Consider the following 49,602-nt stretch of genomic DNA (forward strand, 5'->3'; position numbering starts at 1 on the left):
GAGCGCGACGGCGTGCGCCACCGGCTGATCGCGGGCACCTGGGGCATCTTCGGGCACGGCAACGTCGCCGGCATCGGCCAGGCGCTCGTCGAGTACGGGGACGACATGCCGTACCACCAGGGCCGCAACGAGCAGTCCATGGTGCACGCGGCCGTCGGGTACGCCCGCCAGCTCAACCGGCTCTCCGCGCAGGCCGTGACGACGTCCATCGGGCCCGGAGCCACCAACCTGGTCACCGGCGCCGCACTGGCCACCATCAACCGGCTGCCGGTCCTGCTGCTGCCCGGCGACTACTTCGCCTCGCACGCCCCGGACCCGCTGCTGCAGCAGCTGGAGCACCCCACCGAGGCGGACGTGTCCGTCAACGACACCCTGCGCCCGGTGTCGCGGTACTTCGACCGGATCACGCGTCCCGAGGCCCTGATCCCGTCGGCGCTGAACGCCATGCGGGTGCTCGCGGACCCGGCCGAGACCGGCGCGGTCACCCTCGCCCTCCCCCAGGACGTCCAGGCCGAGGCCCACGACTGGCCGGAGGAGTTCTTCGCCGAGCGCGTGTGGCACGTACGGCGCCCCGCGCCCGACCCCTACGAGCTGGCGGAGGCGGTGGCGGCGATCCGGGCCGCCGAGCGCCCGCTGATCGTCGCGGGCGGCGGCGTCCACCACAGCGAGGCCGAGGACGCGCTGAAGGCGCTGGTGGAGGCCACAGGCATCCCGGTCGCCTCGACCCAGGCGGGCAAGGGCTCGCTGCGCCACGACCACCCCGCCGACCTCGGCGGCATCGGCCACACCGGTACGGCGGTCAGCGACGGCATCGCGCGCACGGCCGACCTGGTGATCGGCGTCGGCACCCGCTACACGGACTTCACGACCGCGTCCGGGACGCTCTTCCAGAACCCTGACGTGCGCTTCGTCAACCTCAACATCACGGCGTTCGACGCTCACAAGCTGTCGGCGCGGACTGTGGTGTGCGACGCGCGCGCAGGGCTCACGGCGTTGACCGAGGCGCTCGCGGATCACCGTGTGAACCCGGTTCACGAGGCGGCATACCGTGAAGGCAAGGAACGCTGGGAGCGGCTCGTCGACGCCGCTTACACGGCCGCCGACGAGAACGCCGTCCCCACCCAGACCCAGGTGCTCGGCGCCCTGGACGCGGTCGTCGGCGACGACGACGTGGTGATCAACGCCGCCGGCTCGCTCCCCGGCGACCTGCACAAGCTCTGGCGGGCCCGCAGCCCCCGCCAGTACCACCTGGAGTACGGCTACTCCTGCATGGGCTACGAGATCCCGGCGGCCATCGGCGTCCAGCAGGCCGCGCCGGGCACCCCGGTGTGGTCCCTGGTCGGCGACGGCACCTACCTGATGATGCCGACCGAGATCGTCACCGCCGTCCAGGAGGGCCTGCCGGTCAACCTGGTCCTCATCCAGAACCACGGCTACGCCTCCATCGGCGGCCTGTCCGAGTCGGTCGGCGGCGAGCGCTTCGGCACGGCGTACCGCTACCGGACCGCCGACGGAACCTTCTCCGGCGCCCCGCTCCCCGTCGACCTGGCCGCCAACGCGGGCAGCCTCGGCATGGACGTCCTGCGCGCCAAGACGGTCCGCGAACTGCGCGAGGCGCTCGCCGCGGCCCGCGCCTCCGACCGCCCGACCTGTGTCTACGTCGAGACCGACACCGCCGGCCCGGCCGCTCCCCCGGCCGAGGCCTGGTGGGACGTCCCGGTCGCCGAGACGGCCACCCGCGAGGCCGCCGTACGGGCCCGCGAGGAGTACGACCGCCAGGTCGCCGACCGCCGCCACCACCTCTGAGCCACCGCTGGTCCCCCCTTGCTGAAAGGCCCCCGCACCATGAAGACCATCACCCACTGGATCGGCGGCAAGCCCGTCGAGTCCGCCTCCGGCCGCTACGGCGCCGTGTACAACCCGGCGACCGGCGCGCAGGAGAAGCAGGTCGGGTTCGCCGACGTCGACGAGGTGGACGCCGCCGTGGCCGCGGCCAGGGCCGCCTTCGAGACCTGGGGCACCTCCTCGCTGGCCAAGCGCACCGCGGTGCTGTTCAAGTACCGCGAGCTGCTGGACGCCCACCGCGACGAGATCGCCGCGCTGATCACCGCCGAGCACGGCAAGGTGCACAGCGACGCGCTCGGCGAGGTGGCGCGCGGCATGGAGATCGTGGAGCTGGCCTGCGGGATCAGCGTGCAGCTGAAGGGCGAGCTGTCGACGCAGGTCTCCACCCGCGTCGACGTCGCCTCGATCCGGCAGCCGCTGGGCGTGGTCGCGGGCATCACGCCGTTCAACTTCCCGGCCATGGTGCCGATGTGGATGTTCCCCCTGGCCATCGCGTGCGGGAACACCTTCGTGCTCAAGCCGAGCGAGAAGGACCCCTCGGCCTCCTTCCGGCTGGCCGAACTGGCCGCCGAGGCGGGCCTGCCGGACGGTGTGCTGAACGTCGTGCAGGGCGACAAGGTGGCCGTGGACCGTCTGCTGGAGCACCCGGACGTCGAGGCCGTGTCCTTCGTCGGCTCGACGCCGATCGCGAAGTACATCCAGCTGAAGGCGGTCGAGCACGGCAAGCGCGTGCAGGCCCTGGGCGGCGCCAAGAACCACATGCTCGTCCTCCCGGACGCCGACCTGGACTTCGCGGCCGACCAGGCGATCAACGCGGCGTACGGTTCGGCCGGCGAGCGCTGCATGGCGGTGTCGGTCGTGGTCGCGGTCGGCGACACGGGCGACGAACTGGTCGGCAAGATCGCCGAGCGGGCGAAGGACCTGAGGATCGGTCCAGGCGACGACCCGGCTTCCGAGATGGGCCCGCTGATCACGCGCGAGCACCGCGACAAGGTCGCCTCGTACGTGGCGTCGGCGGCCGGGCAGGGCGCGCAGGTCGTGGTCGACGGCACCGGGTACACGGTCGAGGGCCACGAGGACGGCTTCTTCCTCGGCGTCTCGCTGCTCGACAAGGTCCCGCTGACGGCGGACGCGTACCGGGACGAGATCTTCGGCCCGGTCCTGGCGGTCGTCCGTGCGGAGTCGTACGACGAGGCGATCAAGCTGATCAACGACTCCCGCTGGGGCAACGGCACCGCGATCTTCACCCGGGACGGCGGCGCCGCCCGCCGCTTCCAGATGGAGGTGAAGGCGGGCATGGTCGGCGTGAACGTGCCGATCCCGGTGCCCGTCGGCTACCACTCCTTCGGCGGCTGGAAGGACTCCCTCTTCGGCGACCTGCACATCTACGGAAACGACGGCATCGCCTTCTACACCCAGGGCAAGGTGATCACCACACGCTGGCCCGACCCGGCCGACGCGGGGATCGACCTCGGCTTCCCCAGCCACTCCTGACAGACCGTCAACTCCTATCGGAGGGAGGTACGTCCATGGCGAAGACCCGTGGCGCGACCCGTGCCGCGAACGCCCCCGCGCTCGACTCCCTGGACTTCGCCCTGGACCGGGGCAGTCCGGTGCCGCTGTACTACCAGCTCGCCCAGCAGCTGGAGGCGGCCATCGAGCACGGGGTCCTCGCCCCGGGAAACCTCCTGGGCAACGAGATCGACCTCTCGACCCGCCTGGGCCTGTCCAGACCCACGGTCCGCCAGGCCATCCAGTCCCTGGTCGACAAGGGCCTGCTGGTGCGCCGCCGGGGTGTGGGCACCCAGGTCGTCCACAGCCAGGTCAAGCGTCCGCTGGAGCTCTCCAGCCTCTACGACGACCTGGAGGCGGCCGGCCAGGGCCCGACCACCCAGGTCGTGCGCAACGAGCGCCGGCCCGCCGCCCCGGAGGTGGCGGCCGCGCTCGGCATCGCCGAGGGCGGCGAGGTGATCGTCCTGGAGCGGCTGCGCCTCACCCACGGCCAGCCGGTGGCCCTGCTGTGCAACTACCTGCCGGCGACGTTGCTCGAGCTCGACACCACCCGCCTGGAGGCGACGGGCCTGTACCGCATGATGCGCACCGCCGGCATCACCCTGCACAGCGCCCGCCAGACCATCGGCGCCCGTTCCGCCACCGCCGACGAGGCCTCCCGCCTGGACGAACAGGAGGGGGCCGCCGTACTGACCATGCAGCGCACGGCGTACGACGACACGGGGCGGCCGGTGGAGTACGGGACCCACATCTACCGGGCCTCGCGCTACGCCTTCGACTTCCAGCTGCTGGTCAGGCCCTGACTTGACGCCACGGGCGGGCTGCCGCACAGTCGTACACATACGTCGTAAACGTACGTCGTCCTCCTCATCAGGGCCGGGTGAGGCACCGTGGACAAGAACCGGCACGCGCGGGCCCGCCCGGGGGCCGGTCGCCCCTGGGCCCCCTCCACCGTCCTCGTCACCGGCGGGGCCGGCTTCATCGGCAGCCACGCCTGCGTGGAACTCCTCGACCACGGCTACGAGGTGGTCGTCGTCGACGACTACTCCAACAGCGCCCCGCAGGTCTTCGCGCGGGCGGAGAGGATCGCCGGACGGTTCGTCGGGGCCGTCTACGAGCTCGACGTCCGCGACCGGCGCGCGCTGTCCGCCGTCTTCGACCGGCACCCGGTGGACGCGGTCGTGCACTTCGCCGCGCTCAAGGGCGTGAGCGGCTCGGCACGGCGGCCGGTGGAGTACTACGACATCAACGTCGGCGGCACCACCGCGCTGCTGTCGGCGATGCACGAGCACGGGGTGCACCGGATCGTCTTCTCCTCGTCCTGCTGGCTCTACGGCGACGCGGGCCCCGGACTGCTGGACGAGAACACCCCCGTGCGGCCCGGCAACCCCTTTGCCGCCTCCAAGTGGCTCTGCGAGCAGATCCTCGCCGACGTCTGCCGCAGGCTCCCCGAGTACACGGTGCTGTGCCTGCGGTACTGCAACCCGGCCGGCGCGCATCCGAGCGGACTGCTCGGCGAGGCTCCGCGCGGCGCCCCGGAGAACATGATGCCGTCCCTCGCGCAGGTGGCCGTCGGGCGCCGGGAGCGGCTGCGCGTCTTCGGCGGGGACTACCCCACCCCCGACGGCACCGCGATCCGCGACTACATCCACGTCATGGACACCGTCGAGGCCCACCGCGTGGCCCTCGACCACCTTGGCGACGCCCCCGGCATGCGCGTGTACAACATCGGCCTGGGCCAGGGAAGTTCGGTGCTCGACGTGATCGCCGCGTTCTCGGAGGCGAGCGGCGGCGAGATCCCGTACGAACTCACCGACCGCCGCCCGGGGGACGTGGCGACCCTCGTCGCCAATCCCGCCGCCGTCACCCGCGACTGGGGGTGGCGGCCGAGCCGCAGCCTGACGGACATGTGCCGGGACGCCCTGCGGTTCCAGCTTGTCAATCCGCACGGGTACGCCGGTACGGCACCCGTCGCCGATCGGCGGCCCTGAACCCGAGCGAACGCCGCCTTCGCCGGTAACCGGCTGCGGACACCGCCATGTCACGGCAGTGCGCTCAGTGGGGCGGCCCGACCACGCCGTCTTCCGCGTGCGGCGGGCAGAGCCTCGGGCGGCCCGGTGCGCAGAGCGTCCAGCCCGCCCTGCTCCAGGCGACCGGGTCGAGGCTGTGGCGTGCGTCCACGACGGTCGGGATGCGGACGACCTCGGCGAGAGCGGCCGGATCGAGCGCCCTGTACTGCGGCCAGTCGGTGAGGTGCAGCACCACGTCGGCCTGTTCGCAGACCTTGTTCACATCCAGCGCGAACTGCAGCTCGGGGTGCGCGGCCCGAGCGGCGTCGATCGCCTCGGGGTCGTGGACGCGGACCTCCGCTCCCCGGCGCCGGACCGCGTCCGCCACGGCGAGGGCCGGTGAGTCACGGACGTCGTCGCTGCCGGGTTTGAAGGCGGCTCCGAGCACCGCCACGCATCGGTTCTCGAAGGAGCCGCCGACGAGCCGCTCGGCAAGGCCGACCGTGCGACGGCGTTGCCGTTGGTTGATCTCGTCGACCTCCCGCAGGAAGGCGACCGACTCCGCCAGCCCCAGTTCCTCGGCTCGGGCGACGAAGGCCCGGATGTCCTTCGGCAGACACCCGCCGCCGAAGCCCAGGCCGGGCGTGAGGAAGCGCGGTCCGATGCGGGGGTCCGCTCCCATGGCCCGGGCGAGGGTGGTCACGTCGGCGGCGACGGCGTCGCAGACCTCCGCCATGGCGTTGATGAACGAGATCTTGGTCGCGAGGAAGGCGTTGGAGGCCAGCTTGACCAGTTCGGCGGTGGCGGTGTCGGTGCTGATGAACGGCACGCCGGCGGCCAGCAGGGGCGCGTAGATCTCGCGCAGTCGCGCCTCGGCGTGCGCCGAGCGGACTCCCGCCACGATGCGCTCCGGCCGCAGCGTGTCGTGAACGGCGCTGCCCTCTCGGAGGAATTCGGGGTTCCAGGCCACGTCTGCGTTCGCAGCGGTCGCGCGCAGCCGCCGGGCCAGCCGGTCCGCCGTGCCGACCGGCACGGTCGACTTCCCGATCAGCAGCGTCCCTCCGTCCGTTCCGAGTCGCTGCGAAGAGGTCAGGGCGTCGACCGCGGCCTCGACGTGGCTCAGGTCGGCGGCGCCCGAGGCCGGTTGCTGCGGGGTGCCCACACATACGAAGTGGGTGTCGGCGAACCCGGCGGCCTGCGCCAGTGAGGTGGTGAAGCGCAGTCGGCCCGCCTCGGCTCCGCGCCAGAGCAGGTCGGCGAGCCCGGGCTCGTAGAAGGGGGGTCGCGCGGCGGTGAGGGCGCCGATCCGGGCCGGGTCCACATCCACGCCGAGGACGTCGTGCCCGCTCTCGGCCATGCAGGCGGCGTGGACGGCTCCCAGGTATCCGGTGCCGATGACTGTCAGGCGCATGTTCTGCTCCCTGGTCGCGGTCGGTCGGAGGTTCCTCGACGCGCGTCTCGGGTCAGGAGCCGCGAGACGTCCCGGAGGCCCCGGCCGGGAAGGGCAGACCCAGCAAGTCCCGGTAACAGGCGTCGATGGCCTCGCACATGGCCTCCGGTGCGAAGGCCGTACGCACCCGTCGGCGGCCCTGCCGGCCCATCTGCGCCGCCTGCAGCGGGTGATCGAGCAGCCAGGCGACCGCTCGCGCGGCGCCTTCCGGGTCGCCGGGCGCCACCAGCAGCCCCGTCGCACCGTGCTCGACGAGGTCGGGTACACCGTTCACGGCTGTCGCGACGACCGGGCGGGCGGCGGCCAGTGCCTCGGTGAGGGCCCGGCCGAGTCCTTCGTACAGCGACAGCACGACGAAGACGTCCAGTCCGGCGACGAGCCGGGCCGCGTCCGGGCGGTGCCCGGTGAACGTCACCTCGACGTCCAGTTCCGCCGCGAGTCGTCGGGCCTCGGCTTCGAGCGGCCCGTCGCCGATCATGACGAAGGCGGTGTCGGGACGCACGGAACGCAGCGCGGCCGCCATACGGACGAAGTCGAGTGGCGCCTTCTGGCGGTCGATGCGGCACACCGTGCCGACGAGGGAGGCGTCGGGAGGCAGGTCCAGGATGCGGCGGGCCTCGGGATCGAACCGCTCGGGGATGTGTCCGAGCTCCACCGCCGACGGCACCACCCGGACCAGGCCGGGCGGAGCCAGGCGCTCCTCGACGGCCTGCCCCGCCACGCGAGGCGCGACGGCGAGGAACCGGTGGGTGAAACGCCGCGTGAGCCGCTCCAGAGCGCGGTAGATCATCTGCCGGGAGCGGGACATGTACGGGTGGAAGCTCAGCCCGTGGAACGTGTGCACGACGACCGGGGTACGGCACAGACGTGCGGCGATCCGCCCGAGGAATCCGCCCTTGGCCGAATGCGTGTGCACGACGGTGAACCGCTCGCGCCGGATGAGCCGTACCAGCCGCCACAGCACCAGCAGGTCAGCGGGGCTCAGGGTGTGCCGGAACCCCCGGATCTCGCACGTGTGCACGCCGGCGGCACGCGCCCGATCCCACAGGTCGCCGCCCGGAACGCCGGCGACCCACACGTCGTAGCGGGAACGGTCCATGCCGATGGCCGACAGCAGGGTGTTCCCTCCCGCGCCCGCGGAGAACCGGGTGATGACGTGCAGCACCTTGATCCGAGCCTGCGTCGGCGGCGAGGGGAGCACGGCCGTCGGCGCCACCCGCGGAGGCGTCGCGGGCCAGTAGTCGCGCATGGCTTCGCGGCGGCCCGGCCGCGCGACGACCACCCCATCCCGCATCATCCACCACCAGACGCAATCGCATATTTACGATGTATACGTACATCGTCGCCTATCGGGCGGAGTGGGTCAATCCGCAGGAAAATCGAGACGGCACACCCTGGAGGTGAGGCATGCCCCTGGTCGATCTGGAGGAGTTCCGGCAGCTGCTGGCGTGTCCGCGCTGCCGATCGCCCCTCACGACGCAGCCGGGCGGATTCAGCTGCACGGAGTCCTCCTGTCCGTACCACGATTCCCCGGCCTTCCCCGTGACCGGGCGGTGGCCGGTCCTCGTCGACTTCGACCGCAGTGTCGTCGGCCGCCCGGCCGCGGCGATGGCTTTGGAGCCGAAGGAGAGTTCCCGGCCGCACTGCCCGCAGGGCGCGGACGGGCTGCCCAGCCCGCTGCGCCGTGTGTGGAAGCCGCCCAACCGTGTCGCGGCCCGGAACATCGACCTTCTGCTGCGAAGTCTCACGGGGCCCGCGCCGCGGCTCCTCGTCGTCGGCGGGGCGACCGTCGGCAACGGGGTGGAGGCGGTCTACCGCGATCCCCGGGTCGAAGTGATCGGCTTCGACATCGTCGGCAGTCCGGTGACCCAGTTCATCGCCGACGCGCACCGGATTCCGCTGACGTCGGCGAGCGTCGACGCCGTGCTCGTGCAGGCCGTACTCGAGCATGTCCTCGACCCGGCGGCCGTCGTCGCGGAAATCCACCGGGTCCTCAAGGACGACGGGCTCGTCTACGCGGAGACCCCGTTCCTCCAGCAGGTCCATGCGGGCGCTCACGACTTCACGCGCTACACGGCGAGTGGCCACCGCTACCTCTTCCGGCGATTCGACGAGTTGGCGGCCGGACACGTCGCGGGCCCCGGCACCCAGCTCCTGTGGAGCATCGACCACACGGTTCGGGGTCTGAGCCGTTCGGCTCTGGCGGGACGGGGCGCGCGGGGACTGCTGTTCTGGCTGCGCGCCCTCGACCGCCTCGTCCCCCCGGACTACGCCCTGGACGACGCCTCGGCCGTCTACTTCCTGGGGCGCAAGCGCGATCGGGGCATGACAGCCGCGGAAATCATCGGGTACTACCGCGGGGCCCAGCCCCCCGGCTGACCCACGCCCCGGGCCTCAACGCCGCTCGGCAGGCACCCGTTCCTCGGGCCGTACGGGGAGCGAGGCCCGCTCGGCCCGCACCATGGCGGCCAGTCCGGTACGGATGTCCGTGCCTGGCCGATAGCCGAAGGCCGCCTTCGCCACGGTGATGTCGGCCGCGGTGCGCCGCGCGTCGCCCGGCTCTGCCGGACCCCGCACCACCCTCACCGGGGCGGCCAACAGGCCCACTTCGTCGATGACCCGGTTCATCGTCACCTCGCACCCTCCGCCGACGTTCGCGACCCCGGCCCACGCGGACAGCGCGGCGGAACGCATGGCCGCCACCACATCCCCGACGAAGGTGAAGTCGCGGCTCTGCGATCCGTCCCCGTACAGCGGGAAGGGCCGGCGCGCGCAGGCGGCCGTCACCAGCCGCGAGAACGCCATGTCGGGCCGCTGGCCGGGGCCGTACACGGTGAAGAGCCGCAAGGAGACCGTGGGCAGGCCGAATGCGGTGCGGTACGTCTCGCACAGCTGTTCCGCCGCGAGTTTGGTCACCCCGTAGGGGGACACGGGCCGGGGGCGCAGTGTCTCCCGCATCGGATACGCGTCCGCATCGCCGTAGACCGACGAACTGGACGCGAAGACCAACCGGCCGGGGCAGGTCTCGCGCATCGCCTCCAGCACGTGCTGGGTCACCAGGACGTTGCGTTCGAGGTACACGGCGAACTCCGGCCCCCACGAACCTCGTACGCCCGGCTGCCCCGCGAGGTGGTAGACGGCGTCCGCGGCCGCGAACAGCGGCTCCAGGCGCATGTCCAGCAGATCCCTCCGGTGGAAGGTGAACCGGTCCCGGCCCAGCAGGGCGGCGAGGTTGCGCCGCTTGCGGGCAGGCTCGTAGAAGTCGGTGAGGGCATCGATCCCCACCACGTCGTCCCCGCGGGCCAGCAGGTGTTCGCAGAGGTGCGAGCCGATGAACCCCGCCGCGCCGGTCACCACGGCGCGCATCAGGACCACCCCCCGGGACCACCGCGTCCGTCCTTCGCCCGGGCGGAGCCCCGGCGCGCGCCGCCCGCCCACAGGGCCGACAGCAGGTACAGGACGGTCCGGGCGGCCATGCGCAGAGTGTTGGGCACCGTGGCGCGACTGAGGAACTCCGCGTCCAAGGCGGTGCGTTGCGGAACGAGCACCGTGAGGTAGTACTCCTCCGGATCGCGGCTGCCGTCGAGCTGCCCGGCCTCCGCACGTGAGCGGAGCTGGCACGGGCCGGTGAGTCCCGGGCGGTGCCGGAAGACCCAGCGGTACTCCGACGGATAGCGCTCGGCGAGGCCCGGGATCTCGGGACGCGGCCCGGCCAGCGTCATGTCGCCGCGCAGCACGTTCCACAGCTGAGGCAACTCGTCCAGATGGAGGTGGCGCAGCATCTGCCCCGTCCCGGTCACTCGCGGATCGGACCCACTGGTGATCGCGGGGCCCGCGCCGCCCTTCCGCATGCTGCGGAACTTGTAGAGGGTGAACTCACGCCCGCCCTCCCCCGTCCGCCGCTGGCGGAACAGCACCGGTCCGCCGCTCGTGACGCCGACCAGTATCGCCAGCAGGACCAGCAGCGGGGTCAGAAGAACCAGCAGGGTGAAGGCGACGACGAGGTCCAGGGTCCGCCGCGTCGGCGACAGCGGCACGGCGTCGATGGAGGACAGGGGTTCTCGGGTGGAGCGGTCAACGGTGCACATGGGGCATGCCCGCCTCGCTTATGTCGTACATTTACGTCGTATACGCATTTTGCACGCACGGGTGGACCGGGTCAATCGCGAGCGATCGGGCGGCTGGTCCGAAGCCAGCGCAGGAACTGCCGGTAGACGGCGGGGGTGGCCCGGAGCTCCGCCCACTGCCCCCGCACAGCGGCGGCCGCCAGCCGCGCCGCCGGCTCGACGGTCAGGGTGAGTGCCGTCAGCAGCCACGCTCGCGGCACGGACCAGTGGCGGAACGCGTACCGCGTACGACTGCACAACATCAAGTAGTGCCGCCATGCCCCCAGTTGGCGAGAGCTGACGTTCTCGGCGTGGTGGACCCGGGCCTGTCCCACGAAGTACGAGGGCCAGCCGGCGAGGCGCGCCCGCCGCGCGAAGTCGACCTCTTCCAGGTAGAGGAAGTAGCGCTCGTCGAAGCCGCCCAGCTGACGGAACAGCGGTCGACGGACCAGGAAGAAGGCCCCTATGACCTGGTCCACCGCCCCTGAACGGGTCATCTCGCGTGCCCCGAGGTGCTGGGGCGGGAAGAGCGCGGGCATCAGCCGGTCGAGTCCCGTCATCTTCCCGACGTACATGCGCAGGTTGGGGAACCTCGAACAGGAGATCAGCGGACGACCGTCCTCGTCCACCATGAGCGCCCCGAATATGCCGAATCCGTCAGCGGCCGGAGACCGCAGCAGCCGGCCGACCACGGACAAGGTGTCGGGGCAGAGCCGCGTGTCCGGGTTCAGGAAGAGCACGTAGTCGCCGTGGCCGCGGGCCGCGCCCTGATTGCACGCGGCGGCGAAGCCGCGGTTGCGCGCGTTGCGGACCACCTCGAGCTCGACGCCGGCCGACGACAGGTCCTTCAGGGAGCCGTCGGTGGAGGCGTTGTCGACGACGACGATCCGGGCCACACGCAGCTGGGACCGGTCGGTGCCGGCGATCGACCGCACACAGTCCCTCAGGTACCGGCCGGTGTTCCAGTTCACGATCACGACATCGGCGGTCGGCACGGACCGAGCGGCGGTCGTCATCGGGCCACCGCCCCGAGTTCGAGTGCCGCCTCCCACCGGGGCAGCCACGCCTCGTACGAATACCTTCGGGCGGCGATCTCGCACGCCGCCCTGCCGACGCGTTCCCGGTGGGCCGCGGACGACTCCACCAGGCCGAGGATCGCGGCGATCCAGTCGTCCTGGGTGCGCGGGGCGGGCATGCCGAACTCGGAGAGCAGCTCGGCGTTGACACCGAGAGGTGTGGCCACCGCGGGCAGACCGGCGGCGGCGTACTGGAGCAGCTTGTATCCGCACTTGCCGAGGCTGTAGGCGTTCAGCTGGAGCGGCATCAGCCCCACGTCCACCTCGGACAGCGCCGCGCGCTGGGTGTCCGGGCTCCAGGCGACCCGGTCGACCAAGGACTCCAGGCCACCGAAGGACGGCGCGGTCGTACCGATCAGCGTCACCCGCGCGCCGGTTCTCCGGTGGATCTCCCTGAGGGCTTCGGCGATCAGCAGCAGACAGGACTCGTTGTGCGGCGAGCCGATCCAGCCGAGCCGCGGCGGGTCGTGCAGCTCGTAGGAGACCTTGGGCGCGTAGTCCTGCGGGGCCACGCAGCTCGGTATCACCACGACGTCCCGGTGGTGCCGTGACGCCCAGTCCGCCAGCACGCTGTTGCCCGCGATGACCCGGTCCGCGTGGTGCACGGCCACCAGCACCTTGTCCGCCTTGGGGGCGAGTCGGCGCAGGAGACCGCCCTCTCCGAGATCCCACTGCAGGGCGTCGTCGAAGTCGTAGACGGCGAACTCCGCGCTCGTCAGCAGCCGCCGTTCCCACCAGCCCCGGCTGAGCGGCGAGGCTTCCCGGTGCAGGAGGAGTGTTTGGGGCCGGGCGCGGGAGAAGGCGGCCAGCCGGCGCTCCGCCCGGGCCACGGACAACGGATGACGGACGAGACGGGAGGGAGCGGCGTTCGGCAAGGAGAGATAACTGCCGACGGCGAAGTCGGTGGCGGTGCGGTCGAGCCATTCGAAGACACGGACCCGCGAACTCCCCGCACCCCGGCCGTAGGGGGTGACCGCGAGGAAGTTCGAGCCGTGATCCACAGCTCCTCACTTGGGAGCAGATCAGGAATTTACGCCGTACACATACAGCCTAAGCGTGCGGCCGGTCGCAGCAACAGGTACGGACGGCGGGCTGGGTCAGGCGAGTCGCGTGGTGACGTCGGTGTAGGTGTTGCCCGAGGCGTCCCCCAGGAAGGACAGGTGATTCAGGATCGCCGGACTGAGATTCACGAACGTGTTCTCGACGATGTCGGTCCTGATCCCGTAATTGAGCTCGACTCCGGCACCACCGGCGTCACGGATGTCGTTTCCCACGATGGTCACCGAACTGGGGTTGAGCGTTCCGCTCCTGTCGCCGACGACCAGGCATGCCGCACCGAGCCCGGCGCCGCTGATCCTGTTGTTCCTGAAGACGATGTCCGTGCCGACGCAGGCGGACATGGCCGCCAGAATGCCGTACCGGGCGCCGGTGCCGGAGAGGTCCGCGCGCGTGATCGTGTTGTCCTCGACCAGAATGGCGGCGACAGTGTCCGAAGCGGAGTTCGGTTCGATGTCGATCGCTCCGGGCATGTCGTGACGGGCCATGTTCGTGAACGTGTTGTGATGCACATGCACCCGCGTCCCCGAGGTGACGCTGACGCCGTTTCTGTTGTCATTGGCCGCGGTGAACGCGCAGTCGTGAATCTCGACGGTGTGACCGTTGTTTCCCCCGGACCCGATGTTGATGTAGACGCCGTCCCCGATGATGTCGTAGAAGACGCAGTTCGTGATCCGGATGTCGCTGTAATCGCCCTGCACCCTGATCTGGTGACGGTGCTGGTTCCACACGTCACCCTGGTTGCGGCTGTTGCCGTCGAATCGCAGCCCGTCGATGGTGACGGCGTCACCGCCCACGCGCAGGGTCGCATCGTCGCTCCCGCTGGTCGTGGAGTGGTCCGCGGTCCTGAGGATCGACCCGTGGCCCTCGACGTGGCAGCCGGCGGGGATGAGGAGCTCGTGGACGGTGTACGTCCGGCCCGGCGGGAAGACGAGTCGCTTGCCGGCCGCCGCGTCGGCCGCGGACTGCACAGTTCCATGGTCCTCGACTCGTACAAGCCCGTGATCCACGGTGCGCTCCTGGGATTCGCCGAGAGGCTTCGCGGCCAGAACGGGCAGGGACAGCCATCCCAGCATCGATCTGCGGGACAGTGAGCCCGACGTGGTGGGGCGCGCCGTCGGCCGCGGCGGGGGACCGGAGCGATCGTCGGGACGCTCACCCGGGATCATCGGCGCTCCCGCGGTGGCGCGACAGTCTGCGGGCCAGGCACCGGGGGCCGCAGACCGCGCAGGGGCACGCGAACGGGATGGAAGGCACGTCGCCCCTCCGGGCGCGCGAGTTCGGCGGCGACCACGTCCGGGGAGATGTTCTGCCCGGTCGCGTTGAAGTATCGGTCCTCGCCCGGAGAGTGCCACCCGTGACGGAATCCGGTGTCCACCACCGAGTACCCCAGAAGTTGCGCGAACAGCGGATAGCGGAGCTCGTCGTTGCCCAGGTCGGGCGGGTCCGCGGCGGCGTAGTCGTCGAGGAACGCACGGGGGAAGCAGGGACCGATGCCGAGGCACGCGTACGGTGTCCCGTCGTAGCCGAGGTCGGCCCGCGCGCGGGTCAGCAGCCGGCGCCACTCCCGCGCCTCCTCCCGCCCGCCGAGCCAGCGCCAGTCGTCTCCGACGTCACTCTGGGGCGTCCACGCGGTCAGGCCGACCGCGTCGGGGGGCACCCCGGCGTAGATCCGCTCCAGGGAATCCGCCAGCAGCAGATCCCACTCCACGAGATGGAGGACGTCGAAGGACAGTCGGCGACCGACGTCGCGATACCAGTCGAGCAGCACCAGATCGCCGTTCTTCCAGTTCCAGGCACCGCTGTGGCGCGAGGTGTACAGCGCGTCGAGGCCGAGCAGCGGCCCGCCCGCGAGACGGAAGGCGGCACCGCGCACGCCTCCGGCGCCGCCGAACAGCCCGTACACCGGTACGCCCGGATTCAGTCGGCGCAGGAGCCGCACCCGGGCGCGCGCCACCAACGGGTCCCGGTGGAAACGAAAGACGACAGCCCGTTCGATACCCACGGCAAAATCTTAGGCATACAGGACAGTGTTCACATATCGCCATAGAATCGTACTGCTGCCGGTGACAAGGTCACCCACCGCCTTCGTCCGAAGGGCAGAGCATGGAAGACTCCCCCGCGCCGCTGCCGGGCACCGCGTTCTACACGGTCGCCGACCGGAGGTTTTTCCCAGGCCTGGTCGCCCTGCTCAACTCCCTGCGGCTGACCGGACACGATGAGCCCCTGTTCGTGGTGGACATCGGCCTCACGCCCGAGCAGCGGCGTCTGCTCGCGGGCCACGTCACGCTCGTGCGACCGCCGTCGCCCGACGCGCCCGCGTGGTTCCTGGCCCCCTACGGACCGAGCCGCCACCCGGCCGAGGTCGTGGTGCTCATCGACGCGGACATCATCGTCACCCGGCAACTCACCGAGATCACCGAGACGGCACGACGGGGCCGCATAGTGGCGTTCGTCGACTGCCTGCCCAACAGCCGCCGCTTCAGCCCGCAGTGGGAGTCCGTCCTCGGTCTCGGCGAACTCCGCCGCCAGCCCTATCTGAACGCGGGACTCGTCGCCTATCCGCACACCCTCTCCGACCGGCTGCTCCCGCCCTGGACCGAGGGGCAGCGAACCATCGGCATCGCGCACAGCAGATACGGCAAGGCCACCCTGGACGACCCCTTCTACTTCGCCGACCAGGACGTCCTCAACGCCGTGCTCGCCGGCCGCTTCGAGCTCGGGGAACTCGCCGTCATGGAGCACAGGCTGGCTCCCCATCCGCCCTTCCCGGGACTGACGCTGACCGACCGGCAGCACCTGACCTGCGCCTACGAGGACGGGACCCGGCCCTTCCTGCTCCATCACGTGCTGGCCAAGCCCTGGCTGGCGGCCACGAGGGACACCGTCTACTCCACGCTCATGACCCGGCTGCTGCTGGCCCCCGACGTCGCGCTCAGGCTGGACCCGGAAACGCTGCCCCTGCGGCTGCGCGAAGGGCCGGCCGCCGCCCTCGACCGGCGCAGGGCCGACGCCATGGCCTACGTCCACGACCACGGCCGGCACCAACTGGGCCGCTTCGGCATCAGGACGCGCCTTGCCCGATGGCGTGCACGGCAAGCCGCCCACTGAGGTCGGCATGGACATCGGACGGCCGCCGAGCGAGGACGAGGCGCTCTCGGCCGGTGAGTTGAAACGGCGTGCCAAGGCGGGCGTCTTCCTCGTCAGCACCCGTGGACTGGTCATCCTGCTGATCGGATTCGCGGGAAACGTGATCGTGGCACGGCTGTTGAACCCCGCCGACTTCGGCGTGGTCGCCATCGGCATGTCGTTCGTCCTCTTCGCCGGTCTCGTCTCCGACGGCGGTCTCGGCGCCGGACTCATCCGGCGCCGAGAGCCCCCGAGCGCGGAGGAACTGGGCGCCCTGAGCGCGTTGCAGCTCCTCGTGACGCTGGCGATGACCGGCCTCGCCCTGGCGGTCGCGGTCCCGCTCGGCCGGATCGCCTGGGTGACGGCCGTGATGGTCGCCTCCATGCCGTTCGTCGCGCTGCAGTTCCCGGGCCGCATCCTGCTGGAGAGAGCGCTGCTCTACCGGCGGCTCGTGGCGGTCGAGATGACACAGGTGCTGTGCTTCCAGGGGTGGGCCGTCGGCACCGTGGCGGCCGGTTTCGGCGTGTGGGGGCTCGCCACCGCGACGGTGGTCCGCGCCCTGACCGGGGCGCTGGTGATGGGGTTCGTGTGTCCGGCCGGACTGGTGCGACCGCGGCTCGAGTTCCGTCTCATCAAGCCGCTCGTCGGATTCGGCCTGCGGTTCCAGGCCGTCAACGCGACGTGGCTGCTGCGCGACCAGGCACTCAATCTGAGCGTCGCCGCTCTCGGCGGAGCCGCCCGACTCGGGCTGTGGACCCTCGCCAAGCGGCTGATGGAGATGCCGTACCTGGTGCTGCAGTCCCTCTGGCGGGTCTCGTTCCCCACGATGTCACGGCTCCACGAGGGGGACAGGGCGACCGGTCTCGTCCAACAGTCGGTCGACATCGCCTCGGTGGGCATGGGGCTGGTCCTGACCGTGCTCGCCGGTTCCGCACCGGGACTGGTGCCCGGTCTCTTCGGCGCGCAGTGGCGGGAGGTCGCGGTGATCGTCCCTGGGGCGTGCCTGGGTCTGGCCGTGGGCGGGGCGGTCTCGGTGGCCACCCAGGGATATCTCTACGCCGTGGGCGACGCGCAGGCCGTGCTGCGGGCGAGTCTGCTGCAGGCCCTCGTCTGGCTCGCCGTGGCGCTTCCGCTGCTGGAACCGCTCGGAGTGGCCTCCCTGGGCCTGAGCTGGGCCGTGGCGGGGGCCGTCGAGGCCCTGATGCTCGGCAGGGCGGTGGGCCGCCGCATTCAGGTCCACCTGTTCCGTCCCCTGCTCGCCCCCGTGCTCATCGGGGTGTGCGGGGCGTCGGTGGGGTGGACGGTCGCCGCCCGGGGCGGGGGCACCCTGTGGTCGGGTATCGCCGGCGGCGGCTGTGCCGCGGCCGTCTTCACGGTCGCCATGACCGCGGTGAACCGGCGTGTGGTGCGCCAGACCTGTGCCTTCGTGGCGGACTCGGTACGCGCCGCCCTGTCGCACACCCATGAGGAGGCCGGTGAGCGGCGGCGGTGACCGTGACTCACCGCGCCCGCGAGACGGTCACGGCTTGACCGCGATCCGCCCCTCGTCCATCCGCAGCAACAGCAGCCGTTCACCGGTCCGTTCCAGGAACTCGTCCACCGCCTTGCGCGATCCCTGCCAGGTGCCGTAGTCGTCGATGAGCAGGACACCGCCCGAGGCGAGGCGCGGATACAGGTGCTCCAGTTCGTGGCGGGTGGAGGCGTACCAGTCCGTGTCCAGCCGCAGAATCGCGATCTGCTCGGGCGCGTGGTGCGGCACCGTCTCCTCGACCAGGCCCTGCACGTAGTGGAGGCGTTCCTTCGGGTACGGAATCGGTGCGAAACCCGACCTCACGTCCTCCAGGCTCGCCACCGCCCGGATCAGGCTGTCCCGGTCCGACTCCGCGAGCAGTCGGGCGGCCGGTTCCCCGTCGTGTCTGCGGTCGTCTTCGGTGGGCGGCGGCATGCCCTCGAAGGTGTCGAAGAGGTACAGGTCGCGGTCGGCGGCGCCGAGCGAGAGCAGGGTGCGCGCCACGGCGTGCATGCTGCCGCCGCGCCACACTCCGCACTCCGTCACCGCGCCGGGGATGCCATGGCGCACGATGTAACGGGTCGCCAGGATCAGCGCGTTGACCCGCTCGGCAGGCGTCATGGAGTACGGCCGGACGGCCGTGATGACCGCTTTGGCCTCTTCGTCGTAGTCGGCGGGGTAGTCGGGCGCGGCGGACTTCGGCGCCCGGCGGATCTCGAAGCCGGTGAGGTGCCGCAGTCCCGCGTTCGCCCTTCGCTTCCAGGACATGGCGTCAGACTCCGTGCGGGTCGGGACGACGGGCGGGCCGGGGCGCGACCGTGTCGCGTCTCCTCGCGCCGGAGGGCGGCGCGGCCGGAGGCGGCACCTTGCTCATGCGCGTCTCCGGATCGGCGTGCGCGCCTTCGGAGGCGCGGACCAGCGCGGTGGCGAGGCCGATGGAGAGGTAGAACAGCACGCGAAGGACCGTGCCCTCGAAGCTGGACTCGACCGCGAAGACGACGAGTTGGGCGACGAGCGTGAAGCCGACGACGCGGGCCACCGGGCTCGTGCGCCAGCGCGAGAAGAAGAAGACGGCCGTCCCCACCAACGCGAGCGAGACGCATGCCCCGAGCAGGACACCGAAGTACACCATCTGCTGCAGGTACGTGTTGTGGACGCGCGCGAGGTCCCAGATCTCGTCGGGTGCCGCTCCCCCGCCATAGCCGAGGAACGGCCGCTCGGCGATCTTTCCGACCGCCTCGACCGCGAACTGTGAACGGAGGAAGACGTTGGCCGAGCTGAACCGGCTGCCGAAGAAATCACGGGTGTCCGGATTCAGCCGGTAGAGCAGCATCGCGGCCGCGAGGGTGGCGGCGACGGCGACGGCGATCTTCCCGGAGACGCGGCTGCCGACGCGCCGCTTCCTCACGAGGTTCCCCAGGCCCGCCAGCAGCGCGGCCACCAGGAGACCGAGAAGGACCCCGCGGGAAAAGGTGCAGAAGACCGCGACGAGCGCGACGAATCCGGCTCGGGTGAACCGGCGATCGTGCCGCACGTGGCCCCAGTACAGCAGGAGGGGGACGAAGAAGGCGAGCACACTGGCGAGGTTGTTGGACGGCCCCAGGACCGGATGGGACAGCCGGGTGTAGTACGACAGGTACCGGGTGGAGCCGGGGTCCAGCCCGGCCTCTTCGGGTGCGAAACCCGGCACCCGCAGCAGCAGGAGCACCGCGGGGACGATGACGAGATAGCTGTAGCGCTTGATGTACGTCATGACCCGGCCGGGCGGGGCCGTACCGAGCTCCCGCACGACGAACAGGTAGGCGACGATGCCTTCCGCGTACACGATCGTGGCCCGAAGGGTCGCGCCGTGGTCCTGCGTCCACAGCATCGACAGGCCGCAGACGACCGCCGGCAGGCACAACAGGGCGAAGAGCCCGCGGTATCCGACGTCCAGCGGTCTGAAGGCGCTGTCCACGAAGAGGGTCAGCGCGGCGACGACCAGCAGGACGTCCAGCACGGAGACCGACCTGAGGCCCGGCACGGAACTGGCGAGGCGGACCGGCATCGCCGCGGCGATCAGCACCAGCATCAGCAGGACGCGGTGAGGCGACTCGGCCCCCGCAGCGACGCCGAGCCGCTTCACCGGCGTCCCCTGTCCGGCTCGGCCCGGGGCACGCCGTTGGGACCCGAGGACCACGCTGCCGTGTGCGACCGGCCCCGGTTCTGGTGGCGGACGTCGTGTCCGTCCGCGTGGGGCGCGGGCGGGACCGGCGGCACGTAGGGCACGCCGCGTCGCCCGCGCTCCCCGTTCAGTACGGCTCCCATGACCGTGACGCCGACCGAGCGCAGACGCTGCAGCGAATGGTCGAAGTCCGGCAGGCGCGTGGTCTTCGCCTCGGCCACGAGCATCGCCTGCCCCACGGCGCGGGACATGGCGGTCGCGTCGCTCCGGTTCAGCACCGGGGGTGCCACGAGAAGGACGACGTCCGCCCGCTCCATGAGCCGCCGGCACAACTCACCGGCCTCCGCCTGCCGCAGCGGTGCCGGGTCAGGGCCCTCCTCCGCACCGCTCCTGGCGAGTACGCGGAGAGGCATGTCCGCGCGCCAGGCCGTCAGCGCCTCGTCGACCGGCACCCTGGCGTTCACCACGTCCGTCAGGTCCCACGGCGACGTCAGTCCCAGAAGGTCCGCCGAGCGCGCCGACCGCCCCTGGGCGTCGACCAGGATGGTCCGGGTGCCGCCCTCGGCCAGGGCGATCGCCAGTCCCACCGCCACTGCCGTCACCCCGTCCTCCCGTGCGGCCGAGGTCACGACCAGGGCCCGGGGCCCGGGGCTCCGGGCGGAGAGTTCGGTCGTCAGCGCCAGCCACCGGTAGGCCTGTGCTTCGGACGTCGATGCGGGCAGTCCGGAGCGGAAGTCCGTGTCACCGCGTCGCCGTCCGTGGGGCAGGACACCGAGGACGTCGACGTCCGTACCGTGCCCGAGGTCGTGCAGGTCACGGATCCGCGTGTCCGTGACCTCTCGCACGACCGCCCAGGCCAGCCCGAGGACCAGGCCCACGGTGAGGCCCAGCATCACGTCGAAGCCCTTGTGCGGGGACACCGGGTGCTCCATGAGCTGCACGGGGTTCAGCGTTCGGACGCTGATCACGGGTGTCTGTCCGCCACCGGCCTGCCCGGGGTTCTCGACCGATGTGACGACTTTCGAGAACGCCGGTCCCAGCGCTTGGGCGATCTGCCGTGCCTGGCCGGCCGAGCGGTCCTTCACCGTGACGTCGATGACGGCGGTGTCGGCCGGATTGGTCGCCGTGATGTGGCTCTTCATGTGCTCGACCGAATAGGGCAGACCGAGTTGCTCGGTCAGCTGCCGGAGCACGGACTGGCTGGTCAGCAGCGTGGTGTAGGACGTGGCGCGTTGCTGGGCGAGGAGTGCGCCCTGGTAGGCCTGGCTCGAGTCCTCCCCCGGGGCGGTGACCGTCACCAGCATCTGGGCCCGGGCCTCGTAGACCGGGGACTGCGTCTGCGCCACCACGGTGCCCACGGCGGCGCCCGCGAGGGCGAGCAGGAGGATCGCCACCCAGTGGAAGCGGAGGAGGCGGATATAGGCTTTCAGGTCCATTTCTCGTCCTCGGGCAGAGGGGCGTCATCGTTCAGCAGCTGCTCCAGCGGACGCAGGGTCTCGTTCCAGCTCAGGTGCTGGGCCTGGGCGTAGGCCCTGTCGCTGGCCCACCGCCATCGGCGCTCGACGCCCATTGCGTCCACGACGGAGCGGAACGTCTCCTCGGTGTAGACGAAGGAGCCTTGCAGCAGGTCCAGATGGCGTCGCCAGGCGGGTACGAGCACGGGAAGTCCGTACGACAGGTACTGGAGGTGTTTCGACGAGAAGCCGTCGCGGCGCAGGGGGTCCTTGCTGCAGGTGACCAGCCCCAGTTGGTAGTTCCGCAGGACGTCGAGGGAGGGCGCGTACCCGAGGTAGTTGAGCTGGAGCGACGGATCCGGCGGCGGTCCGCCGAAGACGTCGAGGTGGGGATAGAGCGCGGACAGACGGCTCAGGAGTTCGGGGTCGTTGAAGCCGGCGCTCAGGTTGCCGAGGTAGACGACGCGCGGTGGGTCGGCGAACGCGGCGCGTTGCCCGGCGGGGGTGCAGCCGAAGTTCAGCGGGATCAGGTTGCGTCCGCTGATCCCGTACCGTTCGACGGCATAGCGCGCGTAGGACTCCCAGTGCAGGGCCAGGTGGTCGACGCTTTCGAAGAGGTTGGTCTCGAGGCGGCGGAGCTTGGCGTGCTGCCGCCCGCTCAGCCTGCCGTCGTAGAACACCTCGTCCGCCCACGGAGCGGGCGCGTCGTACAGGGTCCCGGCGGACCGGGCGCAGGCCAGCACCCCGGCGTCGTAGACGGTTTCGCAGATCACCAGGTCGAAGTCGTCCAGGGGAAGCGAACGCTTCAGGATGCCGCGTCGCAGGCGATGGTCGGCGACAAGAAGGTAGTACGACAGATGCCGTCTCCCGAAGCCCCATCGCCGGGTCAGCAGCGCGGCCGCGGCCTCCGTGGCATAGAGCGCGAGCTTTCTCGGACTGGGCGCGGGAAGCCTGCCGGCGAGGGGTCCGGGCGCGCCGGACCAGCGGCTGAGGTGATAGGTGTCGACGAGGTGAGCGTCGTAACCTCGTTCCCCCAGGAAGCGCTCTATCGCGGCGGGCTTGACGCCGTTGGCGAAGGCGTCGAGCTGGCAGATGACGAGGACCCGCTTTCGCGTCGGTGTCCTCGTGGGCGTGGTGGTCATGAAGCACCTCCTCGGACCGAGGAATTTCCTGAGGCAAGGGCACGGCACCGCGCCCGCAGTTGCGTCCGGTCGAGGATCAGTACCGACTGCCTGCCCACCCAGCCCGCCCGGACGACCGGTGCGGTGGAGAACTGTGTGTCGCTCGCGCCGAGGTGGCGCAGGCCGACGACGAGGTCGCGCAGATCGCCGTTGGACATGTGGTCGTCGACGCTGACGGTCCGGGTGATGGCGTCGAGCATGCGGTGGGTGGCCAGCGGGTCGGTGAGGCTGACGTTGCCGCGCACCCGGGCGAGCAGGGCGCGCAGGAACCGCTGCTGACGCTGGATCCGTGCCAGGTCGCCGCCGGGCACGCCGTGGCGCTGGCGGACGTACGCGAGCGCCTCGTCGCCCTTCATGAGGTGCGTACCGGCGGTGAAGCGATGGTGCAGTTCGGGGTCGTAGGAGGTGCCGTCCACCGTGACGGGGACACCTCCCACCGCGTCCGTGAGGGACTTGAAGCCGTGCCAGTCGATGACGCCGAAGTGGTCGACGCGGGTGCCGGTGAGTTGTTCGACCGTCCGGATGAGCAGGGGCGGGCCGCCCCAGGAGAACGCCGCGTTGATCTTCGCGGAGCCGTGGCCGGGGACGGGGACCCAGCTGTCCCTCGGGATGGACAGGACGGAGGCGGAGCCCTTGCCGGGGGCCAGGTGGATCAGCATCAGCGTGTCGCTGCGCTGGGCGCCGTACGTCCACAGCCGGGCGGTGGCGTCGGTGCCGGTCGTCGGGCGTGTGGAGCGGCTGTCGACGCCGGCGACGAGGAAGGTCGTGCCGTCGTGGTGTGCCGCGGACCCGGTGGGGCGGGGTCCCGACGGGAAGGCGTGCGGGATGCGCGTCACCCGGTCGCCGTAGTGGTCGGTGGCCCACCACACGCCGCCGGCGGCGACGCCCGCCAGGACCAGTACGGCGACCACACCGCACACCACCAGGGTCCGCAGGATCCGGCCGCCTCCGCCGGGGCCCTGTCTGGGGCCCCATCCCGGCCACGGCTGCCGCGCGCTCATCAGAAGTCGTCCGGGTAGGGGTCGGCCGCGCCGGCGAGGGGGCCGGGCTCCGGCCTGGCGGCGGGGAATCCGGGGAGGAGTTCGGCGAGGACGCGGCGGACCGCGGCGTCGTCGTTGCGTTCGGCCGCGGCGTACAGGTCGGGGAGCCGTTCGGTCACCGCGGCCGGCTCGTCGTGCTCGGTGACGGCGGTCGCCGCCAGGATGCGGGGGTGGTCGGTGGGGGTGTGGCGTTCCCCGGCGGAGAACAGGGTCTCGTTGAGCTTCTCGCCGGGCCTGAGCCCGGTGAAGCGGATCTCGACGTCGGGTACGTGCACCGACCGGGCGAACTCCCGGACGAGGTCGACGATGCGCACCGGGCCGCTCATGTCCAGGACGAACGCCTCGCCGCCCCGGGCGATGCGGGCCGCCTCCAGGACGAGCCCGACGGCCTCCTCGACGGTCATGAAGAAACGGGTCACCTCGGGGTGGGTGACCGTGACCGGCGAGCCGGAGCCGAGCTGCTCCGCCACGACCGACAGCAGCGACCCGCGGCTGCCCAGCACGTTGCCGAAACGGACGGCGGCGAAGGCGGTGCCGGGCGGGCCGTCGCGCCCCGCGCGCCGCACGACGAGTTCGGCCAGTCGCTTCGTGGCCCCGAGGACGGAGACCGGGTCGGCCGCCTTGTCGGTGGAGATGAGCACGAAGCGTTCGGTGCCGGTGGCCATGGCGGCGCGGACGAGGTTCTCGGTGCCCCGGACGTTCGTCTTCACGCCTTCGCAGGGATGCAGTTCGAGCAGCGGCAGATGCTTGTGGGCGGCGGCGTGGAAGACGACCTCGGGGCGCAGGTCGCGGAAGATCTGGTCGATGCGCGGGCCGTCACGGATGTCCGAGATCACCACGTCGTCGCCGCGCAGCGCGTCGCCGTCGAGTTCCAGTTGCAGCCGGTGCAGGTTGGACTCGTCGTGGTCGAGCAGGAAGAGCCGGCTCGGGCCGAAGGACCGCAGCTGGTGGCAGAGTTCGCTGCCGATGGAGCCGCCCGCGCCGGTGACCAGGACGCGTCGTCCGGCGACGGCCGAGCGCGCCTCGGGGCTGACGACGTGCATCTCGGGGCGGCCGATGAGGGCGTGCACGTCCAGCGACCGCATGTCGCTGCCCACCACGTCGCGCTGGAGCGCGGCGATGAACGACGGCAGGTACCGTACGCGGGCCCCCGCGGCCTCGGCGGCCCGTGCCACCCGGCGGAAGCGCGCCGGCAGCAGGCCCGGCACGGCCACGACGACCACCTCGATGCCGTGTGCCAGCACGGTCGTTCCGGTGTCGTCGAGCTCTCCGAGGACGGGCAGGCCCGCGACGGCTCCGGCCCGGTGTTTGGCCGGGTCGTCGTCGAGGAAGCCGACGGGGCTGAGGCCGAACTGGGGGGTGCGGGCGAGGTCGCGGGCGAGCGCGCGTCCGGCTTCTCCGGCTCCCACGACCAGGGTCCGCAGACCGTCGGCACGCGGCGTCCTCGGCGGTGCGGGCGGGGCGGTCCGGGGGCGGGGGGCGAGCCGGTGCAGTTCCTCGCACACCCGGTCCACGTCCTGTTCGGTGAGGCGGGGGTGCAGGGGCAGGGACAGCAGCTGCGGGAACAGCTCGTCGGCTCCGGGCAGTCCGCCGGCGGGGGTGAGGACCGTTCCGCGGAAGCAGGCCAGATGGTGCAGCGGGACGAAGTGGACGGAGACGCCGATGCCGCGCTCTGCCAGCCGCTCGACGACGTCGTCGCGGCCGAGGCCGTAGTCCTCGCCGACGCGTACGACGAACAGGTGCCGGGCGTGCCGCCCCGTGGTGGCCGGCTCCAGCGGCCGCAGTCCGGGCACGGCGTCGAGGGCCGCCGTGTACCGCGCGGCCAGCTCGTGGCGGCGCCGCTGCCAGGCGTCGAGGTGGCGCAGCTGGGCCCGTCCGATGGCGGCCTGGACGTCCGTCATGTTGGCCTTCAGGCCGGTCTCCTCCACGGTGTAGCGCCAGCTGCCGCCGGGCAGGTTGCGCCGCCAGGCGTCGGTCGACATGCCGTGCAGTCGCGAGCGGCGGATCCGGTCGGCGAACTCCGGGTCGTCCGTGGTGACCATGCCGCCTTCGCCGATGGGCAGGTTCTTGGTGGCGTAGAAGCTGAAGCAGGAGGCGCGGGACAGGCTTCCCACCGGCCGGTCGCCCACCGAGGTGCCGAGGGCGTGCGCCGCGTCCTCGACCACGTGGCTGGGCGACAGGCGGGCGGCGCGGGCCAGTTCGGTCACCGGCGCCGGGGCGCCCGCGTAGTGCAGGACCATCATGGCCTGCGGGCAGCCGCACGCCCGGGCCGCGCGGGCGACGGTGTCGGGTGAGGGCATCCCGGTGCGCGGATCGACGTCGACCAGCACGGGCCGCAGCCCGGCGTGCAGGACGGCCTGGGCGGCGCCGCAGAACGTCAGGGCCGGTACGAGGACGGTCCCGCCGGGCGGCAGGCGCAGGGCGCGCAGGGACAGTTCGAGGGCCGCCGTGCACGAGCTGACCGCGACGGCGTGCCCGGCGCCGACGTAGGCGCCGAACTCCGCTTCGAAGAGTTGCGTCTCACGGCCGGTGGTCACCCAGCCGGACGCAAGTACCCGCTCCGCCGCCCGCCGGGCCTCGGGGCTGATGCAGACCGCGGCGAAGGGCACGTCCGGCTGCCGATGGCGCTCGGCCGCGGCTGCCGCGGCGGGATACGACGGGCCCGCCGTCTGTCGGGACTGCAGCCGATCAACTGTCATTGTCCTGCTCCCCGCTTGCCCGGCTCTCCTGGGGAACGGCACCGCGCCCACGAAGGACCTGCCGAGGCACCACGCCAAATGCGTATATTTACGCCGTATACGTACACACTGCTCCCGGACCTGCATAGAGTCAACCGGAGCGGGGACAGCCCGCACACCGAACGACGGGAGGCAGGGCATGGCCAAGGACCGGGCCCCGGGACACGACGCCGACGAGGCGGACGCCCCCGCGCGGCGCGCCGCCGACCGCGGCCGTTACGGCCGGCTGAGCCGGGAGCGGGTGCTGGCCAGCGCCCTGGAGCTGGTGGACCGCGAGGGCCTGTCGGCGCTGAGCATGCGGCGCCTCGGCGCCGAACTCGGCGTGGAGGCGATGGCCCTGTACCGGTACGCGGCCGGCAAGGACGCCCTGCTGGACGGCCTGGTCGAGGCCCTCTACCTGGAGCTGGAGGAGCGGCTCGGCGAGCCGGCGGACGCCGGGGCGCCCTCGTGGCGGGCCGGGCTGCACCGCGTCGCGCTGGCCACGTACGAGGTGTGCGTGGCCCACCCCCAGGCGGTCCCGCTGCTGACCACCCGCATGCTGGCCGTCCCGCTCGCACGCCGGCCGCTCGCCGTGCTCAAGGACCACGAGCGGGTCCTCACCCTGCTCGGGCGGGCCGGGCTCGACGAGGAGGGCCGGGCCGTCGCCTTCCGCGCCTTCACGGCCTGGCTGCTCGGCTATGTGTCCGTGGAACTGCGGCCGATGGTGGACAACCCCGACGAGCCGGACCCGGCGTTCCGTCTCGGCCTGCACCGCATGCCGCCCCAGGAACTGCCGGAGCTGCGACAGGCCGCCCCCGCCCTCGTCGAGCGGGGCGGTCCGGAAGGACTGGCGGCGGGGCTGGACGCGCTGCTCGACCGCTTCGTCCCGCGGGAGCCGTGACACGGCGCGCCGACGGCGGGTGCCCGGCCGGGCCGGGCACCGCCCGCACACCCCCCGGGCTGCCCTAACGTAGGAGATCAGCATCTGCCCGGGAGCCCGCATGACCGGTAGCCGTCGCAAGAGATCCGTCGAGGCCGTCGATGCCATCGAGCCGCCCGGCACCGTCGACGTGGTCGCCGCGGTGGTGGCGGCGACGCTGCTGGTGGAGGTGCTCAGCACGCTGTCCGGGTCCGAGGTGTGGCTGCTCGGGCTGCTGGTGTTCCTGCCGGGTACGGCCTCGGCGCTGTGCACCGTGGTGCAGACGGCGTTCGTCGCCGGCTGGACCGCCGCGGTGGTCACCGCCACGGTGGTGCTGCGGGCCCCCCTCGACGGCCACTGGCTCGACCGTGTGCTGCTCGTCCTGTTCACCCTCGCCCTGGGCGGGTTCTCGGTCTACGCCTGCCACCGCCGCGTCGGACGCGAGCGCGAGATGCTGCGGCTGCGCTCCACCGCCGCCGCCATGCAGCGGCACATCCTGCACCCCCTGCCCCTGGTCACCGACGACGTCCTGGTCAACGGCGTCTACGAACCCGTGCAGGAGGACCGCCTCGTGGGCGGGGACATCTACGACGTCGTCGCCTCGCCCTTCGGCACCCGGGTGCTGATCGGGGATGTGCAGGGCAAGGGCCTGGCCGCCGTCGGCGCCGCCTTCGCCGTCATCGGCGCCTTCCGCGAGGCCGCCCATCGCGAACCGACCCTCACCGCGCTCGTGGACGCCCTGGACGCCGCCGTCGTACGCCACAACTCCTACGCCGAGCAGACCGGCGAGGACGAGCGGTTCGTCACCGCCCTGATCCTCGGCATCGACGCGCACGACGAGGCGCAGGCCGTCAACTGCGGGCACGTGCCGCCCCTGCTGATGCACGACGGCCTCGTCACCTCGCCGGCGCTCGACACGGGCGTCCCCCTAGGCCTGGCCGAACTCTCCGCGGAGCCGGCCGTGGTGGACTGGTTCGACTTCCGGGCCGGTTCCACCCTGTTGCTGACCACCGACGGGCTGACGGAGACACGGGCCGACGACGGCACCTTCTACCCGCTCGACGAACGGCTGTCCAAGCACCTCGGCCTCTCCCCCACCGAGCTGCCCCGTGCCCTGCACGAGGACGCCCTCGCCTTCGCCGGCGACGAGCGCAGGCAGGACGACATCGCCATCCTCACCGTCCGGCGCGCGAGCCACCTCTGAGGGACGGCCCTCGATTCCCGCTCGAATCGGGGAGGGCGCTTCACGCTCTTGGTCATGAGCATCACTAGGCTTGGCACCTGAGACAACCATTCGGCCGTCCCGACGGGAGGGAGTGCCCCGAGGGCCGGCCGAGGTCGCCGATGCCAGGGTCCGCTCCCCGGGCTGCGGTGATCTTCCTGACCAGGAGGACCCTCCCGCATGTTCCGACGTATTGGCAACGTCGTCGTCCGACATCCCGTCTGGACGATCGTGGCATGGCTTATCGCCGCGGTGGCGATCGTCGCCACCGCTCCGGGCCTGCCGTCCAGCAGTGACGAGAGCAGCTTTCTACCGAAGAGTTACGAATCCATCAAGGCCGCGGACCTCCAGGCGAAGGCGTTCCCCAGCGCCTTCACCCCGTCCGCGATCGCGCTGTACCAGCGCACCGACGGCGGCAAGCTGACCGCCGCCGACCAGCAGGACGTCGTCCGGATCACCAGGGAACTGGGCGACAAGCACATCGACCAGGTGCAGAAGGTCGTCCCCGGCCGGCCGTCCCAGGACGGCCGGTACACCATGACCCTGGTCCAGATGGACAGCAAGAACGCCGGCCAGCCCAAACAGGCCGACGCGGCCAAGGTGCTGCGCGACGACGTCAAGCAACTGGTCAAGGGAACCGACCTGGAGGTCAGGCTGGGCGGCTCCGCCGCGCAGGCACTCGACCAGCAGGACTCGTCCAAGCGCGGCGAGGCACTGATCGGCATCGGCACCTTCGTGATCATCCTGGTGACGCTGCTGATCATCTTCCGGGCGCCGATCCTGGCCGTGCTGCCGCTGTTCCTGATCGGCCTGGTCTCCGCCATCGCCAACGGGCTGATCGCCTACGCCACCAAGCTGTTCGACCTCCAGGCCAACAGCTCCATCTCGTCGATCCTGATCGTCGTGCTGTTCGGCGTGGGCACGGACTACTTCCTGTTCCTGATGTTCCGCTACCGCGAACGGCTGCGGGCCGGCGACGAACCGAAGCAGGCCATGATCAACGCGGTCGCGCGGGTCGGTGAGGCCATCGCCTCGGCCGCCGGCGCGGTCATCATCGCCTTCTTCGCGCTGGTGCTGTCGACGCTGGGCTTCCTCAAGCAGATGGGCCCGGCGCTCGCCATCGCGGTCACCGTCACCCTGATCGCCGCCCTGACCCTGATCCCGGCGGTGGTCTCGCTGATCGGGCCCAAGGTGTTCTGGCCGTCGAAGTCCTGGCAACGCGAACCGGAGAACGCCCGGTTCGCCGCGCTGGGGCGCGGGGTTGAGCGCCGCCCGGCACTGGTCGCCGCGGTCTCCGGCCTCGTCCTGGTCGCGCTGTCGCTCGGCACGCTCGGCTTCAACGCGACCTTCGACCTGGCCGCGGGCTCCATGCCCAAGACCAAGGAGTCCATGGTCGTCCAGGACGAGATGCAGAAGGCGTACTCGGCGGGCGCGGCCGCCCCGACCGACGTCTACCTCTCCAGCACCGACGGCAAGCCGCTGGACAAGGGCACCTTCGCCGCGTACGCCCAGAAGCTCGGTGCCGTGGACGGCGTCGCCGACGCCCGGATGACGCAGCTGAACAAGACCGGCACCACCGCGGACTTCACCGTCACGCTCAAGTACGAGGCCTCCACGGACAAGGCGCTGAGCGCGGTGGGCAAGGTCCGCGACGTCGCGCACGCCGACGCACCGGAGGGCACGCGGGCCCTGGTCGGCGGCATGTCCTCGATCTACAAGGACATCGACACGGCGGTGAGTCACGACTACCGGACGGTCTTCCCCGTCGCCGCCCTGCTGATCATGGTGATCCTGGGGCTGCTGCTGCGCAGCGTGGTCGCCCCCTGGTACCTGATCGCCTCCGTCGGCCTCGGCTTCGGTGCCACGCTCGGTGCCACCGTGTGGATCTTCCAGGAGGCGCAGGGCAAGTCGGGGCTGATGTTCATGCTCCCGGTGATCATGTATCTCTTCGTGGTCGCCATCGGCACGGACTACAACATCCTGATGATCGCCCGGTTGCGGGAGGAGGCCCGCGAGGGCCGCGAACCGCGTGAGGCGGCCGGCATGGCGCTCCGGCACGCCGGTCCCACCGTGGCCGCGGCCGGCTTCATCCTGGCGGCCACCTTCGCCACGATGATGCTGGCGGGCAACGCGCTGCTCACCGAGATGGGCTTCGCGGTCTCCTTCGGCATCGCCGTCGCCGCCTTCGTGATGGCGATGTTCTTCACGCCGAGCCTCACCGCGCTCATCGGGCACGCGGCGTGGTGGCCCGGTCACGCGGACCGGGCGCGTCCCGCGGCGGCCGGCGGCGCCGGGCACCCCGACCCGGCGCGGGTCTCCGGTGACAGCCGGGACGCGGTCGGCCAGGACTCGGCGGGGCGGCTCGGCTAGCCTGCCGCCCACCGGCTGACACGGCCTCAGGGGCCGGGCACCACCCGCGCGGTGGTGTCCGGCCGAGCCCGCACCGGCGTCCGGTCCACGCACACGACGAAGCCCCCGAACCCATGGGTTCGGGGGCTTTCGATGTCCTGAGACATCGTGACCGTCGGGACGACAGGATTTGAACCTGCGACCCCTTGACCCCCAGTCAAGTGCGCTACCAAGCTGCGCCACGTCCCGGTGCGCTTCCCGCGGTGAACCGCGTGATCGCGCGAACAGCACTTTACCTCACGCGGGGGGCGGCGCCGAAAGGGGGCACCGGGCGCGCGACAATCGGCGTATGGGCAGCACATCCTCAGGACGGCCGGTGGACGCGCGGGACCGCGACGGCGAGGGGCGGGCGCGCAACGCCCGGCCGCGGGACGGCCTCGGGCGGCCGCTGCCGTACGGCGCGGCCGGTGTGGACCGGCAGCCCGAGGGGGTCGTACGCACTCCGGAGGAGACCGTCGCCGAGGCGCAGACCCTGCTGGCCGCGGGCAAGCCCTTCCACGCGCACGAGGTGTTCGAGGACGCCTGGAAGTCGGGCCCCGCCGAGGAACGGGAACTGTGGCGCGGTCTCGCCCAGCTCGCCGTCGGCCTCACCCATGCGGCCCGCGGGAACGCCACGGGCGGTGCCCGGCTGCTGCGGCGGGGCGCGGCCGCGGTGTCGGCCTGGGCGGCGGACACGGAGCGCCGGCAGCCGTACGGGATGGATCTGACGGGGCTGTCCGCCTGGGCGCGGGACCTGGCGGAGGCCGTGGAGCGGGGCGGGGAGAGCGTCGACGCGGCGCGGCGGGCGCCACGGCTGCGGGGCTAGGAGGAGGCTCCTCTCCGTACCGGGAGCGGTCCCTTCCCCCTGTCCGGACGCGGTGTCGGGGGTGTCGGGGGCGTGCGGCAGACTCGGGGGGTGCGAAAGATTCATGTCATCGGTATCGGCGCGGGCGACCCCGACCAGCTCACCCTTCAGGCGGTCAAGGCGCTGCGGAGCACGGACGTGTTCTTCGTCCTGGACAAGGGCGAGGTGAAGAGCGACCTCACCCGGCTCCGCCGGGACATGCTCGACACGCACATGCCCGAGGGGGCGCCGTACCGGATCGTCGAGGCCCGCGACCCGGAGCGGGACCGGCGGGCGGGCGGCGCGGCCTACTCCCCCGCCGTCGGGGACTGGCGCAGCGCCCGGGCCGGCATCTACGAGCGGCTGATCGCCGACGAGCTGGGCGAGGAGCAGAGCGGGGCGTTCCTGGTCTGGGGCGACCCGGCGCTCTACGACAGCACGATCGCCGTCCTGGAAGAGGTCCTGGAGCGGGGCGCGGTGGCGTTCGAGTACGACGTCGTGCCGGGCGTCAGCAGTGTCTCGGCGCTCGTCGCCCGGCACCGCACGGGCCTGAACCGGGTCGCCCGCCCGGTCCAGATCACCACCGGGCGGCGGCTCGCCGAGGGCTTCCCGGAGGGCGTGGACGACGTGGTGGTGATGCTCGACGCCCACCAGGCCTTCTCGCGGTACGCGGACCAGGACATCGACATCTACTGGGGCGCGTACATCGGCACCCCGGACGAGATCCTCGTCTCCGGCCCGATCGCCGAGGCCGCTCCGCGCATCGAGCGGCTGCGGGCGGAGGCACGCGAGCGCAAGGGCTGGATCATGGACACGTATCTGCTGCGCCGCCACCCCGGAGAGAGCTAGGGCCTGTCGTCCGGGCTCCTTCGCGGAAGGCGGGCGCGCGTGTCACCGTGTCGGGTCTAGCCCCAGCCAGTCCAGTGCCCCCGTCACGTCCGGCACCACGCTCACCCCGTCGGGCAGTGGCGGGCGGGCCACCATCACCACGGGCAGGCGGAGCCGGCGGGCCGCCGTCAGCTTGGCGGCCGTCGCCTGCGACCCGCTGTCCTTGGTCACGAGGACGTCGATCAGGTAGGCGCGCAGCAGCGTCAGCTCGTCGGTCACGGTGAACGGGCCGCGGGCCAGCAGCACTTCGGTGTGCGGGGGCATGGGGGGTTCGGGGGGATCGACCGAGCGCACCACGAAGTGACGGTCCGCCAGGTGGGCGAAGTGGGACAGTCCCATGCGTCCGGTGGTGAGGAACACCCGGGGTCCGAAGCGCGGCAGCAGGTCCGCCGCCGCGCTCAGGGAGGTGACCGTGTGCCAGCGGTCCTCGGGGCCGGGCCGCCAGCCGGGGCGGCGCAGGACGACGGCCCGGACCCCCGTCGCCGCGGCCGCGCGTGCCGCGTTGGCCGTGATCGCGTCGGCGAAGGGGTGGGTGGCGTCGACCAGCGCGTCCACGCGCTGCTCGCGCAGCCAGTCCGCCAGCCCCTCGGCACCGCCGAAACCTCCGACGCGTACGTCCCCCGCCAGCGCCCCCGGCCGCGACACCCTCCCCGCGAGGGAGGTGGTGACGCGCAGGCCGGGGCGGGCCACGAGGGCGGCGGCGAGTTCACGGGCCTCGGCGGTGCCGCCGAGGATCAGGACGTGCGGGGACATGGACCGAGCGTACGAGGCCGGTCGCCGGGCCCGGCAAGCGGCGTCCCGCCGGACCGGTCGTCGACGCCGCCGGCCGCCGTCAGGCCGGTGCCGCCGCCGCTGTCCCGGCGAGGTCCCGGTGGCCGTAGCGGCGGCACCAGCTGAGGATGTACAGCTCGTGGCGTCCGCACCAGCGGAAGACCGCCTGGCAGTTCAGCGGCAGCTGCGGCGGATGCTCCCCGCGGCCGGTGATGAGCGGGCCGAGGTAGTTCACGAGCTTGTTCGCCGTGTTCAGCGGGACCCGGGCGGCTTCGCTGAGGGTGCGGTAGTCGGTGGCGCGGCCGGAGGCGATGGCGCCGGCCAGCCGGGCGCTCGTGGCCCCGCGCCGCCCGGCGCTGAAGTGGCTGTGCACACTCGGCCGCGTCCCGTCGACGCCGGTGGGGAAGCGCGCGGGCGGCAGGCGGCGGCCCGCGGCGGCCGTGCGGACGGCCTCGATGAGGTCGCCGGGCCCGCAGGACTTGTGCACCACGCCGAGCACGTCGGGGCGGTCGACCGCCTCCTCCAGCAGGTCGCGTTCCCCGCCGTGGCCCTGGACCGCGATCACCGCGGGCGCGCCGCGCTGGAGCTCCTGCAGCGTGTCCAGCACGTCGAGGCCGTCGAAGCTGCGCTCCAGGCGGAAGTCGTTCCACAGCAGGTCGGCCAGGACGACGTCGTAGCGCGGCCGTCCGTCGACGGCTCTGCGCACGGCCGCCGGGGAGTCGGCGAGCACCACCTGGGCCTGTCCCAGGCCCTCGCGCAGGACCGGCTCCACGATCCTGCGGAGGGCTGCCGCCACCAGGACGCGCAGTTGTTCGGTCACCGGCCCCCGCCTTCGCCTCGTCAGGAGGTATCGGCCAGATGTTGCCGCGTGCGCCGCCGAAGTCGGGGGGTCTTGCCGGAACTCCGCCTCGAACGGTGGTTTTCGTGGCTGATTGCGTACGGGGACACGACAAGACTGGGGCACATGCGAGCGGAGTCGGATACCACCCGTCTTCGGCCGGGCACGGTGGGCTTCCACCGGACCGGGGACGGCGGGTGGCCGGCGTCACGGTCCCGTGCCCGGCCCCTCTCGTCGTTCCTTCCGGTGCGCGGTCGGGGGGAGCCGGTGCGGCACCGTGAGGAACGACGCGCAGGGCGGCCCCGAGGCGGGGCCGCCCTGCACATGCTGTGCCTCCGTCAGCCCTGGCGGGCCTTGAAACGGGGGTCCTTCTTGTTGATCACGAAGACCGTGCCGCGCCTGCGGACGACCTGGGCGCCGGGCCTGGCCTTCAGCGAGCGCAGGGACTTGCGCACCTTCATCGTGCTGCCTTCCTCGTACGGCCGTAGCGGCGCTCGAAGCGCTCCACTCGGCCCGCGGTGTCCAGGACCCGCTGGTTGCCGGTGTAGAAGGGGTGGCTGGCCGAGGAGATCTCGACGTCGATCAGCGGGTAGGTGTTGCCGTCCTGCCACGCGATCGTGCGCGGCGAGTCGGCGGTGGAGCGGGTCAGGAACGCGACGTCCGCGGCGCGGTCACGGAAGACGACGAGCCGGGAGTCGGGATGAATGCGGGGCTTCACGGGGTTTCCCTCCTTGGGAGCGGCCTGGGGCGGGCGGTCTTGGTTCAGCGGGTCTCGCGGAACTCGACGTGCCGCCCGGCGACCGGGTCGTACTTGCGCAGAACCATCCGGTCGGGCTGGCTCTGGCGGTTCTTGCGGGTCACGTAGGTGACGCCGGTTCCGGCCGTCGACCTCAGCGTGACGACGGGGCGCGCCTTGCTGCGTGCCATGGGGTCCTCCCTTCGCCCACGCCACGGATCTTTGATCCGAGCATGTCAATCACATGCGGTGTAACGCGGCACCCCCTCGTCGCATTCCCGGGTCGGCGAAGCGTTCTCAGCGCAGCAGGAGCTGCAGGCCGCCGACGATCGTGGCGGCGATGACCAGCTGCTCGAAGAGCTTCTGGTTGATCCGGTGCACCGCCCATTTGCCGAACAGCGCACCGGGTACGACGAACACGGCGAGCGCGGCGTCGAGGAGCAGCGAGCGGCCGTCGATCAGGCCGAGGCCGGCGCTGAAGGGCACCTTGGAGACGTTGACGATGAGGAAGAAGAACGCCGAGGTGCCGAGGAAGCCCAGCTTGCGGAAGCCCGCGGACAGCAGGTACAGCGACATCACCGGACCGCCCGCGTTGGCGACCATGGTGGTGAAACCGCCGAGGACACCGTAGGAACGGGCCTTCGCCCGCCCGGCGCGGCTGCTCACCGAGTCCGGCTCCTCCTCCGCCTCGGCGGTGCGCCGCCGCCAGATCGTCACGCCCGCCATCAGCAGCAGGATCGCGCCGATCGACGTCCGCACGATGCCGTCGTCGGCCCACATCAGGAACAGCGTGCCGACCACCACGCCCGCGGCGACCGCCGGGAACAGCCGCCACAGGGTGGGCCAGTGCGCGTGCCGGCGGTAGGTGACGACGGCGAGGACGTCGCCGACGATCAGGACCGGCAGGAGGACGCCGGTGGAGGCGCGGGCGGGCAGGACCGCGGCGAAGACGGCGAGGCTGACCGTGTTGGCCCCGCTCACGGCGGTCTTGGAGAAGCCGACGAGGAGGGCCGCGAAGGCCAGGGCGGCGAACTCCCAGCCGGTGATGTGCCAGAGCGTCATCGTGTTCATGCGGGGACCGATGCTATGTGCAGACAACCGGTCCTTGTAAGCACCGTCTCGGTGGGTGACCCTCGGAAGCTGCCGCCCCCGTGGGTGCCCCTCTGGGGGCTGCCGCCCCCAGGCCCCCGCTTCGGCCCTGGACGGGCCTCGTCCTCGAACGCCGGACGGGCTGGACGGTTGCGGCCGGCTGGAGAGTGGAGGAAGACATGGTCGACGTACGTGAGCACATCGTGGCGGGATGTCGTGGAGCGGTCCGGGTGCGTGAGTGGACCAGGTCCCGACCCCGGTACGTCGCCCTCGTCGTGCACGGGTACGGGGAGCACATCGGGCGGTACGAGGAGCCGGCCGGTGTGCTGGTGGGGCACGGGGCGGCCGTGTTCGGGCCGGATCACCTGGGGCACGGCAGGTCGGCGGGCGAGCGGGTGCTGATCGAGGACTTCGAGGAGGTCGTCGACGACCTGCACACCGTGGCGGAGCTGGCGCGGGGGACGTACCCCGGTGTGCCGGTCGTGGTCGTCGGGCACTCCATGGGCGGGCTGGTCGCGGCCCGTTACGCCCAGCGGTACGGCGGCGAACTCGCCGCGCTGGTGCTCTCGGGGCCCGTGATCGGCGCCTGGGAACTGCCGGGGCGGCTGCTCGCCCTCGACGAGATCCCGGACACGCCGATCAGTCCGGCCGCGCTGTCCCGGGATCCGGCGGTCGGGGCGGCGTACGCGGCGGACCCCCTGGTGTGGCACGGGCCGATGAAGCGGCCGACGGTCGAGGCGTTCGCCCGGACGCTGGAGACCGTGGCCGGTGCCGGCGACCTCGGCGGGCTGCCGCTGCTGTGGCTGCACGGCGACGACGACCGGCTCGTGCCGCTCGCCGGGAGCCGCGTCGGGGTCGGGAAACTGAGCGGGGGCCGTCACACCGAGCGGATCTACCGCGGCGCCCGGCACGAGGTCTTCCACGAGACCGACAGGGCCGAGGTGTTCGCGGATCTGACGCGGTTCCTCGACGGGGTGCTCGGCGGCCCCGAAGGCTGATCCGGGCTCGGTACGTGGTGTTTGCACGGGATATGGCCGGGCACCCGGTCGAGGAGCCGTTGCGCGCTGCGACCTGCGAGGACGTACGCGGCACGGCTTCCTGACGACATTGACGACACGAGGAGGAGCACTCCATGGCCGTGGTGAAGAGCACGCTTCCCGAACCGGCGCGCAAGGTGACCGGGGAGGCACTCCAGGACACCCTCGTGGATCTTCTCGGGCTCTCCCTGATCGGGAAGCAGGCGCACTGGAACATCGTGGGCCCGCGTTTCCGCTCGATCCACCTGCAGCTCGACGAGGTCGTGACCAGCGCCCGTGACTTCGCCGACACCGTCGCGGAGCGGGCCGCCGCGCTCGGTCTGCCGCCGGACGGCCGGCCGTCGACGATCGCGGCCGACTTCGCGCTGCCCGGCCCCGACGCGGGCTGGGTGCGCGACACCGACGTCGTGCGGGTGATGGTGGAGGCGCTGGAGGCGGCGATCGGGCGGCTGCGCGAGCGCATCGCCGCGACCGACGAGCCGGACCCGGTCACCCAGGACCTGCTGATCGCGATCACCGCCGATCTGGAGAAGCAGCGGTGGATGTTCGAGGCCGAGAACTTCCCGCGCGAGGACTGACCGGCCACCGACGGGACCGACCGGCCGCCGGCGGGACCACCGGCCCGCGGCCACCGAAAGGGGCCACGCGATGACCGACGCCCTCGAATTCGACGCGCTGTGGGAGGACTTCCACCGCGTGGTGAACATGACCTCGCAGGAACTGGCGGCCTGGCTGCGGGTGAGTGACGCCGACGAGCAGACGGAGCCGCTGCCCGAACACGCGGGCACGCCGACCGGACAGCACGTCCTGGCGATCCTGCAGAAGCGGCGCACCGACCTCACCGACGACGACATCCAGGTCATGCACGAGGTCGTCGACACGGTGGAGGAGCAGACCGACCTGGAGAACGAGCCCGCGGCCGAGGACACCCGTCGCCGGCATCTGCTGATGGCGATCGGCCACGATCCGCTCAAGCCGTGAGGCACACGTCATGAGCGGGCAGCGGGACGTGGTGCGGGAGCTCGTGCGGGCCCACGGGCGGACGTTCCCCGAGGAGGCGGGCATCACGCTCCGGGACACCCCGCAGCCGCTGTACCGGCTGCTGGTCCTGGCCCTGCTGCTGAGCGCCCGCATCCGCGGGTCCATCGCCGTCGACACCGCCCGGGAGCTGTACGAGGCCGGGCTGCGCGACCCGCGCCGGATGGCCGGGGCCGGCCGGCAGCGGCGCGTCGACGCGCTGGGCCGCGGCGGCTACCGGCGCTACGACGAGCGCACCGCCACCCAACTCGGCGACGGCGCCGAGCTGTTGACCGAGCGGTGGGGCGGTGACCTGCGCCGTGTGCGCAAGGCGGCGGACGGCGACGTCGGTGAACTGCGCCGTCTGCTGCGGGAATTCCCGGGGCTGGGTCCGGCCGGGGCCGACATCTTCCTGCGCGAGGTGCAGCGCGTGTGGCCGGAGGTGGCCCCCTTCCTCGACCGCAAGGCTCTCGACGGCGCCGGCCGCCTGGGCCTGCCGACGGACCCCGACCGCCTTGTGAAGCTCGCCGGTGACACCGACCCGGCAGCGCTGGCGGCCGGGTTGGTGCGGGCCGCGCTCGACAAGAACGTCACCGAGGACAGCCTGCGCCGCGCCGCCTGACCGCGCCCCTCGCCCTTCCGGCGCCTAGCCCAGCAGCCAGCCTCCGTCCACGCTCAACTCCACCGCGTTCACCGACCTGTTGCGCAGCAGGAAGTCCACCGCGTCCACCACGTCGGCCATGGTGGCGAGCCGTCCGGTCGGGGTGCGGGCGCGCAGGCCGGCCAGCACCTCCTCCGGCTTGGCCCGCCAGTAGGGGCTGTCGCCGACGACACCGGGGTGGACGGCGTTGACCCGGACCGGCGCGAGCTCCACGGCGAGCGTGTTCACCAGGCCCCGTACACCGGCGTTGACCGTGGCCACGGTCGTGGCCCCCGGATAGGGCCGCTCCTTGGCCTGCCCGCCGAAGATCACGATCGCGGAGTCGTCGGTCATGCGCGGGCGCAGGACGTGCACGACCTCGGTGTAGCCGACCAGCTTGAGCGTGACCAGGCGCAGGGCGGCGGAGATGTCGTAGTCGGTGGCGCGGTTCTCGTCGCGGGAGACGCCCGCGAGGACCAGGTGGTCGACCTGGCCGACGTCGGCCAGGGCCGCGGCGATCTCCCGGGGGCGGGACAGGTCGAGGGCGAGGCCGCGGGCGCCCACCTCCTTGGCGACGGCGTCGGCGCGGTCGGGGTCGCGCCCGGTGAGGACGACCTCATCGCCCCGCTCGGCCCGGACCCGGGCGAACTCGCGGCCGATGCCCGACGTGCCGCCGACGACCAGGACACTGCTCATGATCCCAGGGCCTTTCTCAGGTAGTCCCAGTCGCGGGTGAACCGGTAGGAGTGCCGTGTCGGCGGCTGCGGCGCCTGTGTCTCCAGCCAACGCAGCGCTCCGCTGCCGGCGTTGGAGAACCCGTGCACACAACCGGCGCCCGCCCAGGCACAGTCGCCGGGTCCGAGGCGGTAGGTCTCGCCGTCGAACACCGCCTCGGCCTCCCCCTCCAGGAAGTAGTACGTCTCCTCGAAGGGGTGGTCGTGGGTGCCGGCGACGCCGTCGGGCGCGTACCGCACCATGAACATCGTCGAGGCGACGGCGCCGAGGTCCCCGTCGACCATCATCTTGACCGTGATGCCGCTGTAGACGAGCAGTGCGGTGCGCATGCTCGCCGAGACCGCGAGGAGGTCCTGGGACTGCCGGTCCGGGTCCATCTGGGCGGGCTCGAAGTGGCCGAAGGAGCGGGTGCGGGGGTCGCGGACGTCGATGCGGACGGGGTCGCGCGCGGGCAGTTCGGGCACCTCCTGGGTGTCGTGGCCATAACGCGCCCGCGGGACCGGCGCCAGCATGTCCGCCCAGCGTGCGGGTGTGTCCCCGGTGCCGCGCCAGGCGTGCGGGACACCTGTCGGCAGGAGGCCGTAGTCGCCCTCCACCAGCACGAGGGAGCCCTCCGGGACGTCGAGGATCACGCTCCCGCCGAGGACGTGGAAGCTCTCCTCGTAGGAGTGGACGTGGGCGGGGACCCGGCCGTCGGGCCGCAGTTCGCAGACGCCGAAGCCGGTGTGCACACTGCCGTCGTCCTCGCCGACCAGGGTCCGTCTGCGGTGCCCGAGCCGGTCGTACGGCGGCTCGGGCAGGTCGGCGGCCCGGCGCACCAAGTGCCGTGTCATGCCGTCGCCTTCGCCTCCTTCGCGGCCAGCAGCCGGTCCCGGGACTCCTCGACCAGGCGCCGGGCCCGGGCCACGTCGGCCGTCAGCTTCCCGTCCCGCTTGCGGATCACGCCGTCGACGAGGACGGTCTCGACGTTGGAGACGTCGGCGCACAGCGTCACCGCGGCGGCCGCGTCGTGCACGGGGGTCATGTTCAGGGCGGTGGCGTCGAGGGCGACGACGTCGGCGCGCTTGCCGGGGGTCAGGGAACCGGTGCGGTGTTCCAGTCCCGCGACGTGCGCACCGTTCAGCGTCGCCATCTCCAGCATCCGGCGTGCCGTGAGCATCGTCTCCGGGACGGGCATGTTGGCCTGCCAGCAGTCGGCGTTGACGCGGGCGCGCTCGGCGCCGAAGGCCGCGCGGATCTGGGTGAACATGTCGCCGGGCACGGTGGTGACGACGTCGATGCTCAAGGAGGGGCGCAGGCCGTGCTCGACCGCCTGCATCACGGGCGGCCAGCCGTGCCCCATCTGCGTCTCCACCTGCGGTGCGATGGACACCGTGCCGCCGCTGTCGGCGACCATCCGCCACTCGTCGTCGTGGAGGTAGCAGCAGTGGATGTAGGTGGTGTCCGGGCCGAGCAGGCCCAGGTCCTTCAGCTGCTTGACCATGCCGAAGCGGCCGGCGAGCCGGCCCATGGCCACGTGCACGGTGATCGGGATGCCCAGTTCGCGGGCGAGGGCCCATTCGGAGGTGACGACGTCGTTGACGCAGAAACCGGGGCCGCGGGTGGCCAGGCCCATGGTGAGCAGGCCGTCGTCGGAGGAGAAGTACCGCGCGCGGACACGGCGTACGTCGTCGCCCGGGATGGCGATCTTGCTCTCGAACCAGTAGTCGGCGAGCGAGGTGTTGGCGCTGCCGTAGGCGTACTGGGCGCGGATGCCGGTCTCGGCCAGTGCCTGGATCGCCGCGTCCGGGTGTTCGGGCGTGTTGTTGATGTGCGACCAGTCGACCAGGGTGGTGATGCCCGCGTTCAGGCATTCCAGGGCGCCGGCGAGGTTGGCCGCGTAGACGTCCTCCGGCGTGTACAGCGGGGCGAAGGTGTCGAGGATGTCGACGAAGTAGTCGTCGAGGGTGGCGTCGGGGGCGACGCCGCGGATCGAGGCCTCCCAGGTGTGGCGGTGGGTGTCGACGAAGCCGGGCATCACGATGCGGCCGGTCATGTCGAGCACCTCGGCGTCGGCGCTGATCTCCGGCCGCACGGCCGTGATCGTCCCGTCCTCGATGAGGACGTCGCCCCGCGGCAGGTCCCCGATGTCCGGGTCCATCGAGACGACGTGCCCGGCGCGAAGGAGTATCCGATCGGTCATCGCGCTTCCTCCCATGGGGTGTTCAGTACGCGGCGAGGCCGCGGACCGCCGCCACGACCTTCTCGGTGGTGGGGATGACCTGCTCCTCCAGCACGTCGGCGAAGGGCAGCGGGACGCACTCCCCCGCGATCCGGCGCACGGGCGCGTCGAGCAGGTCGAATCCCTCGTCGGCGACGACCGAGACGACGGTGGCGCCCCAGCCGCCCTGGTACGGGTTCTCCTCCACGGTGACCAGGCGCGAGGTCTTCGCGAGCGAGGCGAGCACGGTCGCGGTGTCGAGCGGGATCAGGCTGCGCAGGTCGACGACCTCGGCGTCGACGCCCTCCCCGGCGAGCCGGGCGGCCGCCTCCAGCGCCACCGGCACCATCGAGGCGAGGGCCACCAGGGTGACGTCGGCGCCCTCGCGGACGACGGCGGCCCGGCCCAGCTCGACGACGTGGTCCGCCGGCGGCGGGGCGCCCTTGCTCGCCAGCAGCCCCTTGTGCTCGAAGAACACCACCGGGTCGTCGCTGCGGATCGCCGCCGCCATCATGCCGATCACGTCGGCGGGGGTGGCCGGCGCGGCGATCTTCAGCCCGGGGACGGTCAGGGCCCAGTTCTCGGTGGCCTGCGAGTGCTGGGCGCCGAAACCGAGCCCGCCGCCGTTGGCGGTGCGCACGACGAGGGGCACGGTGACCTGGCCACCCGTCATGTAACGCACTTTCGGTATCTCGTTGGCGAGGTAGTCCCAACAACAGGCCAAAAAGTCGGAGAACATGATCTCCGCGACCGGCCGCATGCCGGTCATGGCGGCCCCCATCGCCGCGCCCACGATGGCCTGTTCGGAGATCGGCGTGTCCCACACCCGCTCGGGCCCGAACTCCTTCAGCAGCCCCACGGTCGTCTTGAACACCCCGCCGGCCTCGCCGATGTCCTCGCCCAGGCACACCACGGCGGCATCGCGCCGCATCTCGCGGGCGATGCCCTCGGCGACCGCCTCGCGGTAGGTGATCACGTCCGCCATGCCGCACCTCCGTCCGCCCACACGTCGGTCAGCGCCTCGCGCGGATCGGGCGGCGGCGCGTTCTTCGCCGCCTCCACCGCCTCCTGTACGGCGGCCCGGGCGCGGTCGTCGGCGGCGGTGACCGTCTCCTCCTCCACCCCGAGTTCGGCCAGCCGTCCCCGGGCGAGGTCCAACGGGTCGTGCTTGAGCCAGCGTTCGACCTCCTCGGCCGGGCGGTAGGCCGCCGGGTCGGCGCGGCTGTGCCCGAAGTGCCGGTAGGTCTCGGCCTCGACGATCGCGGGTCCGCCTCCCGCACGGGCCCGCTCGGCGAGGGCGGCCACCGTCTCGCGCACGGCGACGACGTCGTTGCCGTCGACGACCTCGCCGGGGACGCCGTAGGCGGGCGCCCGGTCGGCGGCCGGGCGGGCGACCGCCGTGACGTCGGCGATCGGCGTGTACTCCATGTACAGGTTGTTCTCGCAGACGAACAGCACCGGCAGCTTCCACACGGCGGCCAGGTTCAGCGCCTCGTGGAAGGCGCCGATGTTGGTGGCGCCGTCGCCGAAGAAGGCCACCGCGAGCTGCCCGGTGCCGCGCATCCGGGCCGACCAGGCGGCGCCGACCGCCATGGGCAGGTGGGCGCCGACGATGGCGTAGGAGCCGAGCATGTTCACGGACGCCTTGGTGAGGTGCATGGAGCCGCCCTTGGCCCGGCACAGCCCGGTCGCCCGGCTCATGAGTTCGGCGAGGCACTCCTCGGGGGTGGCGCCGCGGGCCAGGGCGTGGTGGTGGCCGCGGTAGGTGGCGAAGACGTAGTCGTCGTCGCGCAGGGCGGCGCTCGCGCCGACGGCGACGGCCTCGTGCCCGGCGGCCAGATGCGTGGTGCCCTTGACCAGGCCGGACAGGAACAGGTCGTGGGCGGCCTTCTCCGTGCGGCGGATGAGGGCCATCCGCTCGTACAGGGCGAGGAGTTCGGGCGCGTCCATCAGCGGTCCCGGGTGTTGAGGTGGGACTGGGACTCGCGGCGGGTGTTCAGCTCGCCGCCGACCGTCCAGTACTTGCGGCCCGCGACGAGCAGTTCCTCGGCGGGGAACTTGGTGATGACCTCGCAGCCGTCGGCGGTGACGACCAGTTCCTCCTCGATGCGGGCGGCGGACCAGCCGTCGGCGGCCGGCCAGTACGTCTCCAGCGCGAACACCATGCCCTCCTGGAGGACTTCGGGGTGGTCGAGGGAGACCAGGCGGCTGAAGATGGGCTTCTCCCAGATGGACAGGCCCACCCCGTGGCCGTACTGCAGGGCGAAGGCGGCCGTCTCGTCGGCGAAGCCGAACTCCTCGGCGCGCGGCCAGACCCGGACGATGTCGGCGGTGGTCGCGCCGGGGCGGACGAGGGCGATGGCCTCGTCCATGTACTCCCGGCAGCGGACGTAGGCGTCGCGCTGGGCGCGGGAGGCGCTGCCGACGGCGAAGGTGCGGTAGTAGCAGGTGCGGTAGCCGAGGTGGCTGTGCAGGATGTCGAAGAAGGCGGGGTCGCCGGGGCGGATCAGGCGGTCGCTGTAGACGTGCGGGTGAGGTGAACAGCGTTCGCCGGAGATGGCGTTGACGCCTTCGACGTACTCGCTGCCGAGGTCGTAGAGGACCTTGCTGACCAGGCCGACGCACTCGTTCTCGCGCACTCCGGGGCGCAGGTACCCGTACAGCTCCTCGTAGGCGGCGTCGACCATCGCGCAGGCCTGGGTGAGCAGGGAGATCTCGTCGCGGGTCTTGGTGCGGCGGGCCTCCAGGAAGACCTGCTGGCCGTCGACGACGTCGATGCCCTCGGCGCGCAGGGCGGCCAGGACGGGCATCTCGGCGACGTCGATGCCGAGCGGCTCTCCGGCCAGGCCGTGTTCGCGCAGTTCGCCGGCGATCTTGCGGGCCACGTCCTCGGCGATCCCGGCGTCCGGGTGGAAGGCTCCGCGCAGGGTGGAGATGCCGGCGCGGGCGCCGGTGGGCGGGCCGCCCTTGCCGTCGCTGTAGTCGAGCCAGGGGTTGTAGAGCTGGTGGTGGCGGGCGGCGGAGCCGAAGTCCCAGACGACCGGTTCGCCGCCGCGCACGAGCAGGGCGAAGCGGATCAGCTTGTCCATCGCCCAGGTGCCGATGTGCGTGGCGGTCATGTAGCGGATGTTGGCGAAGTCGAAGCTGAGCACGGCGCCCAGCGAGGAGCGGTTCAGGGTCTCGTGCAGCCGGGACAGGCGCTCTGTGCGCAGCCGGTCCAGGTCGATGCGCTCTTCCCAGTCGACGGCGTTCGGGCCGTATGTGCGGATCGCCATGGCGACCACCCCCACTTCGGAGTGAACGTCCGCACGGCACGGGTGTCAAGTGCTACTGAACACCCTCGCTGGACACGAACCACACGCCCACGGCCGGTTCGGTGCCGTCGTTGCGGTAGCGGTGCGGGGTGGCCGACTCGAAGCAGACGGCGTCGCCGGGGCGCAGGGTGTACTCGTCGAAACCGAGGGTGAGGACGAGTTCGCCGGAGGTGAGATAGCCGTACTCGGTGCCCGTGTGCCGCATCAGGCCGCCGGAGCCGGAGGAGGCCCCGCCGGGCCGGTAGGTCACCAGCAGGAAGTCCACGTCGGTGCCGGGGACGTGGCCGAGCCGTTCCCACACCACACCCGAGTCCAGCTCCAGCGTCTCCCGCGCCCCCGCCGCGACCAGCGGTCCTATCCGGCGGCCGGGGTCGGCGGCGAAGGCCGCGAGGGCGCGCAGGACGGTGTCGGGCACCGCGGAGGCCGCTGCCGCCGGGGCCGCGGCGGCCTGCTCCTCGTACGCGTCGAAGAGCGACTCGACGGAGATCGACAGCGCGGTGGTGATGGCGTACAGCGTGCTGACCGACGGCTGGCTCTTGCCGGTCTCGATCTGGGAGACCAGGCTCGCGGAGACCCCGACCTCGCGGGCGAGGGCACGCAGGCTCACGCCTTTGGCGAGGCGCGCCTGTCGGATGCGCGCGCCGACGGGCGGCACGGCGGCGGCGGACACGGCGGCTCCTCTCGCGGCGGGGATGTGCAGCCCCATTGAACAGCCTCCGCCGACCGGGGCACCAGGGGCCCGGTCCGGGGCGCGACCGCGGGCGGGCGGCCGAGGAGGGCTCAGAGGTCCAGTACGCGCGCGATCGTGCGGAGGACGCCGTGGTCGTTGTTGGACGGGGCCAGGTGGCGGGCGCGGGCGATGACGTCCGGGTGGGCGCCCGCCATGGCGAAGGACCACTCGGCGGCGTCCAGCATCTCCAGGTCGTTGAGGTAGTCGCCGAACACCATGGTCTGCGCCGGGGTGATGCCGAGCGCCCGCTGCAGGCTGCGCAGGGCGTTGCCCTTGTTGGCGGTGCGGTTCATGACGTCGACCCAGTGCTCGCCGGAGACGACGACCTGGTGGGTGTCGGCGAACGGCGCCAGGGCGGGAGCGGTGGTGCGCGCGGCCGCGCCGAAGTCGAAGAGCGCCACCTTGATCACCTCGTCGTCGAGGGCGGTGGCGTCCTCCACCACCCGGTGCTCGACGTAGTACTTGCGCACCTCGGCCAGGAACGGCTCGTCGCCCCGCTCGACGTAGGCCGCCCGCTTGCCGCAGACGACGGCGCCGACGTCCACGCCGTCGGCCACCAGCCTCCGTACGGCCTCCACCACGCGGGCGGCGACGCCGGGGGCCAGCGGGTCGGAGCTGAGTTCGACGCCGTCGCGGACGACGTAGGTGCCGTTCTCGGCGATGAACACCATGCCCTCGGCGACCTCGGCGAACTGCCGTGCCAGCGTGGCGTACTGGCGTCCGCTGGCCGGGCTGAACAGCACCCCGCGCCGGCGCAGTTCGGCCAGCGTGTCCCACAGCCCGGGCGGGACGCGGCCCGCGTCGTCGAGGAGCGTGCCGTCCATGTCGGTGACGACCAGGCGGATGTCGGCAGGGCCGGCGGGCGGGTCGGGGACGGTGGCCTGGGGCGTGGGGGCGGAGGTCATGACCTGCTTCCGGTCGGGGCGCGCCGGGGCGCCGGAGGGTGGACGGCGGTCCCGTCACCCTACGCGAGCCGACCGGGTCAGCTGTTCGAGCGGATCAGTCCGGACAGGTAGCGCCACAGCGCCGAGCGGCGCCGGACGCCGTGCTCCGCGGCCTGCGCCGCGTCCGCCGACGCCACGGCGCTCTCTCGCGGCGGCGCCGGCCTGGGCACGGGCCCGGCGAGTTCGTAGCGCACCGGCAGGGACCGCAGCCCGCGCATGAACGGCGAGGACCGCCACGGGAGTTGGTCGACCGGGAGGGCGAGTTCCAAGTGGGCGAAGCGTTCGAAGACACGGCTGACGCCGGCCATCGCGATGGTCGAGGCCAGCTCCCGGGCCGGGCACTGGCGCCGGCCCGCGCCCCACGCCAGGTGGGCCCGGCTGCTGATGTTGGAGTCCGGGGTCATCTGGCCGGCGAAGAGGGGGTCGGCGTGGGCGGCGGCCGCGGAGACCCACACCGGATCGCCGGCGCGGACGACGTAGTCGCCGAGCGTGGTGTCCTCGGCCGCGAACCGCGGTACGAAGTTGACCAGGGGCGGCTTGCGCATGACGACCCGGTTCATGGTCTCGCGGACCATTCCGGCGGACAGGGTGGTGCGCACCCCGCCCGCGCTGTCCCCGCAGATCACCTCGACGACGGTGTTGGAGACGAGGATGCCCACGTGGTCGGAGGTCATGCCGAGCAGCATGAACAGCTCCCGCGCCAGCTCGTCGACCGAGAGGTCCGGGTGGGCGGCGAGCAGGTGGGAGGGGAAGTCGTCGCCCGGCTTGTCGATCTTGGCGGCGGCGAGGTCGGTGAGTGTCACCAGCAGCCGCTCCAGGGCGGGCCCGGCGTCGGGTCCGGCGTCCAGGATCCGCCACATGTCCATCAGGGCCTCGTCGCCCTGGGAGCCGGGGAAGCCGAGCAGGTGGCTCGCCGCCATCAGCGGCAGCGGCCGGGAGAACTGCGCGGACAGATCGGCGTGGCCGCTGCCGCCGCCCTGCGCGATGAGCGTGATCAGCTCGTCGGCGTACCCCGTGACGGCGGTCCGCAGCCGCTTGGCCAGCGGGTGGCGCGGGTCCTGGAAGGGGCGCAGCGCGGCGTCCCAGGCGGTGCGCAGGCCGCGGTAGCCCTCACCGCCCTGGATCAGTACGTGGTTGACCTCCAGGGAGGGGGCCAGCGGCCAGTCGGCGGGCACCCGGCCCTCCGTCCGGGCCCGCCAGTTCTCCAGGCCCTTGGGCCAGGCGTCGTCGTCCTGGAGCACCTGCAGCGACTCCCGGTAGCCCAGCACCAGCCAGGCGGGCACGCCCAGCAGGTCGACCGGGGCGACGGGACCGTGGCGGTCGCGCAGCCGCTCGTAGACGAGGGCGGGGCGGATCTCGTAGTCGCGGGTCAGCAGGGGCTCAGGGGCGAGGTCCTCCAGCCGCGTGTCGTCCGGTGTCGCGTGCTCGTCGTCGACCACGTGGAATTCCATGGCTGCGGCTCCCCCTTCGACACGGTCCGTGACGGCCCGCGGGCTGCCGGTGCTTGCGGGCCGCTGGGACCCTACCCCAGGTGTCGCCTCCGTCACCCGGCGGGGTACTGGCGGGTAGCCGAGCGGGCGGACGCCCGTCGCCGGGGTCACCCGTACGGTCCGGTGCGCTGGTGGGCCGCACCGGCCGGTGGTGCGCTGAGGGGAATCCGCGCCCGCACAGCCGCGTACGCCCAGGAGGCCCCGCATGTCCCGTCGACCGTCCCGGCCCGTCCGTGTCCTCGCCTCCGCCGTGTCCCTCGGTGCGCTGCTGGCCGTCGCGGCGTGTTCGAGCGGCGGCGACGGAGGGAGTGCCGCGGCCTCCAGCGTCTCCGACTCGCCCCTCGCCGAGGTGGCGGGCACCAGCCCGACACCGGGTGCCCGGCTCACCGAGGCCGGGGCGCGGGCCGCGCTGATCACCGAGACGGACCTGGAGGGCGACTGGAACCAGGTCAAGACCGCCGCGTCCTGGGGCGACACCCTGCTGGTCGGGAAGGTCGACGTGGCCGCGTTCCTCACCGCCAAGGCGGACGCCGCCGACTGCCAGCGGCTCATGGACTCGCTCTATGACGACGACCTGCTGGGCAAGCCGTCCGGCGCGAACGCGCTGACCGGCTTCGAGGAGGGCGACTCCCGCCTGCTGTACCAGGTCGCCGCCTACAACCCGGTGCGGCTGAGCGCCGCGCTGGGCTGGATGAAGTCGCTGCCGGTCAAGTGCGACCAGTTCACCGCGACCGACGGCAAGGGCGGCAAGCGGACCGTGCAGGTGACGACCTCCTCGGTGCCCAACCAGGGCGACGCGCGGCAGGGGCTGCACGTGGTGGTGCAGGGGACCGCGAACGGCGAGCCCGCCACGCTCACCCTGGACGTGGCCGCCGTGCGCATCGGCAACGACGCGATCACGGTCACCGCCGGCGGTCTGGCCGGCGGCCAGCACGCCTCCCTGGAGCTGGCGGTGCGCGAGGGCGCCCAGCGGCTCAAGCAGGTCAAGGCCGGCAAGACACCCGCCCCCGGTGCCGGGCGCATCCGCTGACGCGTCGAATCGACCCGTTCCGTGTCTCGTCCGGCCGGTCTCGCCGGCCGATTCCGCACACCTGATCAGCCGATTCCCGGGACAGCGTGATCACCGGGCGGCACAATGGCGGCGACGGCCGCAGGCGGTGCGAGAAGGAGTCGAGTCGTGAGTGAGAGCCACACCCCGTCGAGCGGGTCGGCACGGCTGAACACCGGTGTGGCGCACAACGCGCGCGTGTGGAACTACTGGATCGGCGGCAAGGACAACTACGAGGTCGACCAGCAGGTCGGTGAGCACGTCGCCGGGATGTTCCCGATCATCCGGGACATCGCCCGCGCGGACCGCTGGTTCCTGGGCCGGGCGGTGCAGTTCCTGACCGAGGAGCGCGGGATGCGCCAGTTCCTGGACATCGGCACGGGGCTGCCGACGGTGGACAACACGCACGAGATCGCCCAGCGCATCGCCCCCGACTCCCGGATCGTCTACGTCGACAACGACCCCATCGTGCTCGCGCACGCCCGCACGCTGCTGACCAGCAC

47 protein-coding genes and 1 tRNA gene are annotated in these 49,602 nt (G+C 72.1%); 18 read left to right on the forward strand and 30 right to left on the reverse strand.

Translation table 11 applies throughout. The features are described 5' to 3' along the window. The 4 genes from iolD to galE form a co-directional block, all read left to right on the forward strand. On the forward strand, nt 1–1,806 hold a 1,806-nt coding region (iolD, locus tag M8J74_RS18340; protein WP_249837462.1), incomplete at its 5' end, for a 3D-(3,5/4)-trihydroxycyclohexane-1,2-dione acylhydrolase (decyclizing). A 39-nt stretch (nt 1,807–1,845) separates the two neighbouring features. Then, a complete protein-coding gene (locus M8J74_RS18345) occupies nt 1,846–3,339 on the forward strand; it encodes a CoA-acylating methylmalonate-semialdehyde dehydrogenase (RefSeq protein ID WP_249837463.1) in 1,494 nt (497 codons plus the stop codon). A 35-nt stretch (nt 3,340–3,374) separates the two neighbouring features. Then, the gene (locus M8J74_RS18350; protein ID WP_249837464.1) at nt 3,375–4,160 is read left to right on the forward strand and encodes a GntR family transcriptional regulator; all 786 of its coding nucleotides are present in this window, start codon (nt 3,375–3,377) and stop codon (nt 4,158–4,160) included. 87 nt (nt 4,161–4,247) lie between these two features. Further along, nucleotides 4,248–5,348 carry a UDP-glucose 4-epimerase GalE gene (gene galE, locus M8J74_RS18355; protein ID WP_308406064.1) on the forward strand — a complete coding sequence of 367 codons (1,101 nt, stop codon included), beginning with the start codon at nt 4,248–4,250 and terminating at the stop codon, nt 5,346–5,348. Between the two features lie 64 nt (nt 5,349–5,412). Here galE and M8J74_RS18360 read toward each other — a convergent pair whose 3' ends face one another. Both M8J74_RS18360 and M8J74_RS18365 read right to left on the reverse strand, forming a co-directional pair. Further along, nucleotides 5,413–6,777 (reverse strand): UDP-glucose dehydrogenase family protein, encoded by a 1,365-nt coding sequence (locus M8J74_RS18360; RefSeq protein ID WP_249837465.1) that lies wholly within the window; start codon nt 6,775–6,777, stop codon nt 5,413–5,415. A gap of 52 nt (nt 6,778–6,829) precedes the next feature. Continuing rightward, a complete protein-coding gene (locus M8J74_RS18365) occupies nt 6,830–8,113 on the reverse strand; it encodes a glycosyltransferase family 4 protein (protein ID WP_249837466.1) in 1,284 nt (427 codons plus the stop codon). A 110-nt stretch (nt 8,114–8,223) separates the two neighbouring features. Between M8J74_RS18365 and M8J74_RS18370 the strand changes: the two genes are divergently transcribed. Further along, on the forward strand, nt 8,224–9,195 hold the full coding sequence (locus M8J74_RS18370; protein WP_249837467.1) for a methyltransferase domain-containing protein: 972 nt from the start codon (nt 8,224–8,226) through the stop codon (nt 9,193–9,195). A gap of 15 nt (nt 9,196–9,210) precedes the next feature. Here M8J74_RS18370 and M8J74_RS18375 read toward each other — a convergent pair whose 3' ends face one another. The 6 genes from M8J74_RS18375 to M8J74_RS18400 form a co-directional block, all read right to left on the reverse strand. Beyond that, on the reverse strand, nt 9,211–10,182 hold the full coding sequence (locus M8J74_RS18375; RefSeq protein WP_249837468.1) for an NAD-dependent epimerase/dehydratase family protein: 972 nt from the start codon (nt 10,180–10,182) through the stop codon (nt 9,211–9,213). Beyond that, entirely contained in the window at nt 10,182–10,904 is a 723-nt protein-coding gene (locus M8J74_RS18380; protein WP_249837469.1) for a sugar transferase, read from the reverse strand. The genes M8J74_RS18375 and M8J74_RS18380 overlap by 1 nt, the downstream gene beginning before the upstream one ends. A 71-nt stretch (nt 10,905–10,975) precedes the next feature. Beyond that, nucleotides 10,976–11,938, reverse strand: a complete 963-nt coding sequence (locus tag M8J74_RS18385; RefSeq protein WP_249837470.1) for a glycosyltransferase family 2 protein — start codon at nt 11,936–11,938, stop codon at nt 10,976–10,978. After that, nucleotides 11,935–12,999: a glycosyltransferase family 4 protein gene (locus tag M8J74_RS18390; protein ID WP_249837471.1), complete on the reverse strand. Its 1,065-nt coding sequence runs from the start codon at nt 12,997–12,999 to the stop codon at nt 11,935–11,937. Before M8J74_RS18390 ends, M8J74_RS18385 begins: the two co-directional genes overlap by 4 nt. 96 nt (nt 13,000–13,095) lie before the next feature. Then, nucleotides 13,096–13,851, reverse strand: coding sequence for a right-handed parallel beta-helix repeat-containing protein (locus M8J74_RS18395; RefSeq protein WP_249837472.1), 756 nt, complete (start codon nt 13,849–13,851; stop codon nt 13,096–13,098). Nucleotides 13,852–14,219: 368 nt separating this feature from the next. Further along, the gene (locus M8J74_RS18400; protein ID WP_249837473.1) at nt 14,220–15,059 is read right to left on the reverse strand and encodes a hypothetical protein; all 840 of its coding nucleotides are present in this window, start codon (nt 15,057–15,059) and stop codon (nt 14,220–14,222) included. 101 nt (nt 15,060–15,160) lie between these two features. On the opposite strand from M8J74_RS18400, the gene M8J74_RS18405 reads away from it, so the two are divergent. Together M8J74_RS18405 and M8J74_RS18410 are read left to right on the forward strand one after the other, a co-directional pair. Further along, a complete protein-coding gene (locus tag M8J74_RS18405; RefSeq protein ID WP_249837474.1) occupies nt 15,161–16,165 on the forward strand; it encodes a glycosyltransferase family protein in 1,005 nt (334 codons plus the stop codon). Beyond that, nucleotides 16,131–17,675, forward strand: coding sequence for an oligosaccharide flippase family protein (locus M8J74_RS18410; protein WP_249837475.1), 1,545 nt, complete (start codon nt 16,131–16,133; stop codon nt 17,673–17,675). The genes M8J74_RS18405 and M8J74_RS18410 overlap by 35 nt, the downstream gene beginning before the upstream one ends. A gap of 27 nt (nt 17,676–17,702) precedes the next feature. On the opposite strand, the gene M8J74_RS18415 is transcribed toward M8J74_RS18410, so the two are convergent. The 6 genes from M8J74_RS18415 to M8J74_RS18440 are packed head-to-tail and all read right to left on the reverse strand — an operon-like array spanning nt 17,703 to nt 26,231. Then, the gene (locus M8J74_RS18415) at nt 17,703–18,461 is read right to left on the reverse strand and encodes a TylF/MycF/NovP-related O-methyltransferase (RefSeq protein ID WP_249837476.1); all 759 of its coding nucleotides are present in this window, start codon (nt 18,459–18,461) and stop codon (nt 17,703–17,705) included. 4 nt (nt 18,462–18,465) lie between these two features. Then, entirely contained in the window at nt 18,466–19,818 is a 1,353-nt protein-coding gene (locus M8J74_RS18420; protein ID WP_249837477.1) for an O-antigen ligase family protein, read from the reverse strand. Then, the gene (locus tag M8J74_RS18425; protein WP_249837478.1) at nt 19,815–21,293 is read right to left on the reverse strand and encodes a tyrosine-protein kinase domain-containing protein; all 1,479 of its coding nucleotides are present in this window, start codon (nt 21,291–21,293) and stop codon (nt 19,815–19,817) included. Before M8J74_RS18425 ends, M8J74_RS18420 begins: the two co-directional genes overlap by 4 nt. Further along, complete coding sequence (locus M8J74_RS18430; protein ID WP_249837479.1) at nt 21,284–22,453, reverse strand: glycosyltransferase family protein; 1,170 nt, start codon at nt 22,451–22,453, stop codon at nt 21,284–21,286. The genes M8J74_RS18425 and M8J74_RS18430 overlap by 10 nt, the downstream gene beginning before the upstream one ends. Continuing rightward, nucleotides 22,450–23,493 carry an LCP family protein gene (locus M8J74_RS18435; RefSeq protein WP_249837480.1) on the reverse strand — a complete coding sequence of 348 codons (1,044 nt, stop codon included), beginning with the start codon at nt 23,491–23,493 and terminating at the stop codon, nt 22,450–22,452. The genes M8J74_RS18430 and M8J74_RS18435 overlap by 4 nt, the downstream gene beginning before the upstream one ends. Beyond that, nucleotides 23,493–26,231: a DegT/DnrJ/EryC1/StrS family aminotransferase gene (locus M8J74_RS18440; protein WP_249837481.1), complete on the reverse strand. Its 2,739-nt coding sequence runs from the start codon at nt 26,229–26,231 to the stop codon at nt 23,493–23,495. The genes M8J74_RS18435 and M8J74_RS18440 overlap by 1 nt, the downstream gene beginning before the upstream one ends. Nucleotides 26,232–26,409: 178 nt before the next feature. Here M8J74_RS18440 and M8J74_RS18445 point away from each other — a divergent pair, with 178 nt between their 5' ends. From M8J74_RS18445 to M8J74_RS18455, 3 genes are all read left to right on the forward strand, one after another. Beyond that, nucleotides 26,410–27,150 carry a TetR/AcrR family transcriptional regulator gene (locus M8J74_RS18445; RefSeq protein WP_249837482.1) on the forward strand — a complete coding sequence of 247 codons (741 nt, stop codon included), beginning with the start codon at nt 26,410–26,412 and terminating at the stop codon, nt 27,148–27,150. Between the two features lie 100 nt (nt 27,151–27,250). Beyond that, the gene (locus tag M8J74_RS18450) at nt 27,251–28,372 is read left to right on the forward strand and encodes a PP2C family protein-serine/threonine phosphatase (RefSeq protein WP_249837483.1); all 1,122 of its coding nucleotides are present in this window, start codon (nt 27,251–27,253) and stop codon (nt 28,370–28,372) included. A gap of 198 nt (nt 28,373–28,570) precedes the next feature. Continuing rightward, nucleotides 28,571–30,760: an MMPL family transporter gene (locus M8J74_RS18455; protein WP_249837484.1), complete on the forward strand. Its 2,190-nt coding sequence runs from the start codon at nt 28,571–28,573 to the stop codon at nt 30,758–30,760. 154 nt (nt 30,761–30,914) lie between these two features. On the opposite strand, the gene M8J74_RS18460 is transcribed toward M8J74_RS18455, so the two are convergent. After that, a tRNA-Pro gene (locus M8J74_RS18460) sits at nt 30,915–30,988 on the reverse strand. Between the two features lie 100 nt (nt 30,989–31,088). On the opposite strand from M8J74_RS18460, the gene M8J74_RS18465 reads away from it, so the two are divergent. Next, entirely contained in the window at nt 31,089–31,604 is a 516-nt protein-coding gene (locus tag M8J74_RS18465; protein WP_249837485.1) for a DUF309 domain-containing protein, read from the forward strand. A gap of 90 nt (nt 31,605–31,694) precedes the next feature. After that, nucleotides 31,695–32,471, forward strand: coding sequence for a precorrin-6A synthase (deacetylating) (gene cobF, locus M8J74_RS18470; protein ID WP_249837486.1), 777 nt, complete (start codon nt 31,695–31,697; stop codon nt 32,469–32,471). 42 nt (nt 32,472–32,513) lie between these two features. Here cobF and M8J74_RS18475 read toward each other — a convergent pair whose 3' ends face one another. From M8J74_RS18475 to M8J74_RS18500, 6 genes are all read right to left on the reverse strand, one after another. Next, entirely contained in the window at nt 32,514–33,263 is a 750-nt protein-coding gene (locus tag M8J74_RS18475; protein ID WP_249837487.1) for a cobalt-precorrin-6A reductase, read from the reverse strand. A 79-nt stretch (nt 33,264–33,342) separates the two neighbouring features. Further along, the gene (locus M8J74_RS18480) at nt 33,343–34,101 is read right to left on the reverse strand and encodes a response regulator (RefSeq protein WP_249837488.1); all 759 of its coding nucleotides are present in this window, start codon (nt 34,099–34,101) and stop codon (nt 33,343–33,345) included. Nucleotides 34,102–34,457: 356 nt separating this feature from the next. Further along, nucleotides 34,458–34,580 (reverse strand): type B 50S ribosomal protein L36, encoded by a 123-nt coding sequence (gene ykgO, locus M8J74_RS18485; protein WP_058921773.1) that lies wholly within the window; start codon nt 34,578–34,580, stop codon nt 34,458–34,460. Further along, entirely contained in the window at nt 34,577–34,837 is a 261-nt protein-coding gene (locus M8J74_RS18490; RefSeq protein WP_058921774.1) for a type B 50S ribosomal protein L31, read from the reverse strand. Before M8J74_RS18490 ends, ykgO begins: the two co-directional genes overlap by 4 nt. 44 nt (nt 34,838–34,881) lie before the next feature. Next, nucleotides 34,882–35,046 carry a 50S ribosomal protein L33 gene (gene rpmG / locus M8J74_RS18495; RefSeq protein ID WP_058921775.1) on the reverse strand — a complete coding sequence of 55 codons (165 nt, stop codon included), beginning with the start codon at nt 35,044–35,046 and terminating at the stop codon, nt 34,882–34,884. A 106-nt stretch (nt 35,047–35,152) separates the two neighbouring features. Then, nucleotides 35,153–35,926, reverse strand: a complete 774-nt coding sequence (locus tag M8J74_RS18500) for a sulfite exporter TauE/SafE family protein (RefSeq protein ID WP_249837489.1) — start codon at nt 35,924–35,926, stop codon at nt 35,153–35,155. A 197-nt stretch (nt 35,927–36,123) separates the two neighbouring features. Here M8J74_RS18500 and M8J74_RS18505 point away from each other — a divergent pair, with 197 nt between their 5' ends. The 4 genes from M8J74_RS18505 (at nt 36,124) to M8J74_RS18520 (ending at nt 38,620) form a co-directional block, all read left to right on the forward strand. Continuing rightward, nucleotides 36,124–36,942, forward strand: coding sequence for an alpha/beta fold hydrolase (locus M8J74_RS18505; protein ID WP_249837490.1), 819 nt, complete (start codon nt 36,124–36,126; stop codon nt 36,940–36,942). 134 nt (nt 36,943–37,076) lie between these two features. Then, nucleotides 37,077–37,559 carry a Dps family protein gene (locus M8J74_RS18510; RefSeq protein WP_249837491.1) on the forward strand — a complete coding sequence of 161 codons (483 nt, stop codon included), beginning with the start codon at nt 37,077–37,079 and terminating at the stop codon, nt 37,557–37,559. A gap of 70 nt (nt 37,560–37,629) precedes the next feature. Next, nucleotides 37,630–37,962, forward strand: coding sequence for a DUF3140 domain-containing protein (locus tag M8J74_RS18515; protein ID WP_249837492.1), 333 nt, complete (start codon nt 37,630–37,632; stop codon nt 37,960–37,962). A 10-nt stretch (nt 37,963–37,972) separates the two neighbouring features. Next, the gene (locus M8J74_RS18520) at nt 37,973–38,620 is read left to right on the forward strand and encodes an endonuclease (RefSeq protein WP_249837493.1); all 648 of its coding nucleotides are present in this window, start codon (nt 37,973–37,975) and stop codon (nt 38,618–38,620) included. 24 nt (nt 38,621–38,644) lie between these two features. Here M8J74_RS18520 and M8J74_RS18525 read toward each other — a convergent pair whose 3' ends face one another. The 9 genes from M8J74_RS18525 to M8J74_RS18565 all read right to left on the reverse strand — a co-directional run bounded on the left by M8J74_RS18525 (nt 38,645) and on the right by M8J74_RS18565 (nt 48,012). Continuing rightward, complete coding sequence (locus M8J74_RS18525; protein WP_249837494.1) at nt 38,645–39,334, reverse strand: SDR family NAD(P)-dependent oxidoreductase; 690 nt, start codon at nt 39,332–39,334, stop codon at nt 38,645–38,647. After that, the gene (locus M8J74_RS18530) at nt 39,331–40,206 is read right to left on the reverse strand and encodes a cupin domain-containing protein (RefSeq protein WP_249837495.1); all 876 of its coding nucleotides are present in this window, start codon (nt 40,204–40,206) and stop codon (nt 39,331–39,333) included. Before M8J74_RS18530 ends, M8J74_RS18525 begins: the two co-directional genes overlap by 4 nt. Further along, nucleotides 40,203–41,555: an amidohydrolase family protein gene (locus M8J74_RS18535; RefSeq protein ID WP_249837496.1), complete on the reverse strand. Its 1,353-nt coding sequence runs from the start codon at nt 41,553–41,555 to the stop codon at nt 40,203–40,205. The genes M8J74_RS18530 and M8J74_RS18535 overlap by 4 nt, the downstream gene beginning before the upstream one ends. Nucleotides 41,556–41,577: 22 nt before the next feature. Then, nucleotides 41,578–42,558 carry an alpha-ketoacid dehydrogenase subunit beta gene (locus tag M8J74_RS18540; protein ID WP_249837497.1) on the reverse strand — a complete coding sequence of 327 codons (981 nt, stop codon included), beginning with the start codon at nt 42,556–42,558 and terminating at the stop codon, nt 41,578–41,580. After that, on the reverse strand, nt 42,546–43,523 hold the full coding sequence (locus M8J74_RS18545; protein ID WP_249837498.1) for a thiamine pyrophosphate-dependent dehydrogenase E1 component subunit alpha: 978 nt from the start codon (nt 43,521–43,523) through the stop codon (nt 42,546–42,548). Before M8J74_RS18545 ends, M8J74_RS18540 begins: the two co-directional genes overlap by 13 nt. After that, complete coding sequence (locus M8J74_RS18550) at nt 43,523–44,848, reverse strand: M24 family metallopeptidase (RefSeq protein ID WP_249837499.1); 1,326 nt, start codon at nt 44,846–44,848, stop codon at nt 43,523–43,525. Before M8J74_RS18550 ends, M8J74_RS18545 begins: the two co-directional genes overlap by 1 nt. A gap of 52 nt (nt 44,849–44,900) precedes the next feature. Continuing rightward, a complete protein-coding gene (locus M8J74_RS18555; RefSeq protein ID WP_249837500.1) occupies nt 44,901–45,557 on the reverse strand; it encodes a helix-turn-helix domain-containing protein in 657 nt (218 codons plus the stop codon). Nucleotides 45,558–45,667: 110 nt separating this feature from the next. Beyond that, nucleotides 45,668–46,522 (reverse strand): Cof-type HAD-IIB family hydrolase, encoded by an 855-nt coding sequence (locus M8J74_RS18560; RefSeq protein ID WP_249837501.1) that lies wholly within the window; start codon nt 46,520–46,522, stop codon nt 45,668–45,670. Between the two features lie 77 nt (nt 46,523–46,599). Continuing rightward, nucleotides 46,600–48,012, reverse strand: coding sequence for a cytochrome P450 (locus M8J74_RS18565; RefSeq protein ID WP_249837502.1), 1,413 nt, complete (start codon nt 48,010–48,012; stop codon nt 46,600–46,602). A 244-nt stretch (nt 48,013–48,256) separates the two neighbouring features. Here M8J74_RS18565 and M8J74_RS18570 point away from each other — a divergent pair, with 244 nt between their 5' ends. Together M8J74_RS18570 and M8J74_RS18575 are read left to right on the forward strand one after the other, a co-directional pair. Continuing rightward, a complete protein-coding gene (locus tag M8J74_RS18570) occupies nt 48,257–49,081 on the forward strand; it encodes a hypothetical protein (protein WP_249837503.1) in 825 nt (274 codons plus the stop codon). A gap of 147 nt (nt 49,082–49,228) precedes the next feature. Further along, nucleotides 49,229–49,602 (forward strand): SAM-dependent methyltransferase (locus M8J74_RS18575; protein WP_249837504.1); only part of this gene is annotated, 374 nt, incomplete at its 3' end.

It is taken from the genome of Streptomyces panaciradicis, assembly GCF_023516615.1.
Classification (GTDB): Bacteria; Actinomycetota; Actinomycetes; order Streptomycetales; family Streptomycetaceae; genus Streptomyces; species Streptomyces panaciradicis.

Excerpts from the sequence above, each read along its gene's own strand:
- M8J74_RS18345 (WP_249837463.1), top strand. The coding sequence starts at position 1,846 with ATGAAGACCATCACCCACTGGATCGGCGGCAAGCCCGTCGAGTCCGCC.
- M8J74_RS18465 (WP_249837485.1), top strand. The coding sequence starts at position 31,089 with ATGGGCAGCACATCCTCAGGACGGCCGGTGGACGCGCGGGACCGCGAC.
- ykgO (WP_058921773.1), bottom strand. The coding sequence starts at position 34,580 with ATGAAGGTGCGCAAGTCCCTGCGCTCGCTGAAGGCCAGGCCCGGCGCC.
- M8J74_RS18365 (WP_249837466.1), bottom strand. The coding sequence starts at position 8,113 with ATGATGCGGGATGGGGTGGTCGTCGCGCGGCCGGGCCGCCGCGAAGCC.
- M8J74_RS18450 (WP_249837483.1), top strand. The coding sequence starts at position 27,251 with ATGACCGGTAGCCGTCGCAAGAGATCCGTCGAGGCCGTCGATGCCATC.
- M8J74_RS18435 (WP_249837480.1), bottom strand. The coding sequence starts at position 23,493 with ATGAGCGCGCGGCAGCCGTGGCCGGGATGGGGCCCCAGACAGGGCCCC.
- M8J74_RS18455 (WP_249837484.1), top strand. The coding sequence starts at position 28,571 with ATGTTCCGACGTATTGGCAACGTCGTCGTCCGACATCCCGTCTGGACG.
- M8J74_RS18425 (WP_249837478.1), bottom strand. The coding sequence starts at position 21,293 with ATGGACCTGAAAGCCTATATCCGCCTCCTCCGCTTCCACTGGGTGGCG.
- M8J74_RS18430 (WP_249837479.1), bottom strand. The coding sequence starts at position 22,453 with ATGACCACCACGCCCACGAGGACACCGACGCGAAAGCGGGTCCTCGTC.
- M8J74_RS18545 (WP_249837498.1), bottom strand. The coding sequence starts at position 43,523 with ATGGACGCGCCCGAACTCCTCGCCCTGTACGAGCGGATGGCCCTCATC.
- M8J74_RS18440 (WP_249837481.1), bottom strand. The coding sequence starts at position 26,231 with ATGACAGTTGATCGGCTGCAGTCCCGACAGACGGCGGGCCCGTCGTAT.
- M8J74_RS18540 (WP_249837497.1), bottom strand. The coding sequence starts at position 42,558 with ATGGCGGACGTGATCACCTACCGCGAGGCGGTCGCCGAGGGCATCGCC.
- M8J74_RS18380 (WP_249837469.1), bottom strand. The coding sequence starts at position 10,904 with ATGTGCACCGTTGACCGCTCCACCCGAGAACCCCTGTCCTCCATCGAC.
- M8J74_RS18550 (WP_249837499.1), bottom strand. The coding sequence starts at position 44,848 with ATGGCGATCCGCACATACGGCCCGAACGCCGTCGACTGGGAAGAGCGC.
- M8J74_RS18415 (WP_249837476.1), bottom strand. The coding sequence starts at position 18,461 with ATGTCCTGGAAGCGAAGGGCGAACGCGGGACTGCGGCACCTCACCGGC.
- M8J74_RS18475 (WP_249837487.1), bottom strand. The coding sequence starts at position 33,263 with ATGTCCCCGCACGTCCTGATCCTCGGCGGCACCGCCGAGGCCCGTGAA.
- M8J74_RS18370 (WP_249837467.1), top strand. The coding sequence starts at position 8,224 with ATGCCCCTGGTCGATCTGGAGGAGTTCCGGCAGCTGCTGGCGTGTCCG.
- M8J74_RS18520 (WP_249837493.1), top strand. The coding sequence starts at position 37,973 with ATGAGCGGGCAGCGGGACGTGGTGCGGGAGCTCGTGCGGGCCCACGGG.
- M8J74_RS18375 (WP_249837468.1), bottom strand. The coding sequence starts at position 10,182 with ATGCGCGCCGTGGTGACCGGCGCGGCGGGGTTCATCGGCTCGCACCTC.
- M8J74_RS18360 (WP_249837465.1), bottom strand. The coding sequence starts at position 6,777 with ATGCGCCTGACAGTCATCGGCACCGGATACCTGGGAGCCGTCCACGCC.
- M8J74_RS18515 (WP_249837492.1), top strand. The coding sequence starts at position 37,630 with ATGACCGACGCCCTCGAATTCGACGCGCTGTGGGAGGACTTCCACCGC.
- M8J74_RS18560 (WP_249837501.1), bottom strand. The coding sequence starts at position 46,522 with ATGACCTCCGCCCCCACGCCCCAGGCCACCGTCCCCGACCCGCCCGCC.
- M8J74_RS18505 (WP_249837490.1), top strand. The coding sequence starts at position 36,124 with ATGGTCGACGTACGTGAGCACATCGTGGCGGGATGTCGTGGAGCGGTC.
- M8J74_RS18570 (WP_249837503.1), top strand. The coding sequence starts at position 48,257 with ATGTCCCGTCGACCGTCCCGGCCCGTCCGTGTCCTCGCCTCCGCCGTG.
- M8J74_RS18525 (WP_249837494.1), bottom strand. The coding sequence starts at position 39,334 with ATGAGCAGTGTCCTGGTCGTCGGCGGCACGTCGGGCATCGGCCGCGAG.
- M8J74_RS18350 (WP_249837464.1), top strand. The coding sequence starts at position 3,375 with ATGGCGAAGACCCGTGGCGCGACCCGTGCCGCGAACGCCCCCGCGCTC.
- M8J74_RS18385 (WP_249837470.1), bottom strand. The coding sequence starts at position 11,938 with ATGACGACCGCCGCTCGGTCCGTGCCGACCGCCGATGTCGTGATCGTG.
- M8J74_RS18500 (WP_249837489.1), bottom strand. The coding sequence starts at position 35,926 with ATGAACACGATGACGCTCTGGCACATCACCGGCTGGGAGTTCGCCGCC.
- M8J74_RS18535 (WP_249837496.1), bottom strand. The coding sequence starts at position 41,555 with ATGACCGATCGGATACTCCTTCGCGCCGGGCACGTCGTCTCGATGGAC.
- M8J74_RS18445 (WP_249837482.1), top strand. The coding sequence starts at position 26,410 with ATGGCCAAGGACCGGGCCCCGGGACACGACGCCGACGAGGCGGACGCC.
- M8J74_RS18530 (WP_249837495.1), bottom strand. The coding sequence starts at position 40,206 with ATGACACGGCACTTGGTGCGCCGGGCCGCCGACCTGCCCGAGCCGCCG.
- M8J74_RS18565 (WP_249837502.1), bottom strand. The coding sequence starts at position 48,012 with ATGGAATTCCACGTGGTCGACGACGAGCACGCGACACCGGACGACACG.
- rpmG (WP_058921775.1), bottom strand. The coding sequence starts at position 35,046 with ATGGCACGCAGCAAGGCGCGCCCCGTCGTCACGCTGAGGTCGACGGCC.
- M8J74_RS18510 (WP_249837491.1), top strand. The coding sequence starts at position 37,077 with ATGGCCGTGGTGAAGAGCACGCTTCCCGAACCGGCGCGCAAGGTGACC.
- M8J74_RS18405 (WP_249837474.1), top strand. The coding sequence starts at position 15,161 with ATGGAAGACTCCCCCGCGCCGCTGCCGGGCACCGCGTTCTACACGGTC.